Source organism: Mucilaginibacter panaciglaebae (genome assembly GCF_039539265.1).
GTDB classification, from domain to species: Bacteria; Bacteroidota; Bacteroidia; order Sphingobacteriales; family Sphingobacteriaceae; genus Mucilaginibacter; species Mucilaginibacter panaciglaebae.
This window is the reverse complement of the sequence record NZ_BAABCV010000010.1, coordinates 115,344-173,014: the sequence shown is the minus strand read 5'-3', so window position 1 is coordinate 173,014 and position 57,671 is coordinate 115,344. Positions and strand designations below refer to the sequence as shown.

General features: G+C 43.5%; 41 protein-coding genes, 1 tRNA gene and 1 riboswitch (1 of these 43 only partly in view). Of the genes, 17 read left to right on the top strand and 25 right to left on the bottom strand.

The window, feature by feature from the left end:
* The 6 genes from ABD772_RS14640 to ABD772_RS14615 all read right to left on the bottom strand — a co-directional run.
* On the bottom strand, positions 1 to 169 hold the 5' portion of the coding sequence (locus ABD772_RS14640) for an SRPBCC family protein (protein ID WP_345105970.1). The gene continues 293 nt to the left of window position 1, outside the view; the window shows 169 of its 462 coding nt (coding positions 1-169); it begins with the start codon at positions 167 to 169; its stop codon lies beyond the left edge, outside the window.
* 12 nt (positions 170 to 181) lie between these two features.
* Positions 182 to 490, bottom strand: a complete 309-nt coding sequence (locus ABD772_RS14635) for an ArsR/SmtB family transcription factor (protein ID WP_345105967.1) — start codon at positions 488 to 490, stop codon at positions 182 to 184.
* A 390-nt stretch (positions 491 to 880) separates the two neighbouring features.
* Entirely contained in the window at positions 881 to 1,933 is a 1,053-nt protein-coding gene (locus ABD772_RS14630; RefSeq protein ID WP_345105964.1) for a hypothetical protein, read from the bottom strand.
* Between the two features lie 53 nt (positions 1,934 to 1,986).
* Positions 1,987 to 2,778 carry a diadenylate cyclase CdaA gene (gene cdaA / locus ABD772_RS14625; RefSeq protein ID WP_345105961.1) on the bottom strand — a complete coding sequence of 264 codons (792 nt, stop codon included), beginning with the start codon at positions 2,776 to 2,778 and terminating at the stop codon, positions 1,987 to 1,989.
* 83 nt (positions 2,779 to 2,861) lie between these two features.
* Complete coding sequence (locus tag ABD772_RS14620) at positions 2,862 to 3,917, bottom strand: TerC/Alx family metal homeostasis membrane protein (RefSeq protein ID WP_345105959.1); 1,056 nt, start codon at positions 3,915 to 3,917, stop codon at positions 2,862 to 2,864.
* Entirely contained in the window at positions 3,917 to 4,888 is a 972-nt protein-coding gene (locus tag ABD772_RS14615) for a polyprenyl synthetase family protein (RefSeq protein WP_345105956.1), read from the bottom strand. Before ABD772_RS14615 ends, ABD772_RS14620 begins: the two co-directional genes overlap by 1 nt.
* A gap of 324 nt (positions 4,889 to 5,212) precedes the next feature.
* On the opposite strand from ABD772_RS14615, the gene ABD772_RS14610 reads away from it, so the two are divergent.
* A tRNA-Ser gene (locus ABD772_RS14610) sits at positions 5,213 to 5,300 on the top strand.
* A gap of 113 nt (positions 5,301 to 5,413) precedes the next feature.
* On the opposite strand, the gene ABD772_RS14605 is transcribed toward ABD772_RS14610, so the two are convergent.
* Positions 5,414 to 6,283, bottom strand: coding sequence for an AraC family transcriptional regulator (locus tag ABD772_RS14605; protein ID WP_345105954.1), 870 nt, complete (start codon positions 6,281 to 6,283; stop codon positions 5,414 to 5,416).
* Between the two features lie 147 nt (positions 6,284 to 6,430).
* Between ABD772_RS14605 and ABD772_RS14600 the strand changes: the two genes are divergently transcribed.
* From ABD772_RS14600 to ABD772_RS14580, 5 genes are read left to right on the top strand one after another with little or no spacing between them, the layout of a single operon-like run.
* Entirely contained in the window at positions 6,431 to 9,370 is a 2,940-nt protein-coding gene (locus ABD772_RS14600; protein ID WP_345105952.1) for a PVC-type heme-binding CxxCH protein, read from the top strand.
* 12 nt (positions 9,371 to 9,382) lie between these two features.
* Positions 9,383 to 10,936: an MFS transporter gene (locus tag ABD772_RS14595; RefSeq protein ID WP_345105949.1), complete on the top strand. Its 1,554-nt coding sequence runs from the start codon at positions 9,383 to 9,385 to the stop codon at positions 10,934 to 10,936.
* A 10-nt stretch (positions 10,937 to 10,946) separates the two neighbouring features.
* Positions 10,947 to 11,807, top strand: coding sequence for a sugar phosphate isomerase/epimerase family protein (locus ABD772_RS14590; RefSeq protein ID WP_345105946.1), 861 nt, complete (start codon positions 10,947 to 10,949; stop codon positions 11,805 to 11,807).
* 18 nt (positions 11,808 to 11,825) lie between these two features.
* Positions 11,826 to 12,941: a Gfo/Idh/MocA family protein gene (locus ABD772_RS14585; protein ID WP_345105943.1), complete on the top strand. Its 1,116-nt coding sequence runs from the start codon at positions 11,826 to 11,828 to the stop codon at positions 12,939 to 12,941.
* 5 nt (positions 12,942 to 12,946) lie between these two features.
* Complete coding sequence (locus tag ABD772_RS14580) at positions 12,947 to 14,578, top strand: alpha-L-fucosidase (protein ID WP_345105941.1); 1,632 nt, start codon at positions 12,947 to 12,949, stop codon at positions 14,576 to 14,578.
* A 137-nt stretch (positions 14,579 to 14,715) separates the two neighbouring features.
* On the opposite strand, the gene ABD772_RS14575 is transcribed toward ABD772_RS14580, so the two are convergent.
* Together ABD772_RS14575 and ABD772_RS14570 are read right to left on the bottom strand one after the other, a co-directional pair.
* Positions 14,716 to 15,102: a bactofilin family protein gene (locus ABD772_RS14575; protein WP_345105938.1), complete on the bottom strand. Its 387-nt coding sequence runs from the start codon at positions 15,100 to 15,102 to the stop codon at positions 14,716 to 14,718.
* Between the two features lie 11 nt (positions 15,103 to 15,113).
* Positions 15,114 to 15,980 (bottom strand): peptidoglycan DD-metalloendopeptidase family protein, encoded by an 867-nt coding sequence (locus tag ABD772_RS14570; RefSeq protein WP_345105935.1) that lies wholly within the window; start codon positions 15,978 to 15,980, stop codon positions 15,114 to 15,116.
* A gap of 193 nt (positions 15,981 to 16,173) precedes the next feature.
* Here ABD772_RS14570 and ABD772_RS14565 point away from each other — a divergent pair, with 193 nt between their 5' ends.
* Both ABD772_RS14565 and ABD772_RS14560 read left to right on the top strand, forming a co-directional pair.
* Positions 16,174 to 16,584, top strand: a complete 411-nt coding sequence (locus ABD772_RS14565) for a BrxA/BrxB family bacilliredoxin (protein WP_345105989.1) — start codon at positions 16,174 to 16,176, stop codon at positions 16,582 to 16,584.
* Between the two features lie 176 nt (positions 16,585 to 16,760).
* Complete coding sequence (locus tag ABD772_RS14560) at positions 16,761 to 19,256, top strand: M1 family aminopeptidase (RefSeq protein ID WP_345105931.1); 2,496 nt, start codon at positions 16,761 to 16,763, stop codon at positions 19,254 to 19,256.
* A gap of 119 nt (positions 19,257 to 19,375) precedes the next feature.
* Here ABD772_RS14560 and ABD772_RS14555 read toward each other — a convergent pair whose 3' ends face one another.
* The 4 genes from ABD772_RS14555 to ABD772_RS14540 all read right to left on the bottom strand — a co-directional run bounded on the left by ABD772_RS14555 (position 19,376) and on the right by ABD772_RS14540 (position 24,117).
* Positions 19,376 to 19,750: a single-stranded DNA-binding protein gene (locus tag ABD772_RS14555; RefSeq protein ID WP_345105928.1), complete on the bottom strand. Its 375-nt coding sequence runs from the start codon at positions 19,748 to 19,750 to the stop codon at positions 19,376 to 19,378.
* 233 nt (positions 19,751 to 19,983) lie between these two features.
* Positions 19,984 to 21,747: a sensor histidine kinase, YfiR-like protein-associated gene (locus ABD772_RS14550; RefSeq protein ID WP_345105925.1), complete on the bottom strand. Its 1,764-nt coding sequence runs from the start codon at positions 21,745 to 21,747 to the stop codon at positions 19,984 to 19,986.
* Between the two features lies 1 nt (position 21,748).
* Positions 21,749 to 22,300: a TOL_0243 family YfiR-like periplasmic protein gene (locus ABD772_RS14545; protein ID WP_345105923.1), complete on the bottom strand. Its 552-nt coding sequence runs from the start codon at positions 22,298 to 22,300 to the stop codon at positions 21,749 to 21,751.
* A complete protein-coding gene (locus ABD772_RS14540; protein WP_345105920.1) occupies positions 22,300 to 24,117 on the bottom strand; it encodes a TOL_0244 family TonB-dependent receptor in 1,818 nt (605 codons plus the stop codon). Before ABD772_RS14540 ends, ABD772_RS14545 begins: the two co-directional genes overlap by 1 nt.
* 719 nt (positions 24,118 to 24,836) lie before the next feature.
* On the opposite strand from ABD772_RS14540, the gene ABD772_RS14535 reads away from it, so the two are divergent.
* Positions 24,837 to 26,264, top strand: a complete 1,428-nt coding sequence (locus ABD772_RS14535) for a response regulator (RefSeq protein WP_345105917.1) — start codon at positions 24,837 to 24,839, stop codon at positions 26,262 to 26,264.
* Between the two features lie 91 nt (positions 26,265 to 26,355).
* A riboswitch (SAM riboswitch) is annotated at positions 26,356 to 26,467 on the top strand.
* A 145-nt stretch (positions 26,468 to 26,612) separates the two neighbouring features.
* Positions 26,613 to 30,302, top strand: coding sequence for a methionine synthase (metH, locus tag ABD772_RS14530; protein ID WP_345105914.1), 3,690 nt, complete (start codon positions 26,613 to 26,615; stop codon positions 30,300 to 30,302).
* Between the two features lie 130 nt (positions 30,303 to 30,432).
* Here metH and ABD772_RS14525 read toward each other — a convergent pair whose 3' ends face one another.
* Entirely contained in the window at positions 30,433 to 30,813 is a 381-nt protein-coding gene (locus tag ABD772_RS14525) for a hypothetical protein (protein ID WP_345105911.1), read from the bottom strand.
* A gap of 70 nt (positions 30,814 to 30,883) precedes the next feature.
* Between ABD772_RS14525 and ABD772_RS14520 the strand changes: the two genes are divergently transcribed.
* Positions 30,884 to 32,527 carry a M28 family metallopeptidase gene (locus tag ABD772_RS14520; protein WP_345105909.1) on the top strand — a complete coding sequence of 548 codons (1,644 nt, stop codon included), beginning with the start codon at positions 30,884 to 30,886 and terminating at the stop codon, positions 32,525 to 32,527.
* 596 nt (positions 32,528 to 33,123) lie between these two features.
* Here the strand turns inward: ABD772_RS14520 and thrC are convergent.
* From thrC to ABD772_RS14500, 4 genes are all read right to left on the bottom strand, one after another.
* Positions 33,124 to 34,434, bottom strand: a complete 1,311-nt coding sequence (gene thrC, locus ABD772_RS14515; protein WP_345105907.1) for a threonine synthase — start codon at positions 34,432 to 34,434, stop codon at positions 33,124 to 33,126.
* Between the two features lie 85 nt (positions 34,435 to 34,519).
* The gene (locus ABD772_RS14510) at positions 34,520 to 35,455 is read right to left on the bottom strand and encodes a homoserine kinase (RefSeq protein ID WP_345105987.1); all 936 of its coding nucleotides are present in this window, start codon (positions 35,453 to 35,455) and stop codon (positions 34,520 to 34,522) included.
* Between the two features lie 114 nt (positions 35,456 to 35,569).
* Positions 35,570 to 38,023, bottom strand: coding sequence for a bifunctional aspartate kinase/homoserine dehydrogenase I (gene thrA / locus ABD772_RS14505; protein ID WP_345105905.1), 2,454 nt, complete (start codon positions 38,021 to 38,023; stop codon positions 35,570 to 35,572).
* Positions 38,024 to 38,267: 244 nt separating this feature from the next.
* The gene (locus ABD772_RS14500; RefSeq protein WP_345105903.1) at positions 38,268 to 39,056 is read right to left on the bottom strand and encodes a carbon-nitrogen hydrolase family protein; all 789 of its coding nucleotides are present in this window, start codon (positions 39,054 to 39,056) and stop codon (positions 38,268 to 38,270) included.
* A 92-nt stretch (positions 39,057 to 39,148) separates the two neighbouring features.
* Between ABD772_RS14500 and rsgA the strand changes: the two genes are divergently transcribed.
* The gene (gene rsgA, locus ABD772_RS14495) at positions 39,149 to 40,069 is read left to right on the top strand and encodes a ribosome small subunit-dependent GTPase A (protein ID WP_345105901.1); all 921 of its coding nucleotides are present in this window, start codon (positions 39,149 to 39,151) and stop codon (positions 40,067 to 40,069) included.
* A gap of 4 nt (positions 40,070 to 40,073) precedes the next feature.
* Here rsgA and ABD772_RS14490 read toward each other — a convergent pair whose 3' ends face one another.
* The gene (locus ABD772_RS14490; RefSeq protein WP_345105899.1) at positions 40,074 to 41,156 is read right to left on the bottom strand and encodes an SBBP repeat-containing protein; all 1,083 of its coding nucleotides are present in this window, start codon (positions 41,154 to 41,156) and stop codon (positions 40,074 to 40,076) included.
* A gap of 224 nt (positions 41,157 to 41,380) precedes the next feature.
* On the opposite strand from ABD772_RS14490, the gene ABD772_RS14485 reads away from it, so the two are divergent.
* Entirely contained in the window at positions 41,381 to 42,370 is a 990-nt protein-coding gene (locus tag ABD772_RS14485; RefSeq protein WP_345105897.1) for a Kelch repeat-containing protein, read from the top strand.
* A gap of 386 nt (positions 42,371 to 42,756) precedes the next feature.
* Here the strand turns inward: ABD772_RS14485 and ABD772_RS14480 are convergent, their stop codons facing one another.
* From ABD772_RS14480 to ABD772_RS14460, 5 genes are all read right to left on the bottom strand, one after another.
* Positions 42,757 to 44,376 carry an ATP-dependent DNA ligase gene (locus ABD772_RS14480; protein WP_345105895.1) on the bottom strand — a complete coding sequence of 540 codons (1,620 nt, stop codon included), beginning with the start codon at positions 44,374 to 44,376 and terminating at the stop codon, positions 42,757 to 42,759.
* The gene (locus ABD772_RS14475; protein WP_345105893.1) at positions 44,373 to 45,488 is read right to left on the bottom strand and encodes a ligase-associated DNA damage response exonuclease; all 1,116 of its coding nucleotides are present in this window, start codon (positions 45,486 to 45,488) and stop codon (positions 44,373 to 44,375) included. The genes ABD772_RS14480 and ABD772_RS14475 overlap by 4 nt, the downstream gene beginning before the upstream one ends.
* A gap of 87 nt (positions 45,489 to 45,575) precedes the next feature.
* Positions 45,576 to 47,726 (bottom strand): carboxy terminal-processing peptidase, encoded by a 2,151-nt coding sequence (locus ABD772_RS14470; protein WP_345105891.1) that lies wholly within the window; start codon positions 47,724 to 47,726, stop codon positions 45,576 to 45,578.
* Positions 47,727 to 47,933: 207 nt separating this feature from the next.
* Positions 47,934 to 48,551: a hypothetical protein gene (locus tag ABD772_RS14465; protein ID WP_345105889.1), complete on the bottom strand. Its 618-nt coding sequence runs from the start codon at positions 48,549 to 48,551 to the stop codon at positions 47,934 to 47,936.
* A 106-nt stretch (positions 48,552 to 48,657) separates the two neighbouring features.
* Entirely contained in the window at positions 48,658 to 52,395 is a 3,738-nt protein-coding gene (locus ABD772_RS14460; protein WP_345105887.1) for a sensor histidine kinase, read from the bottom strand.
* Positions 52,396 to 52,548: 153 nt separating this feature from the next.
* On the opposite strand from ABD772_RS14460, the gene ABD772_RS14455 reads away from it, so the two are divergent.
* Entirely contained in the window at positions 52,549 to 52,758 is a 210-nt protein-coding gene (locus ABD772_RS14455) for a hypothetical protein (RefSeq protein WP_345105885.1), read from the top strand.
* A 61-nt stretch (positions 52,759 to 52,819) separates the two neighbouring features.
* Here ABD772_RS14455 and ABD772_RS14450 read toward each other — a convergent pair whose 3' ends face one another.
* On the bottom strand, positions 52,820 to 53,416 hold the full coding sequence (locus tag ABD772_RS14450) for a C40 family peptidase (RefSeq protein WP_345105882.1): 597 nt from the start codon (positions 53,414 to 53,416) through the stop codon (positions 52,820 to 52,822).
* Positions 53,417 to 53,807: 391 nt separating this feature from the next.
* Here ABD772_RS14450 and pdhA point away from each other — a divergent pair, with 391 nt between their 5' ends.
* The 3 genes from pdhA to ABD772_RS14435 all read left to right on the top strand — a co-directional run bounded on the left by pdhA (position 53,808) and on the right by ABD772_RS14435 (position 57,361).
* Positions 53,808 to 54,803, top strand: a complete 996-nt coding sequence (gene pdhA, locus ABD772_RS14445) for a pyruvate dehydrogenase (acetyl-transferring) E1 component subunit alpha (protein WP_345105880.1) — start codon at positions 53,808 to 53,810, stop codon at positions 54,801 to 54,803.
* 109 nt (positions 54,804 to 54,912) lie between these two features.
* The gene (locus tag ABD772_RS14440) at positions 54,913 to 56,547 is read left to right on the top strand and encodes a 2-oxo acid dehydrogenase subunit E2 (protein WP_345105877.1); all 1,635 of its coding nucleotides are present in this window, start codon (positions 54,913 to 54,915) and stop codon (positions 56,545 to 56,547) included.
* Between the two features lie 310 nt (positions 56,548 to 56,857).
* Entirely contained in the window at positions 56,858 to 57,361 is a 504-nt protein-coding gene (locus ABD772_RS14435; protein ID WP_345105874.1) for a GNAT family N-acetyltransferase, read from the top strand.
* Positions 57,362 to 57,671 lie beyond the last annotated feature (310 nt).

Below are 57,671 nucleotides of genomic sequence, written 5' to 3'. Positions count from 1 at the left end.
GTCTTAAATCCATTTTGCTTATGGTGCAGGTAAATCCATTTGGCCCCCACCAGTTACAAATGTGTTGAGGGTTACTCCAGGCTTCCCATACCAGGTCTATAGGGGCGTCCAGCTCTTTGGTTATCAGTAGCTCCCGATCTGCTGTGTTACTATTTGCTTTGTTTTCCATATCTTTCCTGTTTTAGGTTTGTAAATATTTATTTAAGTTGTCCAGTTTGTCTTCATAATGCTTACGATATTGGCTTATCCAGGCATCAACCTCGCTTAAAGCATCGAGCTTTACTTCGCAAATATGTTCACGGCCGGCGCGCTTCATACTAACCAGCCCGCAGGCGGCCAAAATCTTTACATGTAATGAAATGGCCTGCCGGGTCATAGAGAATTGGTCGGCTATGGCATTCATATTATGCGGCTGCGAGGCCAGCATATCTACAATGGCCCGGCGGGTGGGGTCGGCAATAGCCTGATAAACATCTCTTCGTGCTTTCATTAATATGCAAGTAAGTGCTTGCAAATATAAATGCAAGTATTTACTTGCGCAACTTTTTTTGGAAATACTTAAAATGAAATAAAGGGGGGTATATAATATAATTGACCTCTTTAAAATTTAGCGATTCTAGTCAATGCGTTAAAAAAGTTAAATACGATTAGGAAAACCGCAAAAGCTAGTTTTTACGCCGCCCTGCTTGGTGTAGATATCTCACCGGTGCCTTTTGACACGCGCTGATGGCGGTAGCTTCGTTGATTGCGGTGGTGCAATGCCGTTGCGATGATGCAAACAAAATTGGGTAAGCAGATCAGCCTTTCGCTCTTGTTGTCTTTAACAACATGCAAAGGCATTCAAGTGGTGAATTATTTGAATGGTTCAATTCTTATTCTTTTAAATTACCCGGCTTTTAATTTCATGGTTTTCCTCCCAAACACACAGAACACTGTTATCGGGGAGAATCATTGTTTTCAGGTAACTTCCTTTACCTACGGCAGTTTCTTTGTTAGTTTGCAGGTTTTTATATTTTAAGTTACCGCCCTCACTCATTGACACCAGGGTTTCGTTTCCATTTGAGCTGATGCTGCAATCACGTCCGCTGCCAAGATCTCTTTCGTATTCGCCAAATTTGCAATAGTAAACCGTTCCCTGCCTTTGCCAGGTTGTGTTGATGGTATTGTCGGCATTAAAGCTCAACCCGCCTCCGTCCATGGGGCAGGCATTTAATTTCCAGGTGCCGGCTCCTAGTTTTACCGCGCTTTTAAAGGTTTGTCCTTTATTGGCCGAGGTTGCCAAATATAGATCGCGCGACCCGTTTAACCAGTTACGAAACATAATAGCTACGTTTGTTCCTTTAACCGTAATGCTGGGCCTGCAACACTCACAAACATGCTCGTCAGGCGATTGATAAACTAATGTATTTTTGAGCCAGTGCGTATGTCCGGCGGGTAACGAAGAAAAGAAAATATTATTGCGCTTATTTAGCCGCAGATCAAGCCAGGTTGCATAAAAGTTATCCCGGTTGTCACAAGCTATATTCATCAATCCCTCTGGAGCGACGGCTTTAATATCATTCACCAGGCCTTTGTCTTGCCACCTTCCTTTTTGATTGTTAAGCAAAAAGAAATGAATATTACCAGTTTTGTCCATTGCGGTGATGACGCTATAATGAGCGGAACTGGCAAACTGCGGGCCTCTGGCCATGCCTAAATGCATGTTCTTTACTACACCAACTAAAACAGCTTTACCAAATGTTTTGCCTTTATTAGCAGATGCCGAGCAAAATATGCTGTCGCTTCTGCCAAATACTATCCTGATAATTCCTGTATTGTCTAGGCTAATCTGCGGCTGTTGGCCCTCAGCTACAGTAACTACATTTGGCGAATTAAATGACGCCAAAATAACGACGATAAATGTACTGGAGAGCAAGCTATGGATATATTTCATGTGATTATAATAAAAATGATGTGCCGATTTAATCTGCAGGCAACACCGATAAACTAAAAATCCTTATTTAACAGTTTTTCTAACTCAGCAAAGCTGATATTCATTTTTACGCGTCCCTGTTTAGCGTAGGATAGCTCGCCGGTTTCTTCGGATACGATGATGGCAGTAGCTTCATTGGCTTCGGTTACACCTATACCGGCGCGATGGCGCAAACCAAATTGGGCAGGCAGATCAACCTTATCGGTCAAAGGCAAAATACAACTGGCCGATTTAATTTTATTCTCGGCAATTACCACAGCCCCATCATGCAGCGGACTGGTTTTTTGGAATATACTTTCGAGCAGCCGTTTGGATATCTTGGCATCCATTACCTCGCAGCTGTTTTGATAGAATTGCTCGTCATAATACTTGGCAAATACAATGAGTGCACCTGTGCGGGTTTGTTTGAGTGATTTACAGGCATCAATAATAGGCTTAATGCGGGCGTAATTGTTCTTTTCGGCCTGAGCCTTGCCAAAGAAATAACGCCACCAGGCTTTATTGCGCTGCAACGAGGCGTTTTTACCCACCAACAGTAAGAACCGCCGTATCTCCTGCTGAAATACCACTATAATAATTATAACGGCAACATCCCTGAAATACCCCAGTATTTCGGTAAGTAAGCGCATTTGCAGCAAATTTACCACGAAATACAGCGCGTAAATTACCGCCATTCCTATTAAAATATTAACAGCAATGGTGCCACGGATAAGGTTGTATAACTGGTAGATCAGGAATGCTACCAGCAGTATATCTAATACGTTAAGCGGTGTTATTTTAAAAAGGCTAAGATCTAAACCGTGCATACGCTAAGTTAATAGATAGATACGAGATTTGAGATATTTGATTTGAGATACTCCTGCCTCTTTACACCAATATGTTATTTGCTTTATGCTTTTTTTATTTCAGGCTTTTTTGGAAAAAGCAATGAGGAAACGATACTGATTACCAAAATTGCCAGGATTATCAACAGCGAGCGCCCTGTAGTTAAACCTATCTGGTCAACATAGTTGGCCAATAGCATTTTTAGGCCGATAAATGCCAGTAACACTGCTAGCCCTACTTTTAAATAATGGAACTTATCAATAATGTTTACCAGCAAAAAGAACATAGAGCGTAGCCCCATGATGGCAAAAATATTAGAGAAGAAAACGATATAAGGGTCCTTAGTGACCGAGAATATCGCCGGTATAGAATCGACAGCGAAAACCAAATCGGTAACCTCAATTATAAGCAATACTAAGAACAGCGGGGTGATAAATTTCTTTTTATTGATCTTAACAAAAAACTTATTCCCCTCAAATTTAGGGTGTACCGAAAAATACCTGGAAGCCAGTTTTACTACTTTATGATTTTCGGGGTCGATGCTTTCCTGCTGGTTGCGGTTAATGAACATAGTGACACCAGTATAAACCAAAAACGCCCCAAACAGGTATAACACCCAATGAAATTGTTCGATTAAAGCCGCACCTACGAAAATGAATAAAAAACGCATCACCACCGCACCGATAATACCCCATAATAGTACCTTATGATAATATCTGGGCTCGACCCCAAAAGCTGTAAATATGAGCACCATCACAAAGATGTTATCTACCGATAATGCGTACTCGACTACATAACCGGTTAAAAACTCAAGGCCAAGATTTTTGCGGTACAAATCTAAACTACCTCCCCAATCATTGGGGTTTAGTTTGAGCTGATGAAAGTTTTTGATGTTGACGTCCCGCAGCGCAGCAAAACTGTCTACATGGTGAAGCAATTGTCCGTAGTTTAAAATCAGCACATAAAACCCGAGGGCAAAGCTAACCCAAACTGCACTCATAAAGCCGGCTTGTTTCAAGCTTACCGGCTTATCAGATTTGCCAAAAAGGCCCAGGTCCATAGCCATCATAATAAAAATGAAGACCAGGAAACCAGCTATAAATAAAAGTTCGTTTGTCACTATTTGTCGCGTTCTGTTGTAAATCTCACCAATTGTTCCAACCCCTGGCGGGCACTGCTATCGGGGAAGGTATTTAATATCTCAAAAGCTTCGTCCCTGTATTTTTTCATTTGGGTTTCAGCATACTGCAATCCTCCGGCCCGGGTTACAAAACTGATGATGGCTGCAATTTTCTCGGGCTCGTCGTTATGATTTTTAACCAGGTTGATGATCTGCTTTTTCTCACTGGCAGTGCAATTGTTTAAAGCGTAAATCAGGGGTAATGTTACTTTCTTTTCTTTAATATCAATCCCCAGCGGCTTACCTACATCATCTGTGCCAAAATCAAACATGTCGTCCTTAATCTGGAATGCAATACCTATTTTCTCGCCAAACAGACGCATTTTTTCTATAATGGCTTCGGCAGCTCCGGCCGAAGCAGCCCCGCAGGCACAGCAGGCGGCAATCAGAGATGCCGTTTTCTGCCGGATGACTTCATAATAAACAGGCTCGCCAATATCCATGCGTCGTACCTTTTCCATCTGCAGTAATTCGCCTTCACTCATTTGCTTTACTGCTTCTGATACAATTTTAAGCAGTGTAAAGTCACCGTTGTCGATTGACAGTAACAATCCTTTTGACAGCAAGTAATCGCCCACTAAAACGGCAATCTTATTTTTCCATAAGGCGTTGATAGAGAAAAAGCTGCGGCGTTGGTAAGAATTATCCACCACGTCGTCATGCACCAGGGTTGCGGTGTGCAGCAGTTCAACAAGTGCCGCCCCGCGATGTGTCGACTCATTAATACCTCCACAAATGCTGGCCGAGAAAAAGACAAACATGGGTCTGATTTGCTTGCCTTTGCGTTTTACAATGTAATGAGTAATACGGTCAAGCAACGGCACTGAGCTTTGCATAGAGGCTTTAAAGCGCTCCTCAAAAGCGTCAATATCAGCAGCAATGGGTTGTTTGATCTCGTTGATGCTCAGCATTAAACAGATAGAATTTTACGGGCCAACTATGTGTCTGGTTACCGCAACAAACATAAGCCAAAAAAACTTTATCTGTATTGCTGCAATATAAATTTCGACCACAATTAAACCAATGCTACACCAACTGCTCTAAATAATACATGGACGTTACAGCAGAGCCGTAACAAAGTGGTATTATAGTTTTTGGTTATTTTTTGAAAAAGCGGAGCATTGGGAAATGCTCCGCTTTTTTTTTATGCGATGGCACGATATTATTTTACATTTGCAGGCTCAGAGATTAGTTGGACTATTACTTAGTACGATAGTACGACTTACAAATAAAACGGAGAGGTGTCTGAGTGGTCGAAAGAGCACGCCTGGAAAGTGTGTATACGTCAAAAGCGTATCGAGGGTTCGAATCCCTCCCTCTCCGCAACTTCAAAATTCAAGTGATTGATAACAATCATTTGAGCTTTGTTTCTTCAACATTGCAAATTTCGGGCAATGCTTACTTTGCGACTTATCTGACAGTAATTACAATTGGCTTCATATATTCAAAAATTCCTGTCTATAGTCAGATGGCTTTGTATTCATTTCTTCTTTAAATTGCTTGTTAAAGTTAGACAGCGTTTTAAAGCCAGACTTTTCTGCAATTGTTGCAATGCTCAGATCAGTTTCTGTTAATAGCTTGCAGGCGTGCTTGATTCTAAGTTCACTAATGAATCTGGCGAAGTTTTTATTATTAACTGTGGTAAAATAACGACTGAATGAGGTTGATGTCATACATAGTAAATCAGCCAACTCATTTTGATGTATTTTTTTGCGGTAGTTTTTCAATATGTATTCGTACACCCTGCTCATTCTGTCAGTTTCATTTTCCTTGAATGGGTCGACATATTCATTGTGAGATATGTAATGATATTCTTTCGTCGAAGACAGCAGATTTAAAATTTTTAGGAGATGAATAAACGCATCTAACCCTTTTAGTTGTAAAAGCTCCTTCATCATTACTATAACCTTTTGCTTTACATCACCATAAAATTCTAACCCACGAGAAGATCGTTTAAAGAGCTTATTTAATTGCAGCATTTCCTCTTTCTTCATCAAATGTTCGCCAAGCAAACCTTCCTGCAGGTAAATTACTATTCCACTAATTTTCAAGGAACTGTTTCTTTCAAAATATGCCTCGTCGCTTCGCCACAAGTGCGGCAGATTAGAGCCTGTTAATATCAATTCATTTGGTCCAAATGATTTTATACTATCACCAATAAATCGTGTACCATTTCCTTCTAACGGAACAAACAGCTGGTATTCCGAATGCGAGTGCCAAACAGGGTCAAAATATTGATCTTCTAAGTATTTAACAATAAATACTTGTGAATCAGGTATGGGAGACTTGTGAACAGCTGCTTTCATAAGTTATTATTGACTTAAAAAAACATAAAACTAAATATTTAATGATAAAAAACAGTCAGAATTAGATAAAAAAGAAAAAGGTTTCATTACCATATTTGCTTTATACCTAATTCACCAATTAAGTAGAAACCTATTTAGCTCATTTTCATGAAAAAGTATTTGGTCCTGGCCGTGATTTGTCTGGCGGCTGTTATTAATTTAAAAGGTACGTTAATAAAAAGAGATCCTCCGCATAGATTGGAGATCTTGTTTCTGGGGCACACTGCCAACCATCACTTGTCTGAAAAACTGGCCGAGATCGTGCAGCAGTCTTTTTTTAAAGATGGCATCAATATTACCTATACCAACAACCCGGACGACCTTAATCAGGCCAACCTTTCAAAGTATGATGGATTAATGTTGTACGCGAATTACGATACTGTTTCCGCTTCGCAGGAGAGTGCTTTGCTGGATTTTGTAAAAAGTGGTAAGGGATTCATACCCATTCATTGTGCGTCTTTTTGTTTTCGCAATTCAGCAGAGTACGTTAAAATGGTAGGGGGGCAGTTCAGTACCCATAAAACGGACACTTTCACTACCGTGATTGTTGATAAGAAACACCAAATTATGAAAGGTATTGAACCGTTCAATACCTGGGATGAAACCTATGTGCATACTAAGATCAATAAGAATATACACGTGCTGACTGAACGCGTTGAAGGTAATCATCATGAACCTTATACCTGGATAAATAACTACGGCAAGGGGCGCGTGTTTTATACAGCTTACGGGCATGATGAGCATACCTGGAAAAATCCGGAATTCTTAAAACTGCTGGAAAACGGAACTATATGGGCAGTAGGCAAAAAAGCCGGGAAAGACCTCGATAAACTTTCAAAGCCTGACCCGGCTTATACAATTGCTGATATACCAAATTACGAAAACCGAAATCCGGCACCGAAGTTACAAGCACCGCTTTCGCCTGCGCAATCACAGCTTATAACTCAAATACCTGTTGGTTTCAAAATGGAATTATTTGCTTCAGAACCAGACATAGAAAAGCCTATTGCAATGGCTTGGGATGAGCGCGGTCGCCTTTGGATATTGGAGACGATTGATTATCCGAACACTATAATCAGCAACCCGGCTGAAGCCCATGACCGCATCAAAATTTGCGAAGACACCAATGGCGACGGCAAAGCTGATAAGTTTACCATTTTTGCTGACAAGCTTAATATTCCGACCAGCATCGTATTTGCCAATGGTGGCGTAATCATTGCACAGGCTCCTGATTTTATTTTTCTGAAGGATACAAACGGTGATGATAAAGCCGATGTTCGAGAAAAACTGATCTCGGGTTGGGGTAAGTTTGATACGCATGCGGGCCCGTCTAATCTGCATTATGGCTTTGACAACAAAATTTGGGGAACAGTTGGCTATTCAGGATTTAAAGGTGACGTTGGCGGGGAGCATTTCGACTTCTCACAGGCCGCGTATCGCTTTACACCCGATGGCAAACACATGGAGCACATGGGCGCAACCAGCAACAACACCTGGGGCTTAGGATTTTCAGAGAACAACGACGTGTTTATATCAACAGCCAACAATTCGCATAGTGACTACCTGGGTATGCCATTATCCTACATTAATAAGATTGGTATGCCGCCTATGACTTCTGTTTTAAAGATTGACGGTCATTATAACATGCACGTGGTCACCAAAAACTTAAGACAAGTAGATGTTCATGACGGTTTTACAGCTGCCGCCGGGCATAACCTTTATACCGCGCGCAATTTTCCACCAGAATACTGGAATCGTATAGCATTTGTGAATGAGCCTACCGGACGTGTAGTGCACCGGGCTATATTGGAACCGGACGGATCGGGCTTTAAAGAAAAAGACGGTTGGAACTTTTTAGCGAGTGCCGATGAATGGTTGGCCCCGGTGCAGTCTGAAGTTGGACCCGATGGCGCAATATGGGTGGCCGACTGGTACAACTTCATTATCCAGCACAACCCCACACCTAAAGGATTTGAAAACGGTAAGGGTAACGCTTATATCAACCCATTACGCGACCGCACACATGGCCGTATTTACCGGATAGTTTATGACAATGCAAAACCATCGACCGTTAAAAAGCTGGATAAAAACAATCCCGATCAATTGGTAGCGGCACTACAAAACGACAATATGTTTTGGCGAATGACCGCACAAAGGCTGATAGTGGAAGGGGGCTATAAGCAAGTAGCGCCAAAACTATATACACTAATCCAAAATAAAGACATGGATGCTATTGGCATTAACGCAGCCGCCATACATGCGTTATGGACGCTGAAAGGATTGGGTCTTCTGGATGGTTCAGACCAGCAAGCGATAACTGTGGTTGAAGAAGCCTTAAGGCACCCGTCAGCAGGTGTTAGGAAGGCGGCTTTGCAAGTATTGCCGTCTACCATAAAATCAATGTCAGCTATTCAAAATGCAGGGCTTTTAAATGATGTTAATTTGAACACCCGGTTGGCTGCCATTTTAGCTATCGCCGATATGCCACAGTCAGCTGCAATGGGTACAACCTTGCAGGCGATGCAGAAGGTTCCGCAGAACATGAATGATTACTGGATCAGCAGAGCTTTACAGGCGGCGATTGCAACCCATGTCAAAGGCGCAGCTGATGATATCAAAGCCGCCAATATTGCTGCAAATAACAGAGCACGGATGTCTAACGCCAGGCCAGATCAGATAGTTAAAATAAATGTGGTGCAAAATGCAATGAAGTTTGACACTAAAACTTTCACTGTCAAAGCTGGAAGTTTGGTTGAGATTGATTTTTCAAATCCTGATTTTATGCAGCACAACTTGCTGATCCTGCAAAAAGGGAGCTTGGAAAAAGTAGGTGCCGCCGCCGATAAACTGGCGCAAGATCCAAAAGGGTTAGAGCAAAATTACATTCCTAAAATGCCGGAAGTATTATGGTCGACCAAACTGATCGATCCGCAGGGAAAAACGATTTTAAAATTTCGTGTACCGGCTGATACGGGCGATTATCCTTTTATATGTTCGTTCCCCGGCCACTGGCGCATTATGAACGGATTAATGCATGTTGTAAAATAATCTGTTTAAATCATGGTCAGTAAAACTTTAACCAGGAGTGCAGAAAATCCTGCACCCGATATGAAGCTTTTTTATGCTTGCTTCATTTCTATTGTCACTACCGCTTTCGGGTTTATCTTGCGTGCTATCGTATTGCCTCAATGGGGACACGACTTCAATCTAACGCAAACACAGTTAGGCGAAATAGCCGGTGTAGGTCTATGGCCTTTTGCCATAAGTATTGTATTGTTCAGTTTAGTAATTGACAGTATTGGCTACAAAACGGCCATGTTCGTTGCTGTTTTTTGCCACATCGCTTCGGCATTGCTTACCATCTTTGCCACCGGCTACTGGATGCTTTATATCGGTTCCTTTATTTGTGCGATCGGTAACGGCACTGTTGAAGCTGTAGCTAATCCGGTAGTGGCTACTATGTTTCCCAGGGAGAAAATTAAATGGTTAAGCAGGCTTCATGCCGGTTGGGCAGGCGGCTTGGTATTAGGTGGCGTCATGGCACTTTTACTGGGCGCTCATACCCACTGGGAATACAAAATTGCACTTATATTAATCCCGACAACAGTTTACGCTTTAATGAGCATTTTCAGGAAATTTCCGTTAAATGAACGGGTGCAAGCTGGTGTATCGTATAAAGAAATGCTACAGGAGGTTGGTGCAGGCGGAGCGCTGATTATTGTCGCCTTAATTATCTTCCAATTAGGGGCAGTGTTTGGTTGGACAACTACAACTAATATCATCATAACCTTATTAATAACAGCGGGTTTTGGTTATTATACCCGCAGCTTCGGACAACCGTTATTTATTGTCTTGTTGTTGATCATGATACCACTTGCTACCACCGAGTTAGGCACTGATAGCTGGATTACTGACCTTATGGCGCCCGAAATGAATAAAATAGGTTTTCAGGCCGGATGGGTGTTAGTATATACGTCGGCCATTATGTTTGTACTGCGCTTTTTTGCCGGGCCGATATCTCACAGGTTGTCTTCGCCTGGATTATTAGCCATATGTTCTGCAATTGCAGGGATAGGTTTATATACCATGTCCTTTTCTGCCGGCAGCGTAATTCTCGTTGCTGCAACAATATATGGGCTGGGTAAATCCTTTTTTTGGCCAACTATGTTGGGCATGGTGTCTGAGCGCTTTCCAAAGGGTGGGGCATTAACATTGAATATTACCGGTGGTTTGGGTATGATAGCTGCCGGTGTAATTGGTGCGGGGATATTAGGCTTTATTCAGGACAAATCTGTAGACCAAAAAATAACAGCTTACGATCAGGCGCATCAAACAGCCATACATCGCACTTATGTAACTGAGCAAAGAACCAGTGTTTTTGGAGACTATAAAGCCCTTGATCAAACCAGGTTAGCCAAAGCAGATCCGGACGAACAGCTAACGGTCACTACTATTCGTAACACAGCTAAAAAAGAAGCATTACGCTACATTGTTATTTTCCCGTTAATCATGTTGGTAAGCTTTATGCTGCTTATCCTTTATTTCAGATCAAAGGGGGGCTATAAAGCGATAACATTAAATCAAACGGAAGAACCGGAAGCTACGCCATACTAAACAGAACAACATGTCACTACAAATAAAATTCGGCGTTAGCACCTGGCTATTTACTTCGCCATTTCAAACATCGTCGATAGAAGAACTATTTCCAAAAATTGCCAATATGGGTTTTGATGCGGTTGAAATAGCAGTAGAAGACCCGGCGCTGATAGATGGAGATGCAGTAAAAGCCGCGCTGCAAAAATATAAGCTAAAAGCCATCGTATGTGGTGCGTTTGGTCCTACCCGCGACCTTACCAACGACGATCCGGCAATTCATGACGTTTGCTTTAAATACATCAAAGACTGCCTGGATTTATGTGTTTTATGGGATACCGGATTCTTTGCTGGTCCGATGTATTCGGCAGTTGGCAAGGCGCGAATGTTGTCGCCCGCGCAACGCAAAGCAGAATGGCGCCTGGCTGTTAGCAATTTACGCAAAGTTTGTTTTATGGCACAAGAACGGGGCTTAGAGATAGCCTTAGAACCACTCAACCGTTTCGAATCAGATTTAGTGAATACAGCTTTTGATGTGCTTAGGTTGGTAGACGATATTGACCATCCGTGTGCTAAAGTGATCCTTGACGGTTTTCATATGAGCATTGAAGAACCAAACGTTGAAGGAGCCATCAGATTAGTTGGTGATAAACTGATCCATTTACAGGTTGCTGAGAATTACCGCGGGACTCCCGGCACAGGTCAAACCAACTGGGATGCTTACAAACGTGGTCTTGAAGCAATCAATTACAAAGGAACAGTATCTATTGAAAGCTTTACTCCAAACAATCAAGAACTGGCGCAAGCGGTTTGCATCTGGCACCCATTGGCTTTGAGCCAGGAAAAGTTTGCCATCGATGGCCTTGCATTTTTAAAACAATGGGCGCAATAGCCTAATACTTTATAGAACATGGAAAATAAAAAAATTAACGTTGCCATTGTAGGTTTAGGCTTCGGTGCCGAGTTTATACCCATTTATCAGCATCATCCTCATGCAAATATGTATGCTATTTGCCAGCGCGATCATAAAAAGCTGCACGAGGTAGGTGACGCTTTTGGTGTTGAAAAACGTTATTCAAATTATGACGAATTATTACGCGATCCCGAAATTGATGCGGTTCATATCAACACACCCATTCAAAGCCATGCAGAGCAATGTATCAAAGCATTACGGGCAGGTAAACATGTAGCCTGCACCGTGCCCATGGCTACCACTGTTGATGAATGTAGGCAGATTGTGGAAGCGGTAAAAGAAACCGGGCTGACTTATATGATGATGGAAACGGTCATCTATAGCCGTGAGTTTTTATTTATAAAAGAGTTATATGAAAACGGAGAGATGGGGCGTCTGCAATTTTTACGGGCCTCGCACCAACAAGAAATGGCAGGCTGGCCTGGCTATTGGGAGGGGCTGCCTCCCATGCATTATGCAACACATTGTGTAGGCCCGGTTTTGGCTTTAGCTAAGGCAGATGCCGAATATGTTTCATGTTTTGGTTCTGGCCGTATTGACGAAAACCTGATCAGCAAATACGGATCACCTTTTGCTATAGAAAGCTGCCATATCAAGTTCAAAGATTCTGACCTTGCGGCCGAGGTAACACGTTCGCTGTTTAACACGGCAAGGCAATACCGTGAAAGTTTTGATGTCTACGGCTCTAAAAAGACATTTGAATGGACGTTGATAGAACATGAACCATCAGTAATTCATACTGGCGAAACACCTGAAAAAGTAAGTATACCGGATTACGCGCATTTATTGCCTAAAGAGATACAAGCATTTACTACAGGTGGCGTTTACGATGCTAATAGTAATCAGCACCTGTCATTTATACAGGGGTCAGGTCACGGAGGTTCGCATCCGCATTTGGTGAATGAATTTGTATCGGCATTGGTAAATAAACGACAGCCTTTCCCTAATGCCAGGCAGTCTGCAAATATTACCTGCGTGGGCATTTTAGCGCATGAATCGGCGATGGATGGTGGCAAAAAAATAGATCTTCCTGATTTTACCTTAATTGATTAGTTGCCATGGAAAGAAGAGCGTTACTTAAAGGGATAGCTGCAGGTGTCTCGTCTTTATATCTATCAAAAAGTTATGCCGGCCAATTATTGAAAGCCCCCTATGCCACGCCCAGATTTGAACCCAGCTGGGATTCATTGACACAGTATCAGGTGCCCGATTGGTTCCGTGATGCCAAATTTGGCATGTGGGCACATTGGGGGCCGCAATGTCAACCCGAACGGGGCGATTGGTATGCCCGCGGCATGTACCAGGAAGGCAGCGATCAATATAAATACCACTGTCAAAAATATGGACATCCATCTAAGTTTGGTTTTAAAGACGTTATCAACGAGTGGAAGGCCGAAAACTGGAACCCCGAAGAACTCGTAGGCCTTTACAAGAAAGCCGGCGCGAAATACTTTATGGCACTGGCTAATCACCACGATAATTTTGACTTGTTTAACAGTAAATACCAAAGATGGAACTCCGTTCGGATGGGGCCGAAAAAAGACTTAGTGCGCGGTTGGGCCGAAGCAGCAAAGAAGCACGATCTGCCTTTCGGCGTCAGTATTCACGCGGCTCACACCTGGAGTTGGATGGAACCGTCGCAGCGGTCTGACAGAAACGGGCAGCTCGCTGGGATTCCTTATGATGGAAAGCTGACTAAAACGGATGGAAAAAACCAATGGTGGGAAGGCGAAGATCCGCAAGAACTTTACGCACAAAACCACCCATTAAGCAAAAATAGCCTGAATGATGGAACTATTCATAGCCAATGGAACTGGGGTAACGGTGTAACTCCACCGTCGAATGAATATTGCGAAAAGTTTTACAAACGCACCATCGAACTTATTGACAAATATGGGGTGGACATGCTTTATTTCGACGATACGGCTCTTCCTTTGTGGCCTGTCAACGATGCAGGTTTGCGTATCGCAGCGCACATGTATAATGTTAGTATTAAGAAACACGGAAAGCTAAATGCTGTAATCTTTGGTAAAATATTAAATGAGCAGCAACGAAAATGTATGGTGTGGGATATCGAACGAGGTCAAAGTAATCAAATTGAATCCTTTCCGTGGCAAACAGACACTTGTATCGGAGGGTGGCATTATGACCGCCGCACCTATGAAACCGGCCATTATAAAAGCGCTAAAACAATCATACAAACATTGGTTGATATCGTAAGTAAGAATGGGAATCTACTGCTTAACATCCCTGTTAGGGGCGACGGTACGATAGATGATAAAGAAAGAACCGTGGTAGAGGGCATTGCCGAATGGATGCAATTAAACAGCGAGAGCATATATGGAACCCGCCCCTGGAGCATTTTTGGCGAAGGTCCGGCTATGCAGTCGAGCACGCCACTTAGTGCGCAAGGTTTCAACGAAGGAAAAGGAAAGCAATTCGGAGCGGAAGATATACGCTTTGTAACAAAAGGCAAAGCCCTTTATGCCACAATGTTTGGATGGCCAACTAACGAAGCTACAATTAAGGCTTTAAATACTAACGTTGGCCGGGTAGAAAGAGTCACTTTACTGGCTAACCGCCAAAAGCTTGATTTTGAGCAGAATTCCGGCGGCCTCACCATCACTCTTCCTCAACAGCAGATTGGAAAGAGCGCATTTGTATTCAAAATTGAAGGTTCAATCGCGTGATTTATAAATATGGGATTAGTCTAAACCAATATGTACAAACAGCGGCCGGCAACGCAAACCGGAGTGTAAATATTGTTACCTCCGGCGCCACAAATATCTAAGTAACTATAAATGAGGCATGAGCCACCCTTATGGTTTTAAGCCAGCTGCTTAATTTGCTTGACGCCGGCTGCTTGCATGGTTAAATGGCCGTTGTAAATACCACCCGCTTCTACTAATAAAGTTGTAGCAGAGATATCGCCGGTTATTTTACCTGTACCTTTAATTTCAAGCGATTCCACTGCAATGTTACCCTGCACAGTTCCATAAACTACCATCTCTTTGGTATTTATATTGCCGGTTATAACACCTTGTTCGCCCAGGATCAGGCCTTCGCCTATTTCTACGTCGCCATTTACCTGGCCGTCGACACGTGCGACGTTAGGTGCAGTTAAATTACCGGCTACTACGCTGCCTTCGCTTATTAAAGTAGATATGGCCTGGAGGTCAAGCGCTACTTTATCTTTCTTAGAAAAAACACCCATTGTTTGGTTGTTTAGTTATTAAGGGTTAAAAATTTAACCGGGTTAACCGGCTTACCATCCTTGCGGACCTCATAGTGAAGGTGCGTCCCCGTTGAGCGGCCGGTTGAGCCAACCTCGCCAACTTTATCACCTACCGAAAGCTTTTGGCCAACATGTACAGTAATGCGGGATAAATGCCCGTATAAAGTTTCAAAGCCATTAGAGTGAGCCACACGTACACAATTACCGTAACCTCCAGCCCAGCCTGCAGACACTACACGGCCGTTTGCTGTGCAATGAGCGATATCGCCGCGGTTGCCTTTAAAGTCGATACCAGGGTGAAATTCTGCATGAGCTGAATTAAACGGGTCGCTTCTGAACCCGAAACTTGAGGTCATTGAACTAATGCGCGGATATCCCATGGGCGTAAACGCTACACTGTTAACCACATGGGTCAGGTAATCGTTGTAGGCCATGTAAATTTCTTTATCGGTAAGTTTATCATTAGCAGCATTGGCATCACCGCCAACCGACTTAGTTGAAAAGCCTTTCAGTCCACGCTTTCTCAAATAATCATTGATCTTTTTCAGCTTACTCTCTATAGCCTGGATATAACTTTGAGCAGAATTTTCTTCGGCTTGTTTTTGCAACTCGACAGGTATCTGGCCCTTAAGGTTTACGATCTGGGCAAGCAACAATTGCTTTTCCTGCTCTCGTTTTTGAATGCTGTTGCGCAGCAAAAATATCGATCCTACTAATAATGCTATTACCCCAACTAAACACATTGCATAATATTTCAAGTGTGCAATGTGTCGTGTACGTACTTGTATCGTTTTGGTACCCTGTTTGTTTTTACTTAAAATAACTATGGTACTAACGTCTTTTGGCTTAACTTTCATTTACACTTATAACAATAGGGGTTTGCAATTTATAAAAAGGCCCTAATAAAACAACATTAAATTTAAAACAAATTGCTGCCTGGATTGTATTGGCCTTTGTCAGCAAGATGTTATTATTACGAATTTTAAACCGTTAATGTTGCTGATTTAGTATTTTTGTTGTGTAATAAATTTGAAATAGACATACGTTATGATGTATCCCGAATATTTAGTTGCCCCCATGCGCGAAGAACTTACGCGCGTTGGTTTCCAGGAATTAAAAGACGCCGAAGCGGTAAAAAGCGCTATTGAGAGCGAAGGCACCGTGTTGGTAATGGTAAATTCTGTTTGCGGCTGTGCAGCTGCCAACGCGCGCCCCGCTGCGCGTATGGCCGCCCAAAATGGTAAGCATCCAGACAAATTGGTAACCGTTTTTGCAGGTATGGAAAAAGAAGCTGTTGACACTGCGCGTAATTACATGCTGCCTTATCCGCCATCGTCGCCGGCAATGGCTTTATTTAAAGACGGCAAATTAGTGCACATGATTGAGCGCCACCAAATTGAAGGCCGTCCTGCACAAATGATCGCTGATAACTTGATTGGCGCGTTTGATCAGTATTGCTAGTTAAGTGGTTTGAGTTTAGTTGATTAGAGATTGATCAACCTTTTTCAATATTAAAAGCCCGCTGCTACAGCGGGTTTTTTTTGTGGTATAGCGTAACAATTTTATACCTGCGCAGTCTTACCATTTTCAGCTAAAAACTGTTACTTTCGCTTAACAACTGATTGAATTATTCATATATGAAAACAAAAACATTAACCGGCCTGGTGGCCGCGATGGTTATTGCCGCAGGTAACATTGCTCCGGTAGTGGCCCAGGCGCCAAAAACCGAAAGCCCGGAAATGAAAATTTACCGCGCCACCACTACGCGCATTAATGACCTGGTTCATACCAAACTCGACGTACGTTTCGATTACAAAAAACGCTACCTGTATGGTAAAGAGTGGGTTACTTTAAGGCCGCACTTCTATTCAACCGACAGCCTGCGGTTGGACGCCAAGGGCATGGATATCAAAAATATATCCATTGTAAAAAATGGCAAAAACATCCCGCTTAAATATAAATATGAGGATAGTCTGAGCCTGGCCATCACGCTCGATAAAACATATCGCAATAACGAAAGCTATACGGTTTACATCGACTATACTTCAAAACCAAACGAGCTGCATGTAAAAGGTAGCGCCGCCATTAACGATGCTAAAGGTTTATACTTTATTAATCCTGACGGTATCGAAAAAGATAAACCAATCCAGATCTGGACACAAGGTGAAACGGAAAGTTCATCGTGCTGGTTCCCTACTATTGACAAGACCGAGCAAAAAACCACTGACGAAATAGCCATGACCGTACCCGCTAAATACGTTACGCTATCAAACGGCAGGCTGGCTTCGCAAAAAGTGAATGGCGACGGCACCCGTACCGATGTGTGGAAACAAGAATTGCCCCATTCGCCTTATTTGTTCATGATGGCTGTGGGCGATTTTAAGATATATAAAGACAAATGGCGCAATAAAGAGGTTAACTATTATCTGGAGCCAAAATACGCCCCGTATGCTAAAGAGATCTTTGGCCAGACACCAGAGCTGATTGAATTTTACTCAAAAACACTCGGTGTTGATTACCCATGGTATAAATACTCACAGATCGTGGTTCGCGATTATATCAGTGGTGCGATGGAAAATACATCGGCTACACTGCACGGCGAATATGTACAGTTAACTCACCGCGAGCTGATTGACGCCTATTATGACGCCGGGCGCAGCACTATTGCGCACGAGTTATTTCACCAATGGTTTGGCGACTTGGTTACTGCCGAAAGCTGGAGCAATTTGACCGTCAACGAGTCGTTTGCTGACTTTAGCGAGATGCTCTGGGCTGAGCACAAATACGGGCAGGATGAAGCCGATGCACACAGCTACACCGCCATGCAAAACTACCTGGCTAACCCGGCCAATAAAACAAAAGACCTGGTACGTTTTCACTATAATGACAAAGAGGACGTTTTTGATGCGGTTACGTACCAGAAGGGTGGCCGTATCCTCAACATGTTACGCAACTACCTGGGTAAAGACGCATTTTATAAAGGTTTAAACATTTACCTAAAAACCAATGCCTTTAAAGCCGGCGAAGCGCAGCAGTTGCGTTTAGCTTTAGAAGAAGCCAGCGGCCGCGACCTGAACTGGTTCTTTAATCAATGGTATTATGGCCATGGTAACCCTAAGTTGAAGATCAGTTATAAATGGGACGAAGCCGCTAAAAAGGAAACTGTTTACCTGGAACAAACTCAGGATGGCAATACCTTTATTTTACCGATGGCTATTGATATTTACGCCGGTAGCAAAAAGGTGCGTCATAACGTTTGGATGAATGACAAAGCCGATACACTAACCTTTGCATCAGCAGTAAAACCCGACCTGGTAAATGTTGACGGCGACAAAGTTTTACTGGCCGAAAAGCGCGATACGAAAACGCTGGATGAGTATGTGTTCCAGTATTTCAATGCCCCGCTTTACCTTGACCGTTATGAGGCGATAGACAAAGCTACCCCAGAGCAAGGTGATGCAGGAGCCCGCAAAGTAATGTTAGCGGCACTTAAAGACAAGTACTATGGCCTGCGCATTAAAGCTATTAAAGGTTTAAACATGAACAATGACGATGTGCGCAATGCTGCACAACCCGTCTTGTTATCGCTGGTGAAAAACGACCCCAATACTTTGGTGCGTGCCGCGGCTATTACTGTATTGGGGCAACTGAAAGCGTCGGGTATGTTGGCTACATTTAAAGAAGCACTGAAAAGCGAATCGTATGCGGTACAAGGTGCTGCCTTAACCGCTATAGCTTTACAAGAACCCCAAAGTGCTTTAACCCAGGCTAAAGCTTTCGAAAAAGATAACAAAGGCGCTTTAACTCTGGCCATAATTCACGTTTATGCAACTAACGGCAGCGATGCGGAATGGCCCTATGTTTACAAACAGTTTACCGACGCAGAGATTCAGGGTAAATTTCAAATGATACGGGAGTTTGCCGCCATGACCGGTGCTGTTAAAAGTTCGGTGTATGCGCAGCAAGGTATAAGTGCCATCAAAGAAACCGCCATTAAGTACAAAATGTATGGTGTTGCTACCCCCTTAATCGCGATGCTGCAGGATATCAAAATCAAACGCACGGCTTTAGGAGATACTACCTCAGCCAATGCTGTGGACAAAGCAGTGGAAGAGATTAATACTGCTAAATAGCACCATTTAGCAGTATTAGTAAAGGGAGGCAGTCTGGTCTCCCTTTTTTTTGTTGTATTTGTTTGCAATACCTGCAAAATGTGATATTATATTTTGATTTCAAAGCCCGAGCGCCGCAACTAATATTCATAGACTTGCTGCTCGCTGCCAATTTCGGCGAAATCAGATTTTCGGCCCAGTAGGGTGAATTTTTCGGCAATTATTTCAGTAATATGTCTTCCGATGTTTTGGCTGTCTGTAAATTTACGCGTGCCAAGTTTACCTTCTATATAAACTAATTGACCTTTTTTTAATAATCGCACTGCTGTTTCTGCAAGGCCCCGCCACAAAATAATGTGATGCCATTCTGTAACTTCTTCTTTTATTCCGTTTCTGATAAGCGTTTCTGACGTTGCCAGCGGGAATGAGGTGACTGCAGTTTCATTTTCTATTAGCCTAAGTTCGGGTGTCTTCCCCAGATGGCCAACCAAGATTACTTTATTGATGCCTGGCATAATTTTAAGTTAAGTGTGTAATTTTAAATCAAAAATTACCGGGCAATTAATTATAGCTACGAGGCACTTGATGATCAAGGGGTTAACATTTAATTGGAGAGGTTGTTTAACATGGTGACTCAAATGTGTATTTGTTGGCACACTCATGTGTAATTTGAACGCTGTTTGATAATGGAATATAAATGAAGCGCTAATGGCTATGTGAAGTCGAAGCCTAAAGGAGATTATGTCAGTTAATTAAGCATATTCAAACTGAAAATGAAAGATGAGCCTACGCCTTCCTGGCTTTCCACTTCTATCTGGCTATTATGATAACGGAGCATCTCTGAAACAAGATACAGCCCAATGCCAAAACCTGAAACCACCTGTATTTGCTCATTTTCAACCCGGTAAAAACGTTGAAATAGTTTTTTTTGCTCGGTTGCTCCTATACCCACCCCATGATCGGCTACCCTGATAGTTATTTTATCTGTTTGTGGAGTGCCGGTAATGGTGATGTCTCCACCTTTAGGTGAATACTTAATGGCGTTGGTAAGCAAATTCATCAATACCTGGCCAATCTTTTCGCGGTCGGCTTTTACCTTAACGCCGGTACAGTTGTTGAATTGAATATGATGAGCAGTAGTAAGAGCTTGCGCATCACTGGCAATTTCCTCTATGAGTGGTTGCAGCTCAAATATATTTTGCTGGAGCTGGATTTTGCCTTCTTCCAAACGAGCCAGATTTAAAAAATCCTGAATCATATGGCTCATTTTCCTGGTTTGTACATCGGCCCGCGTAAGTGCATTAATAATAAAAGCATCGCTGCTGCGCTTTTTGGCTTCTGCCAGTAAAATCTGGACATAAGAACGTATAGAAGTCAGCGGTGTTTTTAACTCGTGGCTCACCATGCCAATAAAATCATTTTTACGGCGCTCTTCCTGTTTCTTTTCGCTGATATCCCGCGCAATTTTAGAAGACCCGATGATTCTGCCTTGTGCATCTTTTACCGGTGAGATAGTCAAAGATACTTCTAGTATTTTTTTATTTTTTGTGATCCGTTGTGTCTCAAACTGTTCTATCCCTTCGCCGTTTTCTAACCTGGTCAATAGTTCTATTTCTTCTTGCTGTCGTTCGGGAGGCACAATCTTCATAATTGATTGGCCAATGAGCTCATCGGCAGTGTAGCCAAATGTTCTTTGCGCAGCATCATTCCAACTAATGATTATGCCCTCACGTGTCATGCTGATGATTGGATCATTGGACGATTCAACAACCGCTGCCAGTTTGCGGTTTTCGGCGCCGGCGTCCAAAAGGGCCTGGTTTTGCAATTCAATTTGGGTTAACATTTGGTTGAATGCATCAGTTAGCGAGCTAAGCTCTTCTTCGCTGGCCCTGGCTGCCCGTAACGAGTAATCATGCCCTTGTGATATGGAACGGGCAGTGTCTTCGAGTAAAAGAATAGGCTTGGCGATACGGCGTTTTAAAAGTACAGAAAGAAGGAAAGCTATTAATAAGACAATGGTAAACAGCAAACCAGCGGTAAACAGCAAATTGCCCAGTTGCGTATACATCTGGCCCAAATCTGATTTAATATACAACGTGCCCAGGCGGTCTGAACGCTGGGTTACTGGTTCATAACCTTCAAGGACGCCATTGGAAAAACGATAGCCATCCGGTTGCGGTTTAGCGGGTAATTGCAGTGCCGAAATAACCGTTGGATAAGTTGCAAACAGCCGGCCCTGATCATCATACAGGCAAGCTGCTACAATATGCGGGTTGCCTTTTAGGGCGCCGAGTATTTCCCGGGCATCCGACTGGCTGTCAAAGGCCAATGCCGCCGAGCTGTTGGAGGCGATAATGGCACCCAAAGTTGACAGATTGTCTTTAATCGTCCTCTTGTAGCTGAAATACTCAAACAAAAAGTAAGCGATGCTCATCAGTAGCAGTACTACCGTACAGGTGAACAAAATAGCGCTCATAATCTTATTTTGTATGGAACTGTCTTGAAATTTCATATCATTTTACTTTAGCTACCTGTAACAGTTTGGCGCTGATTTCCAATTTTGCTGCTTTAATGGCAGCCAGCTTAATTTCCATTTTTATACGGTTGTCCTCTTTAAAAAAGCGTATCATTCCACCCGAATTAACAAAGCTGTTTGCATCGCCTACTGTCAACGTGTTACGCCGGGCTAACGATAATATTGTTTTTAATTTGGCTGGAGCAAAAGTATTGACAAAAAGCAGCTGGCAGCCGCTGATATCCCCGCCATCGGGATAACGACGAATGATGATGTTATGACCTTCGGCCTGTTCGCCATTCACTAAATCGTCAAGGTAACTGCCAAAAGGATCGTTGCCGGCTATGCCTATAACAAAGGGAGCGTCGGGCGATGAGTAAGCTGAGGCAGGCCAATGGATAAAACGGGTAAAGTTAAACAGAAAAGCTGCCTTTATCTGATACTCCAACGGCGGTTTCCCTTGTGCCCGGGCAGCTGTAGTGCTTGCGTTTACCGCTTGCAATATCAAGCAAGCTATGAATATTCGTATAGTATATTTTTTCCCCGACATCAGAACGTTAATGCAATTTTACCATAAATATTACGTGGAATACGATTGGATGCAAATTCCACATGATTGGGATTGACAATGTTTTGCCCTACCACTGAGAATTCCAGTTTCCCCGGATGCCACGCCAGTCGGATATCCAGATTGGAATAAGCAGCTACGGCAGGCACGCCTGCGGCTATAGAAAGAGGGCGGCTGCTTACATAACGGCCGGTTAGGTCAAGTTGAAAATATTTTGAAAGGTCAAACATGGATTGCAGCAGGGCCTGATGCCTGGGGTCGGTGCCCTCAAATGTGGTATCAAAACTATGCCCCGGTTTGTCGCTGATGTTTTTATGGAAAAAGGTGTAGCCCCCGCGTAGCCTCCAGTTGTCAAATACCTGCCATAGCGCCGAAAGTTCAAAACCCTGCGAATTGCCTTTCATGCCGTTTTGTATAAGGTAAGTTTTGGTGTTAGGTACAACCTCTACACTATACAGATCGTCATAAATATTGTAAAATGCGGCTAATGATAGGGATACTTCCTGGCTGGTCTGCACCCGGTAGCCAAGCTCATAAGCAATTAGCTTTTCTGACACAAAATTTGGGCCTCCACCCACATTTTGGGTGCTTGGCGGAACAGGATAGGTAGGGATATGATAATCTACATCAATACGGCTTGGCGTACGTACAGCACGCGAAACAGCGGCCCAAACAGTTTGTTGCTGGGTGGGTGTCCATGTCAATCGTGCGCTGGGCTGCCATTCAAAGCCGGTATAAATATCATTAAGTAATTTTGTGCCCAGGGTTAATTTAAAAAGATCCGGCACCAGCTTAATTTCATCCTGAACAAAGAAATTATACAATTGCAAGTTTCGCCTGGCAGGCAAAAATCCTACAAAGGTCGTCGTGTTTTGAGAGTTGTCCTGCATTAACCTGTATTCGCCACCCCAAAGCAGGTCATTGCTTTTTCCGAGCCGAAAGTGATGTTGCAGATCTATGTCGTAGGTTTGTATTTGATCATTGATCGTGCTGGGCAGATCTCGCCGCCAGCTACGGTCATAATAAGCTTGTAATTGCAGGTCTGACTGGTTGGAAAAAATGTGCGCCCATTGTGCCATTACGTCCTGCTCATCAAAACTGCTCGGGCCAGGTTTGGTATGTTCTGTGCCACCTTCAAAGTTTGCCTGAAAAGAAATTTTATCCCGCCCGCCCGCATCGTAGTCCATTCGTAGTCCACCTTGGTTTAAATTCCAGTTATCCGCATTATCCTGACCATTGGCTTTAAGCGTTGGGTCCATGTCATTGCGCTGCAAATAAACGCGGTATTTAATGGAAGAGCCAATACGGCCACCATAACGGGTCGAGACCTGATCTCGTAAATAATTTCCGCCGGCAACCGACACATAAAGCCCCTGAGTGTCTTTAGCTTTTTTGGTAATGATATTGATTACGCCATTAACCGCATTAGCGCCCCAAAGCGTTGCGCCGGGGCCGCTGATTATTTCAATGCGGTCAATATCTTGCAGCGGCACGCTTTGTGCATCCCAGTAAACGCCGGCAAAAAGCGGGCTGTAAACTGTACGCCCGTCAATCATAACCAGCAGCTTATTTGAAAAAACGTTGTTAAACCCCCGGGCACTGATGACCCAGGCATATGAATTGTATTTTGCTACCTGCAAATTTGGAGAAAGAGACAGCGCCTCGGGCAAATTGGTCGCGCCCGAGCGGTAAATATCTTCCTGCGTAATTATTTGTAAAGCCGAGGCCGCCTCCGAAAGCTTCTCCGGTCTTTTTGAGACCGACGTTACCTCGATACTCATTAATTCTTCAAACGACATTTTTTTGATATTGGCAGGAGATAATCTGCTGGTATCAGATTGAGCGAGAATAGGGGAAAACCATAAGCTCAAACAAAAGCATAGCGAAGCGGTAAATAAAACCCGTTTAAAAAAATACATAAGACATGATCAGGCTGTTTATAAGTAAGTCAAACAAATTAGGAATAAATTAGTTTTTTTAAAATTATAATTGCGGCCCAATGACTACAATTTAAGCGTATTGCAAAGTAAAGTTTTGCCGCAAGTTTATATTGCATCGAGTCTGTTTTCCTCCGAATTTTTTTAGTTAATGAGTTTTTTTGTAGTTTAACACATCTGTTAATCAACAAATTGCCGCATCCTGAGTTAACAATAAACAGTTTCATATAATTGACCTTAATCGCATGGCTGCTTATTATATACCTTTTTACCGTAGGATACTTTCAAAGGACGGCGGCTTACTTAACCGGACACGATTACGCATTTTATTTGCTTGTATCACAACCTTTATTGCATTAACGGCTGTCCTTACGGTCTTTTATCTTATTAGCTCACGTAATTTGCTTTTATACCGTGTAGTGTTTTTTTTAAGTCTTTTTATCACTGCTTTGTTTCTCTTTCTGAGTAATAGGCCCTGGCATATGGTGGCTCATTTTTTTCTAACGGGTGTCACACTAATGATCTGGACAAATGTATTGTTGATTTATCAAAGCGTCCATGTGGTCAATATTCAATATTGCATGCTTGTAATCGCAGCAGGTTATTATATCCTGGGCTCAAAAAATGGCCTGCGATATGCAATTGCGGCCATTATTCCGGTGTTAGCTGATATTTCGTTTGACCATTATTTAAACCTGGATATTCCGTCAAGAATAGTCAACATCAATTATACGGCTTATGGAATTACAGTTTTTGTTAATTTCTCTTTGATACTGTATATACATAATCTCTTCTTTAAATCGCTAAACAAATTCAAAAAGCGCGAAGTCTTATTCAAACGAAATTTGGAACAGGCAGCAGAGAGTTTGCGCGAACAGGCGATGGCCAAAACTAACTTTTTAAATACCATGTCGCATGAAATCAGGACACCTCTGAATGCTATAGTAGGTATGAGTAATCTTTTGTCGTCAGATAACAAACTGCCTGAACAGGAAGAAAATATTCAGATATTGAATTTTTCTGCCGGAAACTTGATGGCGACAGTCAATGATATAATTGATTTTAATAATCTCGATAACGGCCAGATCCAACTACAACATGCTCCGTTCATACTTTTTGAAACTGTCGCAAATGTATGCGCGACATTCAGGGAACAAGCCGCGATGAAGCATTTAAGATTTGAATGCACTATAGACGAAAAGCTGAAAGATCGGACATTGAATGGCGATCAGTTACGACTTAGCCAGATCCTTTTTCATTTGATTGGCAATGCTGTTAAATTTACAACAGAGGGCTTTGTCAATGTTAAGGTGGCTTATGCTGCGGATACACCCCAAGGAGTTTTAGTGGCCTTTAAAATAGAAGACTCAGGAATCGGCATTTCAAAATCAAAACAGCAACAGATATTGACTCCTTTTAAAAAGAAACTACCCCGAACTCAACGTCAATATCAGGCGACGATTGGGATCACTGTTGCTTACCAGTTATTAAAACTTCATGGCAGCGACCTTAAAATAATGAGCAAGGAAGGTAAAGGGTCGTGTTTTAGTTTCGATGTTATTTATAACCTGGCCAATCAGCAAAAAGCTTTTAACGAAGATCCACTTGGTCCGATTGATGTCAATCTGTCAAACCTCAGGATACTTGTAGTTGATGATGAGCGGTTAAATCTGTTGGTTGTCAAAAAAACATTAGCAAAATGGAATGTTATTGCCGACGAAGCGACTAACGGAAAGGTGGCGTTAGAAATGTGTATTGAAAAAGATTATGATGTTATATTGATGGATATCAACATGCCTGTAATGGATGGATTTGAATCTGCAAAAGCTATAAAAGAAATAAAGAGGCAGAATTTTATTCCACCACAAATTATAGTATTGACGGCATCTATAGGCGCCGCGATAGGCGAAGTTTTAAAGTTTCCATATATTGATGATTGCATATTAAAACCCTTTAAACCGGATGAATTACGGGAGAAACTTAATAAACTGAATACCCCTTCATCATAGCCAGCCCGTTTCTTTTTTTGGTTAGCTACCGAAGTAATTGCTGCCCTCAAATGTGACTTGTTTATTACCAACTTATTCTGCAACTTTGCGCTGCTTATAGAGAAAGACGGAGGGATTAGACCCTGCGATGTCTTAGCAACCTGTAGCTTTACAAGGTGCTACATTCTACTCAGCCCGCAGCAAGGGAATGAGACAGATAAGTGAAAGTCAATTTACACCCGATTTTCGAAATAAGCTTATTAAAGATTACACAGATTGGTTTTTGATTGCACTGATTTTTGTCGGCGATATATCGATGAAATTATTCTCGAAATCTATGTAATCATCTAAAAATCGGTGATATCTCAAATGAATATAAAAGAAGAATTAAAAAAACGTATACTGATTATTGATGGTGCAATGGGCACTATGATACAACGGTATCAGTTGACCGAGAAGGATTTTCGTGGCGAGCGGTTTAAAGATCATCCAACTGATCTGCAAGGAAATAATGACCTGTTGAATATCACCCGTCCGGATGTAATTAAAGCTATTCATGCCGAGTATTTAGCTGCCGGTGCAGATATTATTGAAACCAACACTTTCAGCACGCAGGTAATATCGCTGGCAGACTATAAAATGGAAGAGCTGGCTTATGAGCTGAGCTACGAAGGCGCCCGCATTGCCCGCGAAGCTGCCGATGAATATACCGCAAAAGAACCGCATAAACCGCGCTTTGTTGCCGGCGCTGTCGGCCCTACTAACCGTACGGCTTCACTATCGCCCGACGTAAACGATCCGGGTTATCGGGCGGTTACTTTTGATAACCTGGCCGATGCTTACTATGATCAGGTCCGTGGTTTGGTTGATGGCGGTGCCGACGTGCTATTAGTTGAAACCATATTTGATACCCTAAATGCCAAAGCGGCATTATTTGCTATAGACCGGTACGCAAAAGAGACCGGTAAGCACTTGCCGGTGATGATATCAGGCACTATTACTGATGCCTCGGGCCGTACCTTGTCCGGACAAACTGTTGAGGCATTCTGGAACTCCGTGCGTCATGCCAATTTGTTATCGGTTGGTTTGAATTGTGCGCTGGGTGCTAAGGAAATGCGCCCGCACATCCAGGAGCTCTCTGAAAAGGCTGATGTGTTTATATCAGCTTACCCTAACGCCGGCTTGCCAAACGAGTTTGGTCAGTACGACGAAACTGCACATGAAACGGCCCACCAGGTAGATGATTTTATGAAAGCCGGGCTGGTAAACATTGTTGGTGGGTGCTGCGGTACTACGCCCGACCACATCAGATGCATTGCCGAGCGCGCCGCAAAATATTCGCCGCGTTTGATACCACAGGTTGAGCCGCATATGCGCTTAAGCGGATTAGAGGCAGTAACCATTACCCCCGAAAGTATTTTTGTCAACGTTGGTGAGCGTACCAATATTACCGGTTCGCCTAAGTTTTCCAAACTGATTCTGGCAGAAAACTACGAGGAAGCCCTAACCGTTGCCCGACAACAAGTAGAAGGCGGAGCCCAGGTTATTGATATTAACATGGACGAGGGCATGATCGACTCGGAAGCTGTGATGGTGAAATTCCTGAACCTGGTGGCGTCAGAGCCGGATATTGCCAAACTGCCCATTATGATCGACTCATCAAAATGGTCGGTTATTGAGGCAGGATTGAAATGTATACAAGGTAAGGGCATAGTGAACTCTATCTCGCTGAAAGAAGGCGAAGAGAAGTTCATGGAATATGCCCGCAAAATACTAAGCTACGGTGCTGCAACGGTGGTGATGGCATTTGACGAAACTGGTCAGGCCGACTCGTTAGAGCGCCGTATCGAGATCTGTAAAAGATCGTACGATATACTGGTTAATGAGGTGGGTTTTCCTCCGCAGGATATCATCTTTGACCCTAATATATTAACCGTAGCTACCGGTCTCGAAGAGCATAATAATTATGCGGTTGATTTTATCGAAGCCACCCGCTGGATCAAACAGAACCTGCCATATGCCAAGGTGAGTGGTGGCGTAAGTAACATCTCGTTCTCCTTCAGAGGCAACAACGTGGTTCGTGAGGCTATGCACTCGGCTTTCCTGTATCATGCTATTAAAGCCGGTATGGATATGGGTATTGTTAATGCCGGTATGCTTGAAGTTTATGAGGAAATAGACAAGCAACTGCTGGAATTGGTAGAAGATGTGCTGCTGAACCGACGCCAGGACGCTACCGAGCGTTTGGTTGAATATGCTGATACCGTAAAAAGCAAAGGCAAAGAAGTAGTACGCGATGAAGAATGGCGCAAGGGCACTGTGAGCGAGCGCCTGTCGCATGCGCTTGTAAAAGGTATCATTGAGTATTTGGATGACGATGTAGAGGAAGCACGCCAGCAATATCCTAAGCCGCTTGACGTGATTGAAGGACCGTTAATGGATGGCATGAACATCGTAGGCGACCTGTTTGGCGCCGGTAAAATGTTTTTGCCGCAGGTAGTAAAATCGGCCCGTGTAATGAAAAAAGCCGTGGCTTACCTGCTGCCATTCATCGAACTTGAAAAACAAAGATTAATTGATGCCGGCGGCGATGTCAGTGACAGTCGGGCCAACGCGGGCAAGGTGCTGATGGCGACTGTTAAGGGTGACGTGCACGATATCGGTAAGAATATTGTAGGGGTGGTGCTGGCTTGTAATAACTTCGAGGTGATTGACCTGGGCGTAATGGTTCCGGCACAAAAGATCATTGAAGAAGCTAAGAAACAGCAGGCAGACATCATAGGCTTAAGCGGATTGATCACACCCTCACTGGATGAGATGGTGCACTTTGCCAAGGAAATGGAACGCGAAGGGTTTACTATTCCACTGATTATAGGCGGTGCAACTACCTCACGTATCCATGCTGCGGTGAAAGTCGCTCCAAATTATTCGGGCGCAGCCATCCACGTGCTGGATGCTTCCAGAAGCGTTACCGTTTGCAGTAACCTGATGAATAAAGATACGCGTGACGATTATATTCAAGGGATTAAAAACGAATACGAAAAAGCCCGAGAGGCCCACGCTAATAAGAAATCTGATAAGCGCTTTGTAACGCTGGAACAGGCACGTGCTGACAAGTTCCAGATCGACCTTGATAAGGTAGCGCCTAAACCAGCCTTTACCGGTACTAAGGTTTTTGAAGCCTTCCCCCTGGCCGAGCTGGTGCCTTATATTGATTGGACACCGTTCTTCCATACCTGGGAGCTGCGGGGCAGTTATCCAAAGATATTTGAAGACAAGTTTGTAGGTACCGAGGCCAAAAAACTATATGATGATGCACAGCTGTTGCTGAAAGAGATTGTCGATAACAACCTGCTGCAGGCAAATGGCGTTATCGGTTTCTGGCCGGCAAACGCAGTAGACGACGATATAGAGTTGTATACTGATGAAAACCGGACCCAACTTTTGACGCGCATTCATACCCTTCGGCAGCAATCAGAAAAAGTAAAAGGCGAGCCTTATTATGCCTTGTCAGATTTCGTGGCACCCAAGGAAAGCGGTGTGCCCGATTATTTTGGCGGTTTTGCCGTGACAACCGGTATAGGCTGCGATGAATTAGTGGCCAAATATGAAAAAGAATACGATGATTACAATAGTATCATGGTAAAAGCACTCGCCGACAGATTAGCCGAGGCCTTTGCTGAAAAGATGCATGAGTTGGTACGTAAGGAATACTGGGGTTATGCCGCCAACGAAGATTTGAACAGCGAAGAATTGATAAAGGAAGAGTATCAAGGCATTCGCCCGGCACCAGGTTATCCTGCTTGCCCTGAGCATACCGAAAAGATCACACTGTTCGATTTGCTAAAAGCCGAAGACAACGCGCACATGCACCTGACCGAAGGCCTGGCTATGATGCCGGCCGCATCAGTGAGCGGATTTTATTTTGCGCACCCGCAATCAAGATATTTTGGTTTGAATAAGATCAGCAAAGATCAGGTGGAGGATTACGCGGTGAGAAAGAATATGTCGGTTGAAACGGTGGAAAGATGGTTAGGGCCGAATTTGAATTATAAATAGACACTACAGAAAAGTCACGCCTCATTGCTTCGTTCCTTGCAACGACGTGATGATAAAAAGGAAAGACCTCCTAATTAGGAGGTCTTTCCTTTTTTATACAACTATTACTCCCCCTTTCAGAGGTAAAGGCTTACTTTTTCTTATCGGTATGATCATAAACCTCGGTACGTATAGCTACCGAGTCTTTATTAAAATAGATGATCAGGTTTTTTTTGTGGATAGGCGACTTACGGCCAAATTCATAGCTGTTGTCTAAAACCTGGTAAGTAAACTTTAGCGAATCGCGGCGTTGCGGGCTGCCTAACGAATCGATAACCTGGCGATAATTAAGCCCTTTGATATGGTGGTTCTGTAACAGGTCTTCCAATATATCGTTGCGCAGGGGGAAGTCAAGCCCATTGCCATAATGCCATTTTTGGCGATCGAATTTGCTGCCACTGCTGCAACTTGTTAAAGCTGCAATTGCAATTACCCATATCGGGATTTGTAAAGAGAACTTCTTGATCATCATACTAAATTAAAGGGCAAAGCTACTAAAGCGAGCGCGTAAATTTCATATATTCGTTAAAATCGAAATTAGCATGATCAAACCTATTCAATGCGTGCTGTTAGCCGGGGTGGCTTTAACGGCTTTCTCGTGTATTCAAAAAAAAGGTGCCGATGAGCAGGACGGCCTTTCAGCTTTTAACAAAGATAGTTTAGCCGGTCATATCATTACCTTGTCATCCGACGAATATCAAGGCCGCCGTCCATTTACAGAGGGCGAAACCAAAACCATAGCATATCTTCAAAATACTTATAAGAGGTTGGGCTTGGAGCCGGGGAACGGCAGCAGTTATTTACAGGATGTGCCGATGGTGGAGATATCGCCAAAAACAGTGTCACCGCTAAAGGTAAGCTCAGCAAAGGGTAGCTTCGAGCTTAAAAATATTCAGGATTTTGTAATGTGGACAGAGCGTACCGATACCGTACAAAGCTTTAACAACGATGACGTGGTTTTTGCGGGTTTCGGCGTAGTAGCGCCCGAATATAAATGGGATGACTATGCAGGCTTAAACGTTAAGGGTAAGATTGTAATGGTATTGGTAAATGACCCCGGTTTCGAAACCGGCGATACCACCATATTCAAAGGCAAAACCATGACCTATTACGGTCGCTGGACTTATAAATATGAAGAAGCGGCGCGTCAAGGTGCGAAAGGCTGTATCATAGTTCACAATACAGCCGCTGCATCGTATCCTTTCCAGGTGGTGCAAACCTCAAACGGAGGCGTTAAACTGCATTTGGACAAACGGGCGAGTCATGCTTACCAGTTGGCGCTGCAAGGCTGGGTAACGCATGAAAGCGCAATCAAAATATTGCAGGCCGGCGGCAAGGATACCAGTGTATTGCATACAGCTAACAATCGTGGCTTTAAAGGATTTAATACTGGTGTTAAGCTGACCGAAAGGCTTACCAGCAAGGCGGTATTCAATAAATCGCACAACGTGGTTGCCAAAATTACAGGCACCAAACGGCCTGACGAATACATTATTTACAGTGCACACTGGGATCACTTAGGGGTAGGTAAACCCGATGCCAAAGGCGACAGTATTTATAATGGAGCACTGGATAATGCCAGTGGTACAGCATCTGTTTTAGAAATTGCCCGGGCGTTTAAAGCTATGAAAACGCCCCCTGAAAGAACGATAGTATTTCTGTCGGTAACTGCGGAAGAGCAGGGATTATTAGGCTCTGAATACTACGCCGAAAACCCAATTTATCCGGCCGATAAAACTGTTGCTAACATCAATGTCGACGGAATAAATAATATCGGCAAAACCAAAGATGTAAGCACCTATGGAAGCGGTCAATCTGAGCTGACAGACTATTTAACAACTGAATTGGCAAAGAATGGCCGGTACCTTGCTCCTGAAACTCATCCCGAAGCGGGCCTTTATTTCCGCTCAGACCACTTTAGCTTTGCTAAAATTGGTGTGCCTTCAATTACTATTGGCGGCGGTATTGACGTGGTTGGTAAAGGTAAAGACTATGGTAAAAAAATGGACGACCAATACACCGCCGTCCGCTATCACCAGCCAGCCGATCAGTATGACAGCACCTGGAACCTGGATGGTGGCTTAGAAGATACCGAACTGTTTTTCCAGATAGGCAAACGCCTGGCTTTTGAAACCACCTTCCCGCAATGGAAAGCAGGATCAGAATTTAAGAAGTTGAGGAAATAATTGGTCGATGCGTCAGTATAATTTTTATACTTTACATATTGACCAATTTCGAAAGAAGAATTCTGCATACCGGCGTTACTATGATTTGGACAGGCGATTGATTGAGCATTATTTCGGAACAGATACAAAGAATAGCTTCACTTGTAAGTATAAATGTTTTTAACTGATTTGGTTTGAAAAGCATCAATACATTAACAACGCTATCGAAAGAGAAAAGGAAATAAAGGGTTGGACAAGAGATAAGAAAATAAAGTTTATCGAAGAGGAAAATCCGAATTGGTTATTCTTAAATAGCGACATAATGGAGTGGCCGCCCAAGGTTTAATGTACTTTGTCATGCTGAGCATAGCGAAGAACTATTCTCTTGAACGAAGTGAAAAATCTGCAGCTATGCTAGCAAGCGTTTAAGCCAGTGAGCAGATGCTTCGTGCCTCAGCATGACAAAGTGGAGAGGGAAATAAATTTTGTCATTCTGAGCATAGCGAAGAACTATTCTCTTGAACGAAGTGAAAAATCTGCCAGCTATGCTAGCGAAGCGTCTAAGCCAGTCGGTAGTGGCTTCGTACTCAGCATGACAAAGTAGAGAGGGAAATATTTTATGCGTTCTTCAGCAAATAATTTTTAAATCCCTCAAAATCTTTTCCTAAAGAAACTGCTTGCTTTTCTTTTGCTTTTAAAGAAGCCACTTGTTCAGGCACCTCCACATGGCCGGCTATTTCTGCTGGCAAAACATCCGGGAACTTGCATGGGTGCGCAGTTGACAAGAAAATGCCTGTAGTGTTGTCTGTATGCTGGTCTTGCTGATAATCTTTCAGCGCCTGCCAGGCTATAGCCGTATGCGGACAAGCTACATACTTATAATGATCATAAATGGACTTGATAGCTGCTAAAGTCTCGTCATCATTAAATCTGTAGCCGCTTATTACCTGCCCCAAGTGCGCCGCATCGTCTTTAAACATATCGGCAATACGCACCCAGTTGCTGGGGTTGCCTACGTCCATTGCATTCGATAGGGTAGCAACAGATGGTTTAGGTTGATAAACACCCGTTTTCAAAAACTGCGGAACAGTATCATTTGCATTGGTGGCTGCTATGAAATGTTGGACCGGCAGGCCCATTTTCCATGCCAGTAAGCCTGCGCCAATGTTGCCGAAATTTCCGCTCGGCACCGAAAATACGATCTTGTTCTTACCCAATTTTAAAGCTTGCGCATAAGCATTAAAGTAATAGAAGGTTTGCGGAATTAACCGGGCGATATTGATAGAGTTAGCAGATGTCAAGCGATATTTAGCATTCAACTCGGGGTCGGTAAACGCTTGTTTTACCAATGCCTGGCAATCATCAAAAGTCCCTTCAATTTCTAAGGCACGGATGTTTTGCCCATTAGTAGTTAATTGCAGCTCCTGTATATCACTTACTTTCCCTTTTGGGTAAAGAATAGTAACGCGGGTATTCGGCACACCCAAAAAGCCTAACGCAACCGCACCGCCGGTGTCGCCGGATGTAGCAACAAGGACATCCAGTTGTTTTTCTCCTTCTTCTAAAAAATAGCTCATTACCCGGCTCATAAAGCGGGCTCCAAAGTCTTTAAAAGCTAATGATGGCCCATGAAAGAGTTCAAGCACATAAACATTGCTTTCTAATTTTATTATCGGTGCATAAAAGTTGATAGCATCGTCAATGATCACTTTCAGATCGTCGGCAGGAATATCATCGCCCAATAAATTTTGCGCCACATGAAAAGCAATTTCAGGCAAAGTATAGCCATCCAGATTATTGATAAACTTATCATCCAACCGTGGTATAGAAACCGGCATATAAAGCCCTTTGTCCTGAGGCATGCTGTTAAACACGGCGTCTTTAAAACTTACGCGCGATGATGTATTGTTGGTACTGTAGAATTTCATTGTTATATTATGTGTGTCATCCTATGCAAACATAGGATGACAAATTTATTAGGATTCACTCATTCAAAATTCACTCAATTGCTTATTACCCCAGCACGCTCGGCCCCGCCTCATTAATTGGAGATACATAGGCGTTCGACCCAATCTTGATGCCATTTAGATGTTGCTGTAGTTTTTGTGTGATGTTATGAGCGGTTTGCTCATCGCGGGTAAAGGCAAATACCGACGGGCCCGAGCCTGAAATGCCAAAACTAACGGCGCCCAGTTCCATCGCCATTTCGCGCATTTTATAAAAATCGGGGATTAACATAGAGCGCACCGGCTCAACCAATACGTCCTGCATACTACGGCCTATCAGGTCTATGTCGTTCAAAAACAAGCCGCTTACCAGCCCGGCAATATTGCCCCATTGCGTAACGGCATCTTTCATATTTATTTTATTGCGGATGATCTGCCTGGCTTCACGGGTAGGCACATCAACGTCCGGGAAAACAATGGCGCAATATAAATCCTCGGGATGCGGCAATCTTACTACATCCAGCGGCTCATAGCTGCGGATGAGTACAAAACCACCAAATAATGCCGGTGCAACGTTGTCGGCATGTCCATGTCCGCAGGCCATTTCCTCGCCTTTCATAGCAAATGGCAATTGGTTTATCGGGTCGCTGGTATCGCCTAATAAAGTTTTAGCGGCAAATAAACCAGCCACCGTGCTGGCCGAGCTTGAACCCAGGCCGCTGCCTATCGGCATCTTTTTATGCAACTGTATGTCCAGTCCCAAATCGGTGCGGCCAATGCTTTCCAGGTAATGCTTAACGCTTACACTCACAGTATTTTTAGCGGGGTCCATAGGCAGGCGGCCATCATCACCGGTAATTTTACTGATGGTGATGCCGGGTTTATTAGTTACCCGCATAATCACCTCGTCGCCGGGGGCATTGACCGCAAAACCTAAAACATCGAATCCGCAAACCACATTGGCAACGGTAGCGGGGGCAAAAACGTGAACGGACGATCCCACGCCCCCCCCGCTCCTTAAAAGTGGAGCTATGACGGTCGGGACTTTAACTTCTTTTAAATTATTATGATTTTCCATATAAGTTCAACTATTGTTCCCCCTACAGGGGGTAGGAGATTAATTTGCGCCCACATTTATTAAATCAGCAAACACACCTGCGGCAGTAACCTCGGCGCCTGCGCCAGGCCCTTTAACTACCAGGGGCCTTTCTTTATAACGGTCGGTAGTGAATGATATGATATTATCACTACCCGACAACATATAGAACGGGTGGTTTTCATCTACCATTTCTAAAGTGATAGATACCTTGCCGTCTTCCAATTTTCCAATATAGCGTAGTGCTTTACCTTCGGCTTCTGCCTTATTTTTCAGGGTAGAAAAATAAGCGTCTTCATTTTTCAGGGTTTGATAAAAATCTTCAACGCTGGCGGCTTTTAAACAACTGTCGGGTAACATGCTTTCTATAACTACATCCGACGACTCAAGGGCGTAACCTGCGTCGCGGGCCAGGATCAGCATTTTGCGCATAAAGTCGGTACCACGCAGGTCATCTCGCGGGTCGGGTTCGGTATAGCCTTTTTCCTGCGCCAGCTTTACGGTATCGTGGAAGTTGGCATTGCCTTTAAAATTGTTGAATAAGAAGGAAATGGTGCCCGACAGAATAGCTTCGATCTTTTGCACCCGGTCGCCACTGTTCATTAAATCTTTTAAGGTGCGGATGATTGGCAGCCCTGCACCGACATTGGTCTCATAAAAGAAATCAACCCCATGCTGTCGTGCGGTATCTCTTAATGTTTTGTATTGCTGAAACGATCCCGAGTTGCCAATTTTGTTGCAGGTAACAATTGATATGGTCGACTTCAAAACATCCTCATAAAATTCAATAGGTTTGGAGCTGGCGGTGTTATCAATGAATACACAGTTAGGCAGGTTCATGCTTTTCATTTGGGCAATGAAAGTAGCCAGATTTGCCTGTTGGCCGGCCTGGTCCAGTTCTTCTTCCCATTTACTTAGTGAGACACCATCGGCATTAAAAACCATTTTACGGGTATTGCTGATGCCTGCTATTTTTACCTGGATACCGTTGTTTTCCTGTAAGAAAGCGGCATGGCCATTCAGTTGTGTAAACAATGTTTTGCCTATGTTGCCGGTGCCCAGGCAAAAGGCGTGTAAAGTTTTAGTAAGTTGCACAAAGAAGGCGTCGTGCACCGCATTCAGGGCTTTTGCCAGATCATGTGAAGAAACGATAACGGAAATGTTATACTCTGACGAGCCCTGTGCAATAGCTCTCACATTAACTCCGTTACGGCCAAGGGCATGGAATAGTTTGCCCGATACACCGGGAGTTTCCTTCATGTTCTCGCCAACAACTGCCAGTATTGCCAAATCTTTTTCAATCTCTATATGTTCCAGTTTTTTGGCGAGCAGTTCGAGCTCGAATTCGTGCTCAATAACCTGTCGTGCCCGCTCGGTATCGCCTGGCGAAACAGCGAAAGTTATGCTATGTTCAGACGAGGATTGTGTAATAAGGATCACGTTGATCTGCTCGCGCGCCAATAATGAGAATAACCTGCCGCTAAAGCCCGACTTACCCACCATGCCGCTGCCCTCGACATTTAATATGCTGATGTTATTGATAGATGATATACCTTTAATAGCCAGGTTAGACGGTTTGCAATCGTGCCGGATAACAGTACCGGCAAACCCGGGCTCAAAAGTATTTTTGATAATAATGGGTATCTTTTTCAGAAACGCCGGTATCATGGTTGGCGGATAGATGACTTTGGCGCCGAAGTAAGAGAGCTCCATCGCTTCGGTGTAAGTCAGTTCTGGTAACGAAAATGCTTTTTTTACCATACGCGGATCAGCAGTCATCATACCGTTAACGTCTGTCCAGATCTGTATTTCGCTGGCGTTAAGCGCTGCTCCAAATATTGCAGCAGTGTAATCACTGCCGCCGCGACCCAGTGTAGTGATCTGCCCTTCGTCATTACTGGCGATGAAGCCGGTAACAAACAAAGTTTTGTCCTTATTCTCCTGGTATAAACCTCGGATCAGTTGTTCGCTTAAGTCGGTATTAACCTTAGCCTGGCCAAAAGAGCTATCGGTTTTAATTACAGCTGACGCGTCTACAAATGCAGCCTGGAAATATTGCGCCGCAATTTTGCTGATCATGAAGGTCGAGCAGCGTTCGCCGTAACTGATGATCAGATCGCGGGTTTTAGCAGTTAATTCGCGCAGCGTTAGTACACCTTGCAGTAATTCTTCTAATACTTTAAAGTTGATCAGTAATCCGGTAACCGCGGGATTTTGGTTTTTAATAGCCAGCAACGACTTCACGAGGTCAATATGTCGTTTTTCTAACTCAGCCAGTTGCGGGGCAAAATCATTACCGCGGGCCGCTTCTTCGGCCATAGCCAAAAGCAGATTGGTTACGCCGCTCATGGCCGACAGTATCACTACCGGTTTATCGGCAGCGGGTTGTTTAACTTCATCCTTCAGGATGCTTAGCAGGGTTTGAATACTTTGAACCGAACCTACGGATGTTCCGCCAAATTTTAGAATCTTCATTATTGGGCTATTTAAAAACAAAAAACGCCTTCCTCTGTGTGGAGGAAGGCGCTCATGTGGTTTTATTTTTATCTCTTTATACCATACGACTATCTTCCTCCGTGGCTATTGCCGGTGGTTGTAATCGTTGTAATGGTTGTGTTTTTAATTGTCATTGTTTTAATGGCAGCAAATTAAATGCTTAATTTTTGAAATAACAAGAATTAAATTTTATTTTTTAGATACTCTACAGATTTTATCAGCTTTATTGGTAAAGTTCGCCTTTAAAACGTTTGGCCAATAAGCCGGTGGCCTGTTCCAAATCTATGTCAACCACCAAAACTCCGGGTTTGCTGTAGGGTTGCCAGGCAACACATTCGCCCTCGGGATCAATGACTGATGTCGCAGAATCAGGATATTGGAAACTGTAATTAACACTGGCAAAGTAGATCGTATTTTCTCGCGACCGCATCATCATGGCCTTTTCATAATAGGGGTTGTTTATACTGCCCCATTCGGCTGGCGAAGTGCCGTCTTCATCGCTACCCGCACAATGCGGATGGAAAACAATTTTAGCACCGCGCACCGCGGCCCAGCGCACAAGCTCAGGGTAGCGGAACCCCTCATGGCAGATCACGATGCCAAACTTTACGCCGTCTATCTCAAATAGCTTCCGCTCGGTACCAGGTGTCCAGATAGCATCTTCGGTAGGGTCGAGTTGTGTTTTGGGTTGATAGCCTTGCCGTTCGCCGTTGGCTGATATTACCCAGGCTACGTTTTGAAAGCCTTCTGATGTATACCAGTCTGTCGGTAATATAATAGTGATGCCATTGTCCGCAGCCATTTGTTGAGCTTTCGCCAAAGCATCCTGTAGTTGTTGTTCAGTAGCTTTTTCGACATTAAATTCAGCATACGGATAGCCCGGAATAAACGACTCCGGAAAGCAAATGATCTCTGCTTTTTTCGCCGACGCCTCTTTCGTCAGCTTTTCGAGTTGCTGTAATCCATCAGTTATTGATGAGGGAAACGAAGGCGATGCCAGTGCGATTTTCATATGGAGTGTGTTGTTGCTTTAAAGTTCAGGATTTTTGCGGAGATGTTCCAGGATATTCTTCTTCCTTTTTAAATTTTTACCTTTACCGCGAAATGCAGGGATTAGTTACAAAGTCAACCGGAAGCTGGTACCAGGTGCGAACACCCGGTGGCGAGCGGTATGATTGCCGTATAAAAGGTAAATTCAGGATCAAAGATATCGTTACCACAAACCCTATTGCTGTTGGCGATGTGGTTGACTTTGAGTTGGAGCCGGAACAACAAACCGGTGTGATCACTAACCTGCATCAGCGGAAGAATTACATCATTCGCAAATCTATCAACCTTTCCAAACAGGGGCAGATCATTGCTGCCAATCTTGATCAGGCTTTGTTGGTAGTAACCCTGGCATCACCGCGTACTTCGTTGGGGTTTATTGATCGCTTTCTGGTTACTGCCGAGGCTTATGACGTCCCTGCCAAACTGGTTTTCAACAAGCTCGACCTGTTTAGCGACGAAGGGCTGGATATCCTGGCCGAGTACACAACCATGTACGAAAATATAGGCTATCCATGCTATGAGGTTTCTGCTTTGGCGGGTACTAACATTGAGCAGGTGCAAGCCTTGCTAAAGGATAAAATTACATTAATCTCCGGTCATTCAGGCGTAGGCAAATCAAGTATGATCAATGCCCTGTTGCCCGACTTGACGCTACGCACCAGCGAGGTGTCCGAATGGAGCGACAAAGGCACCCACACCACCACCTTTGCCGAAATGTTTGAGATACCCCAAGGCGGCTTCCTGATTGACACGCCGGGCATCCGCGAGCTGGGCATCATCGACATTGAAAAAGAAGAACTTGGCCATTTCTTTCCTGAAATGCGCGAGCGTATGCACAATTGCAAATTCAATAACTGCCAGCATATCAACGAGCCGGGCTGCGCGGTGCTGGCAGCCCTTGAGCGCGGTGAGATCGAAATATCGCGTTATGATAGTTATTTGAGTATTTATAATGGTAATGATACGCGGGCGTAAGCCGTTAATAATGCTGATCTATATACAGGCCATTAAATACTGAGGTTAGACCATATGGGTCAAGATATGCTATCAATGTATCTTCCCAAAGCCTGCCGTATTTGTTTAAGCCTGCGGCATGAGATCCGGCTATAAATATATGTGTGCCAACAATAGTAATATCATCGGCTTCCGAACCACCTGAAAAATCCTGTGGTATACCATTTTTCCAACAATAGGCATGGTTATAACCCCAATAAGGATCGTCCTCGCCCGATCCTACTATATAAACATCATCACCTTTCGTGGTAATGGCATTAGCGAAAGCCAACTTTGTGGTTTTTGGAAGCGCAGTCATTACATCATTTTTCCAATAAATGGGGCTATTATTTTGCGTACCGCACACATAGATATTTGAGTTATCATCAATTGCTATGCCTGTTGCCTGGGCGCGGGCGCTAAGCTTATGTACAATACCGTTTTTCCAGTAGCATGCGAAACTGTTGCCTTTTGCGTCAGTGTATGCACCGGCGATATAAATGTCACTTCCTTTAACCAGGATACGGGATGCGTCACCATTATTGGTCAGTACAGTCATTTTCTGGTTTCTCCAAAAAACAGCTTTGTATCCCGTGTGATCAATTACGTCACCGACACAGAGTACATCGCTGTCCTGTACGGTGATGTCATTAGCTATTGAGCGGTATTCACTACCGTCCGTTAACGGGGTGCTATAATTAAAGTTTTTCCAATAAACGGCATGAGTAGATACCGCAATGCCCTCATATCCACATACGTAGGTGTTGCCTTTTGAAACCCAAATATTCGAGGCCGACGATATAATATTAGACAGGGATGTAAGAACACCATTTTTCCAAAGCTCAGCGCGGTTTCCGCCAGTTGTTTGGTTTTTGTTGAGAAACCCAACATAATAAACGTCTGTTTTTAGCGTAGTTTTGGTGGTGTCTGTAGTGCTGCCAGTGCCGGTGGCTCCGGTTGTACCAGTGGTACCGTTTGTTCCGGTGTTTTTGGGGGATGAATCTTTTTTGCAAGACCAGAGGCAAGCTGCCAGGAGCGCTATAACCATCAGACAAGAATAGGCTTTCATTAGTTGTAATAAGTTTGGATATTACAATTTACCAATTTATAAATGATAGTTGCAATATTATTTATAAATCAGCGAGGTAATGATACGCGGGCATAATAGCAGATAGTGGTGGGGGGCAGGTCAGTTATCCAATATTTTTGTTACAATATTTTCTAAATTTACTTAGCTATCTAAAAACTAATACACTACCCTCGGGGTGATCTTTAAACCAATAGGTTATAGCTATGAAAAAACTGATCTTCGCCTTGCCAATGCTTGCGCTTACCATGGCTGCTTTTTATCGCCTGGATAATGGTTCGTGGACGCTGGTTTCCTCAACCAATACACCGCCGTCGCGCAATGAGTGCGGGTTTGCCGCAGTTAACGGAAAAATGTATTTAGTGGGTGGAGATGCCCCGGCGGAGCCTGTCGAAATTTACGACCCGGCCACTTCTGCGTGGGCAAAAGGTGCTACAGCTCCGTCTATCATGCATCATTTTCAGGCTGTTGGTTTGGGCGATAAGGTTTATGTGTTGGATGCTTTTTCTGACCGCAACTATCCTAACCAAATACCTTTGGCCAGTGCTTATGCTTATGATACCAAAAAGGATGCCTGGCAGCAATTAGCCGGATTGCCCGAAAACCGCCGGCGTGGCGGGGCAGGAGCGGCGGTTCATAACGGCAAGCTGTACCTGGTATGCGGTATTTTGCATGGACATCATGATGGCACCAACGGACTATTTGACGAGTATGACCCGCAAACAAATAAGTGGACCAGCCTGCCCGATGCACCACACATCCGCGATCATAGTATGGCTGTTGTTGTAAAAGACAAATTATATGCTGTAGGCGGGCGTAATACCAGCTTGCACGACGCGAATAACTTTATGTCGTTTTTTGATAAGGTGGTGCTTGAGGTGGATTGCTATGATTTTAAAACCGGCAAATGGAGCACCCTTGCTGCTAAACTCCCGAAGGGAACCGGCGGGGGTAATAGCGTAAACCTTGACGGTAAAATATTCTATATCGGCGGCGAACGTGCTACCGCAACCACACCTAACGGGCCGCAAAAAGATGTTTATTACATAGACCCTGAAACCGATACCAAATGGAAAACCGCCCCAAGCCTGAACAAAGCCCGCAACGGTGTTGGGGCCGCTGTTTATAACCATCAGATCTATATTGCCGGTGGTGCAAGTGGTGATATAGGGTTGGAAAGGTTTGGCTGGAAATAAAAAATTTAAAAGCGGGTGATCCAAAAAAGTGTAAATTCAATTAAGTATTAACAACCAAATCTGTAAACTTTTTTCAGGACGGGTCAATGACATAAAAGTCAGAAAACGTGATCCAAAGTGATCCAAAATTGTCTGCGCAATTTCATAACATACTTATTTTTAGAATATTAAAAAAATTAACTGATCCAATTGATCCAGATTGATACACATTCACGGTGGATCACCTGGCATAGTACAAAGGCTTCTCGTCCGGTTAAGGGCTTTGTCGCTCTCGCCTGGTTAAGCGTCCCCGTTAAATGTAGGTATAGACACTTACAACGGGCGCTGCGAAGCTATCGTGGAGATTACGGATTTGTTATTTGGGTTCATTGCTATTATCGCAAAAATCAATCACCCAACAACGCCTTTAAGTTATCGAGTGTATCGGCTTCCTCTTTAGGTTTATCATGCCGCCAGCGCAGGATACGGGGGAAACGTAATGCAATGCCCGATTTATGGCGGGTTGAGCGGTTAATACCCTCAAAGCCTATCTCAAAAACCAACTCAGGCTTTACGGTTCGTACCGGGCCAAATTTTTCAAGCGTATTGCGTTTAACAAAATAGTCCACTTTATTAATCTCAGCATCAGTAAGCCCTGAGTAAGCTTTGGCAAAAGGCACCAGCTTGTCACCGTCCCAAACGGCAAAGGTATAGTCGGTATATAGGTCGGCTCGGCGGCCGTGGCCCTTTTGGGCGTAGATCATTACCGCATCTACAGAAAGCGGGTCGATCTTCCATTTCCACCAGTCACCACGCTTACGGCCAACTTGATAGGTTGCGCTTTTACGCTTTAACATAATGCCTTCGGCTATCATGGTTCGCGATTGCTCTCGGGTAGCCGCCAATTCATTCCAGGTGTTAAATTTTATCAGCGCCGATATTCTGAACGTTTCAGGAAAATTTGTTGCCGATTGTAACTGCTCCAATATCTCACGGCGTTCGCTTTGTGTTTTGTTGCGGATGTCTTCGCCGGCAAATTCCAGGCAATCGTAAGCTATTAGTGCTACCGGGCTCTCCTCTAATATTTTTTTATTCAAATTTTTTCTGCCGATGCGGGTTTGCAGTACATTGAAAGGCATAGGCTGCCCATTTTGAAAGCTTAATATTTCACCATCCAGCACGGTGCCGTCCGGTAAGTCATTCAAAAAAGGATGCAGCTCCGGAAATTTATCAGTAGCCAGGTCTTCGCCACGGCTCCAGATGAATATCTTGGCTTCGCGTTTAATTAACTGCGCGCGGATACCATCCCATTTCCATTCTGCCTGCCAGTCGGCAGCATCGCCCAAAGCACTTTTTAAGTCGTCTGCCGATTTTTGTTTTTCTGAGGTCTCTTGTATGGGATAAGCCAAAAAGAAAGGGTATGGGCGCGATATATCATCGGCAGCGCCTTGCTGTTGTACCAGTTGCTCGTAGGTATAGGTTTCGGGCATCCAGTTACCCATAACACGATGGGTGAGCGTTGCGGCGTCCAAGCCGGTAATGTCAGCCAACGCTTTGATCACCAGGTTTTGCGATACGCCGACACGGAAACTGCCGGTCAGCAGTTTATTGAACACAAAGCGCTCCTGCGTATCCAGCATCGTCCACGATTCAATGAGCCAAAGCTTACGCTCTTCTTCAGATTTGGTGCTTAATTCGTTTAATTCACCCATCCAGTCAGTAAGCGTTTTATTGCTGGTGCCGGTGGTGCTTTGTGGCATTAGCAGGGCCATGGTCTCGGCCAGGTCGCCCACTACATGATAGCTCTCCTCAAATAGCCAGATGGGGATATTGGTAATTTCAGTAGCCCATGTCCGTACCTGCGTGGAGTTAATAACGCGCTTGGGCTTGCGGCCGGTAAATAAAGCAAGCATGTGCATTTTATCGGTATCGGGCACACTATTGAAATAGTCCTTTAAAACCCTGACCTTTTCGTTGGTTTTATTGGTTTCATCAAGGGATAAAAATAGCTGGGCGAAGACTCTCATGAATCCACCCCTTCTAAATATCCCCCAAAGGGGGAACCTTTTTTATCCTGATCATTATTGTTAAATGGAGTATTAAACTCCTCCCCTTTTGGGGCGGGCTGGGTGGTGGTATCCTCCAGTGCCTCGTCATCACCATAAAGTGTATGCACCTCGTAGGCATCGAAACCAATCTCGTTTAAATAACGGGTAAAGCTGGCGGTGTAGCCGTGGGTCAGATAAACCTTTTCACAGCCGGTGGCATCGATAGCGCTGATCAACCCATCCCAGTCGGCATGGTCAGAGAGGACAAAACCGCGATCGGCGGCGCGGCGGCGTTTCGCTCCGCGAATAGCCATCCAACCTGAACAGTAGCCGAAACTGTATGGCTGAAACTTACGCATCCATGGTGTCCCCACAGACGACGGTGGTGCCAGAACAATACCTTTGCGTATTTCATCTTTTGATGTGTCGATAGTGATTCGTTCGGTTGGATTAAGAGTTACGCCATTGCGCCGTAATGCTTCGTTGGTATTCTCTATTACGCCATGCGTGTAAACTTTACCTATCGACAGATCGAGGTTCTGCAAAATGCGTTGTGACTTACCTAACGAGTATCCGACGATCACCGTAGCTACACCGTTGTTTACATTATTGCGCCACCAGTTATTTACGTCATCAAATATCTGCGCCTGTGGCTTCCATTGGTAAACCGGCATACCGAAGGTGCATTCGGATATAAAGTGATGACATTTTACCGGCTCAAAGGAGGTCGAAATGCCATCGTCTTCGGTTTTATAATCGCCCGACACCACCCAAACCTCGCCCTGGTATTCAACCCGTATTTGTGCCGAGCCAATTACGTGACCTGCCGGATACAGGCTAATGCTCACGCCGTTTTTCATCACCGTTTCGCCATACGCTACTGTTTGTAACTGAATATCGCCGAGCCGGTAAAGCAGGACTTCTCTTGACAAATGATGCGCCAGGTAATGCTTGTGCCCCCAATAGGCATGGTCGGCATGCGCATGGGTGATTATGGCATCATCAACCGGTTTCCATGGGTCAACATAAAACCTGCCTTGGTCGCAATAAATGCCTTTGTCGGTAAATTCAAGCAGTGGTTTCCTGGCCATGTAAGATAAACCGTTGTGATACAAATTGGTTTTAAAGCAAAAATCCCGGCACAAGGCCGGGATTTCGTTGTTGAAATATTGTACTGTTTAATAGCTTGTAGCGGGTGTAGCAACTTTGGTAATCTTGTTGTCCATATTGATGTAGTCGACCAAAATCTGGCCAGCTTCCAATTTCAACGGATCAAGATCCTCTTTCTTAGGTTTGGTTTCACCTTTCTTTAAAGGTTTATAGCCCAAAGCAACACGCAGGCTGTTGTCGCGTGCCAGCGTTCTGGCTTCGTCGTCGTCACGTTGTTTTTTTAGTTCCTGCTCGTTCAGGGTTACTGTTTTTTCTTTTTCGCTCTTTCGATAATCAGCAATGGTTTGCTCGTACGCTTTATAAGATGCACTTGTAGCAATGCGTTGATTATGTATTTTAGTTAGCGACGGTATAACCGAAGAAAGATCGGCAACCCTGGCGTAATTGCTTTTAGCAATCACATCGAAAGGTAAAGCTGACGGGTCAATGTCCTCGCCATATTTGTCTAATGGAATTAATGATGGAAACTGAATATCGGGAATAACACCTTTATGTTGGGTTGAGTTGCCGCTGATGCGATAGAATTTGGCTATAGTTAAATTCAGCTGACCGTATTGGTTTACGCTCCCGGTTGATACCGGTTTTTTTGCTCCGGTTGTCAAGCCTAATTTTTCGGCAATTGATGGCGTGATCACTTTATCAAGGTCTATCTCGCTTTGTACGGTACCTTTGCCATAGGTTTGTGTACCGATAATGAGGCCGCGGCCATAATCTTGTATAGCACCGGCAAAAATCTCGGAAGCCGAAGCACTGAAACGGTCAACCAATACAGCCATAGGGCCCGCATAAGCAACCGACGGATCTTCGTCTTTATTCACATCTACCTGGTCCTGGGTGTCTCTAACCTGAACCACAGGGCCGGTTTTAATAAATAAACCGGTAAGCGAAATAGCCTCGTTTAAGGAACCACCGCCATTCTCGCGCAAATCGACTATAATTCCGGTTACACCGGCACGTTTCAAGGTATCTAATACCAAACGCATATCGCGGGTGGTGCTTTGATAATTGGCATCGCCGGCACGGGCAGCGTTAAAATCGGCATAGAATGCAGGCACATTGATGATACCTACTTTGTATGTTTTGCCATTACTGTTATAGGTTTTTATTTCCTGTTTAACCAGTTGGTCTTTAAGCACGATTTTATCGCGAACCAGCTCAATCACTTTTGGCTGATCGGACACTGCTTTGCCCTGAGGTAATATTTTAAGCTTTACAACCGTGCCTTTGTTGCCGCGGATCAGCTTAATGGCATTATCCAAGCGCCAGCCAATGATATCCTGAAACTCGCCATCTTTACCTTGCGCCACCGCTAAAATACGGTCGCCGGTATTAATTTGATGGCTTTTATCAGCCGGGCCGCCTGCTACTACTGATTGGATAGTTACATACTCGTTTTTGCTTTGCAGCGTAGCACCAATGCCTTGTAATGATCTTGACATTTCCATATTAAACTGAGCCGCATTAAACGGATCGAAGTAATTGGTATGCGGATCTATGGCTTCGGTAAAATCGTCCATAAAAATCTGAAAGACATCATTGCCATTCAGCTTGCTGTTTTGTGATAAAAGGTCTTCATAACGCTTTTTTAACTTCTCTTTGTTTTTGGCCATATCTTTATCGGCCAGGGTTAAGTTAAGCAGATCATATTTTACGCGTTTGGTCCACTCTCTATCCATTTCGGCCTGCGAGCCTACCCAGGGCAAATCAGTACGGTCGTAAGTGAAAGTCTCCTTTTTGCTAAAATCGAAATTGTTGTTCAGCTGTGCAATTGAAAACTTAATGCGGTCTTGATATCTTTTCTGAAAAACGTTAAAAATGTAATAAACATCGTTCAGGTTGCCGTTTTTTATATCGTCGCTTAATGAATTTTTATACTTGTCAAAATCCTGTATGTCTGATGCTAATAAATAAGTATGAGTTTCATCCAGGCTTTTAATGTAGCGATTATAGATCACTGCAGATAAAGAATCATTCAGATCAACTTTTTTATAATTGTATTGCGATATAAACTTGGCTACTGTTTTGCATACGAGGCTTTGTTGCTCGGTAGGCTCCAGGTTATTTGAACCCGGCACTTTAATGGGCGGCGCAGATGTAGGGGCAGCGTGGCAAGCCAGGGCGGCGCCTACGGCAAGCACAAAATAGAATCTTTTAAACATATCTTTTATTAACGTTAATTCGGGTGTCGTTGTTGCTCTTGTTGGGTACATCAATACTTGTGCCTATTATAATTTTGCTAATGTAAAAAAAGAGATGGCAAAATAACCATCTCTTTATATAAGACTGATAACAAGTAACAATATTACAATAATGTTTTACTGTTTTGTTAATTCGGCAAGTATTTTACTTAATTGTTATAAACTGCATTAGTTAACTACAGTTTTAGCGGCGGCCGCCTCTACAGCTTCGGCGTAACGCAGTTCGGCTTTAACAGCAACAATTTTATTGGTTTGCAGGAATTTTACTTTTTTGTCTATAAGCGCAACATCTGTCTGCATACCCTTTGCGACAGCAAGGTCATGAGCTTCCAGTAAATCAGTCAGTGCCAAAAGCTGCTCGCCGATGGCATTTTTAATATCGGCCAGCAAATAAAGATTGTCTAATACATGGCGGGTATTACCGGCTTGCTTAGCTATAGTGTTGCTTTGCAGTAAATACCATTTAGCTTCAGAAAAGCGATTTTGGTGAAGATACAGCGCAGCCAGATCGCTAAAATTATAGCTGGCTAGATCATAAACTCTAAAACGCATGTTATGCTTGGCTTGTTTTAAAACTACCTCTTCTTCAACTTCAAGGTTGTAAACAGAGCGTGGCAGTTTTACTTTTTCAAGCTTTGCAGGTAACGTGTTTTTAATTTGTATTTGCGCGGGAGTGATAAATGCCACTGTTAAGACCTCAGGAACCGGTTTTGGCTTGCGTTTCCAAAACTGAGCTGATGCTGTCAAACTTAAGGTAAGGAAGGTTAAAGAAAGAAAAAATCTCATCAATATCTATTGCTAATAACTAAGTCCAGTATAACGGGGTATTTCAGCAAATATTATACTGCCAATTTATGTATTTATCCCGAGGTTAACAAGTGTATCGCGAAATTTAAATGGCTATAGGCAGGCTTAAGAAGAAAGTTGTGCCTTTTCCGGTCGCAGTTTCAAACCAGACTTTACCGCCGGCGTTTTCTACTGAGTTTTTCACGAAGGCTAAGCCTAAGCCCGTTCCCGAACTTTTTGTAGTAAAGTTAGGTTCAAATATTTTTTCGTGCATGCCTTCGGGTATACCGTTGCCATTATCCTTAACCGCTATTTTTATCTGTCTGTTATCTGTTTGATAGGTGATTTCCAACGTTCCGGGCCTATCGGGTGGAGTAGCCTCTATGGCATTTTTAAGCAGATTGTTAAAGCAACGTAACAACTGGTCTTTATCGGCCACAACAAAAAACGGCGCCTCAGGTATCTGGTAGTTGATCGTAAAATTGTCGGTTTGTTTAAATATGGTAACCGCCTGGTTTATCACCTCAAAAACATCGAAGCGTTCCATACGGGTATCCGGCATTTTGGCAAAGGCCGAAAACTCTGACGCTATCTGCGACAAACTCTCTATTTGCTCAACAAATGATTTGCTGAAACGCTCAAACTTCTGGTCAAACTTAGCATCCTTCTCGCGCCAGGATTTTTCTAATAACTGCAAGCCCAACTTCAAAGGCGTAAGCGGGTTCTTGATTTCATGAGCTACCTGCTTGGCCATTTCGCGCCAGGCGCTTTCGCGTTCAGACTGTGCCAACCGTGCGGCGCTGGCTTCAAGGGCCGCAATCATTTTGTTATATTCTTTTACCAAAGCGCCAATCTCGTCATCGCGATCCCATTTAATCGGCTCATTCTTTTTACCGTAGATGGTTTTACTTAAGCTCTGCTGAATGAAGTTTAACGGGTTAGTGATCTGTCGCGCAATAATAACGGCAAACAAACCTATAGCTATGAAAATGATGGCGTAAATCTGGATCATGATATTGAGCAGCGAGCCAATGCGTTCCCGGTAGTCGGCCTGGTTTGAAAAATAGGGCAATTGCAAATAAGCAATGGTTTCGCCTTTGGTGTTACGTATCGGCGCGTAAACTGTTTTATAATTAAGCGAGCCTATCCATTCATCGTTTTCAACATCTGATCGTTTTTCGTTAAGCAGTGTGATATATGCCCTGGCATTCATCCGCCGGGAAATAAGCCCATATTCATAAATGCGTGGTTGGGTGGTAATTAGCAGGGCGCCGCGTTTGTCAAATAAAACCAGGTCAGACGAGTAAGAGGCCGCCAATGCATCAAAACTTAACTGGCTTTGCTCGTTAAGATGGGTTATGTATTTATCAAACAGTCCATTCTCAAAAGCGTCGGTTATTTTGATGATACGGTCGCGGATCATTTTGTCCTGCTGGTTTTGATATTGCGAACTGATGGAAATATAGGTAACAATGCCTACTAAGATCAGGGTAATCACTACCGCAAATACCATCGAAAACTGAATGCGGGTTTTGTAAAGTATCTTGTCCAGGGTAATCCTGAGCCCCCATTTTATTTTGTTGTTGGTGATGGTCAATATCTTAATACGCAACCATGCCCAGCTTGCCACAAATACAATAACGCTGAATAACAGCAGGATCACAAAAAAGAAAGTAACCGACGTAATGCTGTAAAAAAAGGAAAGTTCCTGTTTACTTACTACGATAAGATTGCGTTCGGTGGGTTTGTAGATGAGGTGGCTATAGACAACTTTAGGCCGGTACCACACTCCGCTTTTCTGTTCGCTGGTTCGGTAATTGAAGGTTTTAACCGGATACTGGTAATTAGTACGCACTAGCTTGTACACGAAATTACCATTTTGCGACAGCAGTTTATTATCAGAATAAAATGCGTACGAGTAGTTCTTAAAATCGCCCTTATCGTCCAGGTGGCCATCAGCCAGCAACTCGGGGAAGTAATTTGAAGTTTGCAGCGCCTTTGATTTAAGTTCGACGATAATCGAGCCCAGATTTTTGGCCGTTTGTGTTACAGGTAATATCCCAAAGTAATTCTGAAAACCAAAGGACTCATTTTCGCGATAAAAATAATTAGATACCTTAAGCGAACTATACAGCACCATATCCTTGTAGACAGAAAGCGGGTAGTTCTGATCGGCCGATATGGGTTGTTCTTTGGCATTGTAGGCATGTACCTTAAAATCATATTTGGAGAGGTAGCCGTCAAAATAACGTTTTTGTAAACGGTTTTGAAGGTAATCATTGTTGTGTACCGTATCTCTAAAATAGCTGATGATAAAAGGATCAGTTACTATTTGCCGTTCTATCTTTTTAAACAAACGATCAGCCGTTGAGTCGGTTGGGTTTTCGAGCTTAAGGATAAGAGCCTTGCGGTTTTGTTTTTCTTTTTTATCCTCAAAGCGATTAAGGTTTATGGATGATATTATTGAGCAAATAAGTAATATACCTGCAAACGTAAACGTGGTTGTACGGGTATTCCGGGTGTGGTATCCATAGCCCCTGATAATCACGATGAGCGACCATAAGAGATAAAATCCTATAAATTCATTTCTGGATATGCTATAATAACAGGTAGCAGCGACAATAGCAATCAAAAAAATGATCAGTTGCTGTTTGGCCGGTATGGGCAGGCGGCAGCACACGGTCTGGCAAACCTCGTTAAGCAGGTAAAAAATAAAAAAACTGAAACACAGGAGCAGTATGCCGCATAGGCTATATCCTGATAAGCCAAGCACATTATTAACGTCAAAGTTAATGTTAGAGTGTACAACCAGCCCATAAAATACGTGGAGCAGTAGGGTTGATACAATCATAAGTGCGCCTATACAAAATAAAATCAGCACATAGCCGCCTGTTTTGCCGGGGGTGTACTTGATCAGCTTAAAGCGTTGCCTGTAGATGTAGGCCACCAGCCAGCTTGCCAGCAGGATGTTAATGCCGAGATCGCCGAGTGAGGGACACAATTTGCCTGCTGAGTATAAATGGGGGTTAAATATCTCCAGCCGGTGGGTAAAATTTGGCCAATTAAATTCCAGGTTGAGATATCGTATGCCAATAATAAATGCTGCCAGGAAAATAAATGATAAAAAGAGATGGTCTTTGTTAACCAGGTATGAACATATGTTTTGCACCAGGACACAGACAACCAGAAGGGTTAACAGCCATAAAACCAGTTCAAAGTAAAAGAAACGGTAATTAATTTCATTGGATTTTACCTTAACCCAAAACAAAGAGGTTTTGCTTACACTGCGCACAGCCAGGGCATCCTTGTCGGTGAAATCGGCAATGTCAATGTTGTTGTCTTTGAGCAGGTCTTTGGAGAAGGTATTTTGTAGATATTGGTTTTGTACCGTATAATTGGTTTTTACAGGGATGAGAAAGATCACCGAAAAATCGCCGTCGCTTTTCTTGATGGATTCGTAATAGCCATTCGCTTCTTTTTTAAATGAGTAGCCATCTTTAATATATTGTGGGTTTGGCGGTATTACCGTTATATCGCTCCAGTATTGAACCTGGTTTTTTTTGTAGGTTACTACATAAATGCTTCTGTCGTTAGTAAACTCCCGGATACATTTTAAACCGTCGTCATAATTATTGGCGATGGTTTTAAAGCGGTTAAGCCCGGCCCTGGTTCCAATAGCGTTGTTAATGTATTCTTCTTTTTGATGAAGACCACTCTCGAGCATTTTGGCCGTCTGTGTCAAATTAACGGCAGGCGTATACGTTGAGCGCACAATAATCGCCGTTAATAATAAACTGGCGCTTAACAAGGCCAGCATTAACCGTATTTTTCCAGCGTAACTCAAATTTGTTATTGGGTATTTTGCATTGGTAAACTTACAAATAAAAAAAAGCCGCTTTAGTTTTGCGACTTTAAAAAAATATTGTTGCAATTGAACAAATGATTGCGGATTTTGCAGGAAATGTTTGGCAAATCAATTGTTTATTGAAAATCTTAAATGGGAACAAAATCTAAAGCTAACACCAAATCACAGTTGATAGGTACTATATTAACGTTGATTGGAGTGGCAGGTTTGATCTATGCTGCTATGTGCCAGTTTACCGACGGCATGAATAAAAAGGCTGCAGCAGGCATTTTGTTGTTTTCTCTGGCGATAACTTTTATTGGCATTGGCCAACTCTACAAGAAACACCCTGACGAGTATTAGGCAAAAAAAATCCCCTCGTCAACCGACGAAAGGATATATATCTATTTAATATCAGTTGTAATTATTCGCCGGGGTTTTCGTCTCCCATGGTTTCATTTTCGCTGCCAGACCCTAACAATTCTTTTCTGAAGGCTGACAGTACCCGGCCGCCTTTATAAAAATAACGGCTGTAGTAATCATCATCTAAACTACTTACCGCTACGCCTTTTGACGACGCATGTGCAAAACGGTTATTACCTAAATAAATGCCCACATGCGAAATGCTGCGGCTATGGATTTTAAAGAAAACCAAATCGCCTTCTTTTAATTCATCTTTTTTAACGGGGCTAACCATGCTAAAGATATCGCGCGAGTTACGTTTGATATCTACATTAAATACCTGGCTATATAGCTGTTTGGTGAAACCTGAGCAATCAATGCCCTTTTTAGTCCCGCCGCCAAAACGGTACGGAGTACCGATCCACTCATATACAAAATCAAAAAGTTTCATGTTTGATGTTGCTGAAACCGCAACATGCATGATTTGAGAAAGATAATCTTTTGCTAAACTTTCCTGGTCGTCAGACTTGTCAGGTGTTGGGGTTGGAACACTTTTTGTTTGAGCCTGAGTCGCTAATACACTGAAAAATAGGGCAATGGCCAGTACTGTTTTTTTCATTTAATCGCTAGTTTCGTTCTCTTTTACGGACAAGCCGTCCACTTTGTTACACACTTTCGATTAGGTTGCCTACAAAACTATCCATTTTTTCCAAAAAGGCAAATAAAACATTCATTTTATTAACATTTTTAATTTTTCCACAATTGTCAATAAGCTAAACATAAAAATAGAATGTCGGCTGCCACCGAACGGCCAGCCAATGTCATCGTTTTATAATTTTATGTGAAACCGTGACGGCTAGGCCTCTGTTGTTAGCATGCAAATGTAAGTCAGACTCCTGCGGGTTGATGTTTCTTCATAAAACTTCGCAACAAATACGTTGGGGTTTCGATAATTTGGAAGATATAATTAGATTTGCGCATTCTACATCTAAATATAGATTGTTTAACAAATGAGTTCAATCGAAATAAATAAAGACACCTACTTAATGTGGTACGAGTCTATGCTTTTGATGCGTAAATTCGAGGAGAAAGCAGGGCAGCTATATGGACAGCAAAAAATAAGGGGCTTTTGTCACTTGTACATCGGCCAGGAAGCAGTGTTGGCCGGCGCGATGTCGGTACTGAAAAAAGAGGACAGCCTGATCACCGCTTACCGCGATCACGCGCATGCTATTGCGAAAGGTGTAAGCACAAACGCCATCATGGCAGAGCTTTATGGTAAGGCTACAGGTTGCTCAAAGGGTAAGGGCGGCTCAATGCACATGTTTAGCAAAGAGCATCACTTTTACGGTGGCCACGGTATTGTAGGCGGGCAGATCCCATTGGGTGCCGGCGTTGCATTTGCTGAGAAATTTAAAGGTACAGAGTTTGTTAACGTTACTTATATGGGCGACGGTGCTGTACGCCAGGGTGCTTTAAATGAAACTTTCAATATGGCCGCATTGTGGAAATTGCCGGTAATCTTTATCTGCGAAAACAATGGCTATGCTATGGGTACTTCGGTTGCCCGTACTACTATACAAACAGACATTTATAAATTAGGCTTACCTTATGGTATCCCTTCATCGCCGGTTGATGGCATGGACCCTGTTGCGGTACATAACGCAATGGACGAAGCCGTACAACGTGCACGTAACGGCGAGGGGCCAACCTTCCTGGAAATGCGCACCTACCGGTACAAAGGTCACTCCATGTCCGATCCTCAAAAATATCGCACTAAAGAAGAGTTGGAAAGCTACAAAGCTAAAGACCCTATTGAGACAGTAAAAGCTGCCATCGAAAAAAATGGTTATGCCGATGAGCAATGGTTTGAAGAGATCGAAGCCAAAATCAAAGCCGAGGTTGAGGGGTCAGTAAAATTTGCTGAGGAGTCGCCATGGCCGGAAGCATCAGAACTTTATACTGATGTATATGTGCAAAAAGATTACCCATACATCAGGGACTAGTTTTTTGTAGTGCGGTGTGTTAAGTCGTTTCGTGACCATAATGACTTAAGGCTCATGATTTCAGACTAAAGACTTAATAAAAATTAATAATTCTATTCATCCTATAAATATGGCCGAAGTAGTTAAAATGCCTAAGATGAGTGACACCATGACTGAAGGTGTTGTTGCTAAATGGCATAAAAAAGTTGGTGACAAGGTGAAATCGGGCGATGTATTGGCCGAGATCGAAACCGATAAAGCCACCATGGATTTTGAATCTTACCAGGATGGCGTTTTGCTATATATCGGTATAGAGGAGGGTAAAGCTGCCCCTGTTGACGCTGTTATTGCCGTTTTAGGTAAAGAAGGCGAAGACTATAAAGCCGCTTTAGATGGTGCCGCCGCTCCGGCTGCGGCTGCTGAAGAAAAGCCTGCTGCTCCGGTTGCTGATAAAGCACCTGCCGCTAAAGTTGACACCTCAAGCATTCCGGCAACGGTTATCCGCATGCCGGCCCTGAGTGACACCATGACCGAAGGCGTGATCAACAAATGGAATTTTAAAGTAGGTGATAAAGTAAAATCTGACGACTCATTGGCCGACGTTGAAACTGACAAAGCTACCATGGAGGTTGTAGGTTATGAAGAAGGTACTTTATTATATATAGGCCCTAAAGAGGGCGAGGCTGCACCGGTACATGGCATCATTGCCATTGTAGGTAAAGAAGGCACAGATATCACCCCGTTGTTGCAGGATAATGGTAGTGACGCTGTACCAGCGGCCTCACCGGCCACTGAAAGTGCACCTGCTGCAGCATCAGCTCAGGGTGCCGAAGAAAAAGAAGTAGCGCATAGTGACGGCCGCGTAAAAGCGTCGCCGCTGGCCCGCAAAATAGCTAAAGAAAAAGGCATCGATATCAATGCTGTTAAGGGTACTGCCGAAGGTGGCCGTATTGTTAAAAAAGATATTGAAGACTTTAAACCCGGTGCTGCTGCTCCTGCCGCGCCTTCTGAAAGTACCCCTGCACAAGGCGGTACTCCGGCGAAAGCTGCTGCACCAATTGTGCTGCCAACCTTTACCGGCGAAGAGAAATTTACCGAAAGACCGGTTACACAAATGCGTAAGGCTATTTCAAGACGTTTATCTGACAGCTTGTTTACAGCTCCGCATTTCTATGTGACCATGTCTATTGATATGGATCAGGCCATTGCATCACGTAACAAGATCAATGAGATTGCCCCGGTTAAAATATCATTCAACGACTTTGTAGTTAAAGCTGTTGCTATCGCTTTAAGGCAGCATCCGGCTATTAACTCATCATTCCTGGGCGATAAAATTCGTACCAATGAGCACGTACATGTTGGTGTTGCCGTTGCTGTCGACGAAGGTCTGTTAGTTCCGGTAGTTAAATTTGCCGATGGTAAATCACTAAGCCATATCTCGGTGGAGGTTAAAGAGTTTGCGCAGAAATCAAAAGCTAAAAAACTGCAGCCTAACGAAATGGAAGGCTCCACATTTACCATATCAAACTTAGGCATGTTTGGTGTCGACGAGTTTACGGCTATCATAAACACACCAAATGCCTGTATCCTTGCAGTTAGCGGTATCCAGGCTATACCGGTTGTTAAAAATGGTGCCGTTGTTCCGGGCAACATCATGAAGGTGACGCTAAGCGCCGACCACCGTGTGGTTGACGGTGCAAGTGCCGCCGCCTTTTTGCAAAGCTTGAAACAATTATTGGAAGAGCCGGTAAGGCTGCTGATCTGATAGCGTCAAGAATCAAGAGACAAGATTTCAAGAGTTGATGCAAAAAGCGATGGGTTTCAAACCCATCGCTTTTTGTTTTGAGCTTATTAGCGGCTGATGTTTTCTTTTTGGTGGCAGATGGATTTTATTTCAATGTTAAATCTCCTTTTGATGTCTTGCTCACCTTGTTCTATGCCTTTGAGATGTTCTTGTGGGATTTGAATACCTCACCTTATGATCAATCATTGACCCTAACATCATCCTGTGATAAGCGACTTACCGCTCTTTTTGTTTATGTTATAGATTTTGTAAATTGAATTTTATTTCAATCATGGAGTCATCAGCAATAACTATCCGCGAAGCAACCGCCGCCGACCTGCCTGACGTGCTCGAAATATACAACGAAGTGATTTTAAACACCACTTCTGTTTACAGCGAAGAACCGCATACCCTTGCTATGCGACAAACCTGGTTCAATGAGCGAAAAACGGCCGGGTTCCCGGTAATCGTCGCTCTGCAAAATGAACATATAGTTGGCTTTGGCAGTTACGGGCATTTCAGGGTCTGGCCATGTTATCGTTATACCGCAGAGCATTCGGTTTATGTGCATAAAGACCACCGGGGCAGAGGTATTAGCAAGCTGTTATTAAAAGAGCTGATAGCGTTGGCCAGGAGCGGGGGCTATCATGCACTTATTGCGGGCATAGATAGTCATAACGACGTGAGCCTTAAATTACACCTGGCATTCGGCTTTACGCAAGTTGCGCATTTTAAAGAGGTGGGATTTAAGTTTGGCAAATGGTTGGACTTATTGTTTTTAGAACTATTGCTCTGATAAACTGACCGGTTTGTGACAGCAAGGGGAAAATAAACATTCTGAAAATTCATATCTTTGTAGCTCGAATATCAACCATTATGTGATTTAGCAAGATTGAGATAAACTTAATACCAGCTGTAAAATAGCCGGACGATCAATCCACGTCTTAACAGACGCGTATCATTAACAAGAATCACTTTCAAATTCATAACACATCGCGTATCATGTGATTAACCGCATTGTTTGTATATCAACAGACAAACCGATCCATTTTAGAGAATAATTAACCGTTACAAAACAGGCTTATCCATAACGATGGCTTTTTGTA

Excerpts from the sequence above, each read along its gene's own strand:
- ABD772_RS14605 (WP_345105954.1), bottom strand. The coding sequence starts at position 6,283 with ATGAAAGCAGCTGTTCACAAGTCTCCCATACCTGATTCACAAGTATTT.
- ABD772_RS14550 (WP_345105925.1), bottom strand. The coding sequence starts at position 21,747 with ATGAAATTTCAAGACAGTTCCATACAAAATAAGATTATGAGCGCTATT.
- ABD772_RS14500 (WP_345105903.1), bottom strand. The coding sequence starts at position 39,056 with ATGAAAATCGCACTGGCATCGCCTTCGTTTCCCTCATCAATAACTGAT.
- ABD772_RS14570 (WP_345105935.1), bottom strand. The coding sequence starts at position 15,980 with ATGAAAGTTAAGCCAAAAGACGTTAGTACCATAGTTATTTTAAGTAAA.
- ABD772_RS14565 (WP_345105989.1), top strand. The coding sequence starts at position 16,174 with ATGTATCCCGAATATTTAGTTGCCCCCATGCGCGAAGAACTTACGCGC.
- rsgA (WP_345105901.1), top strand. The coding sequence starts at position 39,149 with ATGCAGGGATTAGTTACAAAGTCAACCGGAAGCTGGTACCAGGTGCGA.
- ABD772_RS14525 (WP_345105911.1), bottom strand. The coding sequence starts at position 30,813 with ATGATGATCAAGAAGTTCTCTTTACAAATCCCGATATGGGTAATTGCA.
- ABD772_RS14440 (WP_345105877.1), top strand. The coding sequence starts at position 54,913 with ATGGCCGAAGTAGTTAAAATGCCTAAGATGAGTGACACCATGACTGAA.
- ABD772_RS14630 (WP_345105964.1), bottom strand. The coding sequence starts at position 1,933 with ATGAAATATATCCATAGCTTGCTCTCCAGTACATTTATCGTCGTTATT.
- ABD772_RS14585 (WP_345105943.1), top strand. The coding sequence starts at position 11,826 with ATGGAAAATAAAAAAATTAACGTTGCCATTGTAGGTTTAGGCTTCGGT.
- ABD772_RS14470 (WP_345105891.1), bottom strand. The coding sequence starts at position 47,726 with ATGTTTAAAAGATTCTATTTTGTGCTTGCCGTAGGCGCCGCCCTGGCT.
- ABD772_RS14560 (WP_345105931.1), top strand. The coding sequence starts at position 16,761 with ATGAAAACAAAAACATTAACCGGCCTGGTGGCCGCGATGGTTATTGCC.
- ABD772_RS14590 (WP_345105946.1), top strand. The coding sequence starts at position 10,947 with ATGTCACTACAAATAAAATTCGGCGTTAGCACCTGGCTATTTACTTCG.
- ABD772_RS14555 (WP_345105928.1), bottom strand. The coding sequence starts at position 19,750 with ATGCCAGGCATCAATAAAGTAATCTTGGTTGGCCATCTGGGGAAGACA.
- thrC (WP_345105907.1), bottom strand. The coding sequence starts at position 34,434 with ATGAAATTCTACAGTACCAACAATACATCATCGCGCGTAAGTTTTAAA.
- ABD772_RS14635 (WP_345105967.1), bottom strand. The coding sequence starts at position 490 with ATGAAAGCACGAAGAGATGTTTATCAGGCTATTGCCGACCCCACCCGC.
- pdhA (WP_345105880.1), top strand. The coding sequence starts at position 53,808 with ATGAGTTCAATCGAAATAAATAAAGACACCTACTTAATGTGGTACGAG.
- ABD772_RS14580 (WP_345105941.1), top strand. The coding sequence starts at position 12,947 with ATGGAAAGAAGAGCGTTACTTAAAGGGATAGCTGCAGGTGTCTCGTCT.
- ABD772_RS14455 (WP_345105885.1), top strand. The coding sequence starts at position 52,549 with ATGGGAACAAAATCTAAAGCTAACACCAAATCACAGTTGATAGGTACT.
- ABD772_RS14435 (WP_345105874.1), top strand. The coding sequence starts at position 56,858 with ATGGAGTCATCAGCAATAACTATCCGCGAAGCAACCGCCGCCGACCTG.
- ABD772_RS14535 (WP_345105917.1), top strand. The coding sequence starts at position 24,837 with ATGCTTGTAATCGCAGCAGGTTATTATATCCTGGGCTCAAAAAATGGC.
- ABD772_RS14575 (WP_345105938.1), bottom strand. The coding sequence starts at position 15,102 with ATGGGTGTTTTTTCTAAGAAAGATAAAGTAGCGCTTGACCTCCAGGCC.
- ABD772_RS14600 (WP_345105952.1), top strand. The coding sequence starts at position 6,431 with ATGAAAAAGTATTTGGTCCTGGCCGTGATTTGTCTGGCGGCTGTTATT.
- ABD772_RS14475 (WP_345105893.1), bottom strand. The coding sequence starts at position 45,488 with ATGGCCAGGAAACCACTGCTTGAATTTACCGACAAAGGCATTTATTGC.
- ABD772_RS14540 (WP_345105920.1), bottom strand. The coding sequence starts at position 24,117 with ATGTCGTTTGAAGAATTAATGAGTATCGAGGTAACGTCGGTCTCAAAA.
- cdaA (WP_345105961.1), bottom strand. The coding sequence starts at position 2,778 with ATGCACGGTTTAGATCTTAGCCTTTTTAAAATAACACCGCTTAACGTA.
- ABD772_RS14520 (WP_345105909.1), top strand. The coding sequence starts at position 30,884 with ATGATCAAACCTATTCAATGCGTGCTGTTAGCCGGGGTGGCTTTAACG.
- ABD772_RS14480 (WP_345105895.1), bottom strand. The coding sequence starts at position 44,376 with ATGAGAGTCTTCGCCCAGCTATTTTTATCCCTTGATGAAACCAATAAA.
- thrA (WP_345105905.1), bottom strand. The coding sequence starts at position 38,023 with ATGAAGATTCTAAAATTTGGCGGAACATCCGTAGGTTCGGTTCAAAGT.
- ABD772_RS14545 (WP_345105923.1), bottom strand. The coding sequence starts at position 22,300 with ATGTCGGGGAAAAAATATACTATACGAATATTCATAGCTTGCTTGATA.
- ABD772_RS14450 (WP_345105882.1), bottom strand. The coding sequence starts at position 53,416 with ATGAAAAAAACAGTACTGGCCATTGCCCTATTTTTCAGTGTATTAGCG.
- metH (WP_345105914.1), top strand. The coding sequence starts at position 26,613 with ATGAATATAAAAGAAGAATTAAAAAAACGTATACTGATTATTGATGGT.
- ABD772_RS14615 (WP_345105956.1), bottom strand. The coding sequence starts at position 4,888 with ATGCTGAGCATCAACGAGATCAAACAACCCATTGCTGCTGATATTGAC.
- ABD772_RS14485 (WP_345105897.1), top strand. The coding sequence starts at position 41,381 with ATGAAAAAACTGATCTTCGCCTTGCCAATGCTTGCGCTTACCATGGCT.
- ABD772_RS14490 (WP_345105899.1), bottom strand. The coding sequence starts at position 41,156 with ATGAAAGCCTATTCTTGTCTGATGGTTATAGCGCTCCTGGCAGCTTGC.
- ABD772_RS14595 (WP_345105949.1), top strand. The coding sequence starts at position 9,383 with ATGGTCAGTAAAACTTTAACCAGGAGTGCAGAAAATCCTGCACCCGAT.
- ABD772_RS14465 (WP_345105889.1), bottom strand. The coding sequence starts at position 48,551 with ATGAGATTTTTTCTTTCTTTAACCTTCCTTACCTTAAGTTTGACAGCA.